The sequence below is a fragment of the Enterococcus sp. 2STP genome (genome assembly GCF_032465635.1).
Classification (GTDB): domain Bacteria; phylum Bacillota; class Bacilli; order Lactobacillales; family Enterococcaceae; genus Enterococcus_B; species Enterococcus_B lactis.
This window is the reverse complement of sequence record NZ_JAWDJH010000030.1, coordinates 1-57,671: the sequence shown is the minus strand read 5'-3', so window position 1 is coordinate 57,671 and position 57,671 is coordinate 1. Positions and strand designations below refer to the sequence as shown.

Here is a 57,671-nt window from a genome sequence, read left to right as displayed (position 1 = left end):
CTTGATCGTTGATGAAAACAATAAAATGCGTGATCGTATCACTACATTGAATGACGGCAAACTTGATAAAGTGTACCATCAAACAGTGAAAAAAGTGACAGAAGACTATGAAAATCTTCATTTCAATACAGCAATCTCCCAATTGATGGTCTTTATCAATGAAGCCTATAAAGTGGACGCTCTGCCTTATGAATATATCGAAGGATTTGTTCAACTACTCGCACCGATTGCTCCTCACATAGGTGAAGAACTATGGTCAATCCTTGGAAATGAAGGTGGTATTTCTTACGCACCATGGCCAACATATGACGAAGCAGCACTTGTGGAAGACGAAGTAGAAGTTGTTTTCCAAGTAAACGGTAAAGTTCGTGCGAAAAGCAATGTTCCCCGAGACTTAGGGAAAGATGAGCTAGAAAAAGTAGCATTAGCCAATGAAACAGTGCAAGAATATATCGAAGGCAAAACAGTCAGAAAAGTTATTGCGGTACCAAACAAGTTAGTCAATATCGTTGCTAATTAAATAACCTGATAAAAGCAGTTGGCAGAATCTCTGTCAGCTGTTTTTTTGTAAAAAAACATGAATAGGGAAAATAGTTGACAAGAAAATAACAACGCCATATGATGTTCCATAGTATTTACAACCTGTCATAGTTGACTGTGAAAAATATAGAAATAAAAGTAAAAGAAAGGACGACAACAGGTGGGTTTTTATCAGTCTCTGCAACTAGATCCGTTTATTTTAAAACAAAAAATACGAGAAGCAACTTCTAGAAAAGAAAAGCGCATGTATATTTGTTCATTGTTTTTACGATCATTATTTATCGTATTATTTGCCATTTGTTTTATTATTTTCATTACAACATTGTTTGAATCGACGCATAAACCATACGCTGTGGTTTTATTCTGTATGTTGATGAGTATTCGTTTTGTTGATTTTGGTTATAAGATTTCTCATTCGATCATTAGTTTAGCCATCGTTATGCTCTCACTATTAACAGCGCCTTATGTCCAACTGATCAAATGGTCAGGTATGGGCGTGTTGATTCATTTTATTTTACTAAGTAGCATATTACTGGCAACTGCTAGTGACCCTAAAATGGGAAATGCTTCTTTGTACGGTTTTTCTTATCTTTTTATTGTTTATTCGTTACCTAAAGATTTGTTGAACAAGGATTTCTTTACACAAACAGGTAGCTTATTGTTTTTATTTTTTTGTTGGTTTTCAGTTATCCTTTATAGAAAACATCGAGAAAAGAATAGAGGCAAAAGCTTATTCAGAAAGAATTTTTTGAAAGATATTTATTCGCAACAAAAAATTTGGATGCTCAGCTATGCGTTTGGTATCAGTCTTTTGATTGTCGCAGGAGAATATGTCCCTTTTCAACGATTGATGTGGGCAGGGTTTGCATTTTCTTCTATTGTATCTAGTTATGGATTGATGTCGATTGGTTTCAAAGAACGAGCAGTAGACAGAATTATCGGCTCATTGATCGGATGTGCTTTATTTATTGGTATCAGCCAATTTATTCCGTTTGCGTGGGTCGGTATATTGGGTGGACTAGCTTTAGGTATTTGTTCTACCTATAGATATAAAACAATTTTTAATTGCTTTGGTGCTTTGACAATCGCTGCAAGCTTATTTGGTGTTCCAGGAGCAGTAACGATCCGCATTTTTGAGAATATCCTTGGGGTATGTTTAGGAATCATGTATATTGGGGTGACTGAGATACTTATCCGCAAAATAAGAGAAAAACACGGTTTGAATCATTAGATGAGATCGAATAAAAAAATAAGGAAAAAGTGAAGATACACATGGATGATAAATTGCTATCATTCCATGTGTATCTTTTTTACGGTAAATCAGTGAAATGCTCTACGTTCATTATTCAAGAGATGATACACATTTTTTCCGTAATGCTACGGAAATATATATTTTGAATAGAAAACGCTTACAAGTTATGCTTGGTTTATAAAAATAAAAGGAGTGATTGATTTATGAAAAAAGCATTGATTATTTGTGCAGCAGGAATGTCATCATCGATGATGGCCTCAAAGACAACGGATTTCTTTAAGCAAAAAGGAGAAGAGATACTCGTAGATGCAGTTTCAGCTACAGAAGGCGATAATATGATTAAGAATAGTGATTTTGATTTATTTCTGATCAGCCCGCAAACGACGATGTTTTTGGATAAATTCAAAAAATTAGGAGAATCTGTTGGAAAGCCTGTTGTTAGTATCCCTTTCCAAGCGTATGTCCCAATCCCTACAGGCATCCAGAAGTTAGCAGAGGTGATCGAAGAGAACATATGATGGAATAGGAGTGGATGATAATGAAACAGAAGGAAAAATTACTGTTGAGATATTTGATTGATCACAGGAAGGAGTATGTCACCAGTCAACGTTTAGCTTCTGAATTGTTATTATCTGATCGGACAATCCGTAATTACTTGCAGCGGATCAAAGAGTTAGTAGAAGAAAACGGAGGTAAGATCATTGCTAAACCAGGTTATGGTTACCAACTGCATATTTTACAAAGACTGACATTTGATCTGTTTTTGAGTCGGCAAGAAATAGTACCGGGATATGCTAGAGAGCCTCAAGGATTTTATGAGTCGGAAGACCGACAAAAGTATATATTGAACCAACTGCTTTTGGAAGATGCCATTCTTTTTATGGATGATTTGGCAGAAGAGCTTTATATCAGTCGTTCTAGTTTGACAAAGGACATGCAAGAAATCAAAGAGCGGTTGATTTCTTATTCACTAAAAATTGTTTCTAAGCATGGTCAAGGGATATGGATCGAAGGGGAAGAAAGAAATCGACGGCATTTTATCATGGATACTTTTTTCGGGAACCATTATGGGAATTCATTGAAAGAATATTTAGGACAAAGTCGCTTTTTCACAGACATCAGTTTTGAAGAGCTAGTGATCATCATTCTCGATGAAACAAGAGAAGCTAAGTTAAAAGTTTCTGATTTTATCATACAGAATTTGTCCTTACACCTGGCTTTGGGAATCAAACGTCTACGAGAAGGGTTTGAAATCAAGGAACTAGGTATCGAACAAGAAGTTTCTGATCGAGTAGAGTATCAAGTCGCGCAACGCATTGTTCAACGTATTGAGGTAATCGCAGATGTATCGTTTCCCCAAGAAGAAATTGCTTATTTGACTTTACACCTTATGGCTAAGTCAAATCATAGAGAAAATAAAAATGATCAGGAACTATCAAAGGAAGTAGCGAAAGTTTTGAAACGATTGTCTCAGGAATTTCGTTTTTCATTAATAGAGGATCACCAGCTTTTCAATGGTCTACTCGATCATTTGTCACCAATGATGATTCGATTGAGCCGAGGCATTCGCATTGAGAACCCTCTGACTGAAGAGATAAAGGAAGAAAATCCCAAAGTTTTTGAAGCAGTAAAAACGCATTTCAGCAACATGCCGGCTTTGAAAAACTATACCATCAATGAAGATGAATGGGCCTATTTGGCTTTGCATCTCATGGCGGCATTGGAAAAAGAAAGAGCTACGCATAAATTGCATGCGTTAATCATCTGCGCAACAGGTTATGGCAGTGCTCAATTATTAAAGAATCGTGTAGTCAGTGAATTTGGAAAAAATATTACAGTGGTAAATGTAAAAGGCTATTATGAGATCAATGAAACAACTTTAAAAGGAATCGACTTGATTATTTCTTCTATTGATCTTTCGACAATGTTTTTTAAAATTCCAGTTTTACATGTCAGTATTTTTTTGAATGAAGATGATGTTCATAAAATACGAAAGGTAATTGGTGAATCCATACCTTATCATTCCTCAGATCAACCGATACCAGCATTTTCTCTACAGCAAAAAAAACAGATTTACACCGAACAGCTGTCTGAAAAGTTTTTCAAGACTTATACGTACGAACCGAAAAAAGAAGAAGTTCTTCATGATTTGTTGCAAAAGCTGAGCATAAATGAAGAAGAAGGATATATAAGAGAAATGCGAAAGCAGATCCAGCAACGTGAAAGTATGGGACAAATCATATTCAGTGATACAGTGGCAGTCCCACATCCCGCTGTTCCAGTTGGAATCGAAACAAAGATAGCCGTTGCTTTGATTCCTTCAGGGATGCAATGGAATCAGTATCAAGGAATCCATTTTGTTTTTCTAGTTTCGCCTTCTTATATCGAAAATGAAGGAATTACGGTCGTGACCAAAGCAATCGTTAGGTTAGTTGACCAGCTAAACGTGCAACAGGAAATCTTAGCTGAACCTATTTTTGAGAATTTCAGCAGTAAATTTATCAAACTGATCGAATAAGGAGGAAAACAGATGGCTGAAAAAATAAACAGTGAAACGCTACAAGTGACGTCTTTTGATATCATTTTTCATAGCGGAAATGCACGAACACTGATACATGAAGCATTTCGCTCGATGCGTAAGGAGATGTTTGAAGAAGTAGAAGAGAAGTTGCGACAAGCAAATGAAGAGATTCTTCATGCGCATCAATCACAAACTCAACTTCTGAAAGAATATGCTAGTGGGACAAAAATAGAAATGGAAATTATCATGGTCCATGCACAAGATCATCTGATGACGACGATGACATTATTGGAAGTTGCACAGGAAATGAATTATTTGTATCAAAAAAATAAATAGAAAGGAAGATTTATTGTGCAGGATACAGTAAAAAGGAAAATCGAATTAGAAAAAAAGCAACTTAGTTTGAAAAACATGTATTTCAATCGTTATCTGTTCGTACGCTATCTGACTGCCTTTTTCTTTTTCATGAACATGCAATGGATGATTCTGCTTCTATCAGCTAAAAGTTTAGGAAGCAGTTTACCAATGGTTCTACTTTTAGCTATTTTGCCTGCAGTAGGAGAACAAGTAAAGCTTTATCGAAAGCACCAAACGAATGTTCCATGGACAAAGCGGTATTTTTTGTTTCAGGGTGTCTGCAATATATTATTGATTCCAGTGTTGTTCAGCTCAGGATTTACACTCTTGTATCCTTTTATGGCAAATAACAATAGAGGACAGCTATTTGTTTTCATTCTTATTGTAAGCGGTATTTTTGTCAGTGTATTTATCCAGTATCGTTTAAAGAAAATTTCGCTCAATCAAGATCAGCAGTATATCCGTATAAAACAATATGAAAAAGCGTTGTATTTAGGAAAGGAGAATAATTAATGTTTGATTTTTTGCAGAAATACCTGATGGGACCTATGGGGAAAATTGCGCAACTTAAAATCGTTCGGGCTGTTATGGCAGCGGGGATGGCTTCTATTCCTTTCACGATCGTAGGTTCGATGTTTTTGGTTTTGAATATTTTGCCATTACCGTTCCCATTTTTAGAAGGATTTTTTAATGCAACTTTTTTCAAAGTTAGTGACTTGTACATGATCGTCAATACAATGACGATGGGTATTTTATCTATTTACTTTGCCATTGTGTTTGCTTATGAATTAACGTCAATTGAACGAGATGAACAAAAGTTGAATGTTAATCCGCTCACGGGGGCATTACTATCTGTTTTTGCATTCTTTATGTGTATCCCTGAGTTGATCATGACCGATGGTAAAATCAGCTTGATTGCTTCTATCAATGAGACAGAAACTGTAGTAAATGGGATACGGATGGGCTCTTTTGTCGAACGTTTAGGAACTTCAGGAATCTTTACAGCTATTATTATGTCGATTATTGCGGTCGAATTGTATTGTATGTGTGTCAAGAGAAATTGGGTCATAAAAATGCCAGATGTTGTTCCGCCGGGAGTTTCTCGTTCTTTCACCGCTCTGATCCCAACATTTGTCATTGCGTTTGTGGTGATGATCATCAATGGATTATTAGTTGCACTAGGAACGGATATCTTCAAAATGATTGCTATCCCATTTGGGTTTGTTACGCAGCTGACGAATACGTGGCTTGGTGTCATGGTGATTTATTTCTTGATCCATGCATTGTGGATCGTAGGTATCCATGGAGCGAATATCATCACTTCTTTCTTGACCCCAATCGTATTAGCTAATATGGCAGCTAACGCACAAGGCGCAAATTATCCGTTGGCAGGAGAATTCAACAATTCTTATGTAACCGTTGGTGGATCAGGCGCGACCTTAGGATTGATCATCTTTATTGCATTCCTCGCGAAATCGGATCAGCTGAAAGTGTTAGGAAAAGCCTCTCTTGTACCAGGACTATTCAATATCAACGAACCAATTATTTTCGGGATGCCAATCGTCTACAATCCCTATTTAGCGGTTCCGTTTTTCTTAGCACCGATGGCTTCTGCTACACTCGCTTATTTTGCCATTCGGCTGGAAATCGTTAAACCGATGCTTGCACAGATGCCGTGGCCTTCACCAGTTGGAATTGGCGCATTTGTCGGCAGTGGGGGTGATTGGAAAGCAGCTGTGCTAGCTGTCTTTTGTGCAATCATCGCATTCATTATCTGGTTCCCATTTATTAAATTTTATGATAATAAATTATTGAATGAAGAAAGAGAAAAGGCAGCAGAATTAGCTAGTGAAAAGTCAGCTAACTGATTTCTAAGAAAATAGAGCGTGGGACAAAAGTCAAGAACACTTTTGTCCCACGCTCTAAACACGTATAAACGGCGGAAGCAGAAGCAACTCCTTCGGAAATAAGCTGAAATTCACAAAAATTTGAAAAGCAATTTTCGTGAATTCCTTCTTATTTCTTGGAGTTAAACGCTTCTGTCCCAGCCTCTATTTATTATAGTCAATATGATTCGAACGAAGTATCAAGGCAGAATACCGAGCGACTGAAGCAAACCTAGACATGTGAATATCAGATAAACGACTAGAAAAAATAGAGCAACCCTTCCGCCTAAGCGCGCGAAAAACTTAGTCTGATGCTTCCGACTCATCAAGTAAGAAAAAAGTAGCAGTAACCATCCAACAATCGATGCATCAACTGGCAAATGGAGATTTCTAAAAATAACAGCCCCCATTTTGCCACTTTGCAAATCCAAAGTTAGAAAAATGACAGAAAAAAGAGAAAGAAAAAAGATACCGTTTGCTAAGTTGAAAATTTTTTTCATAATAACCACCTTTATATTATTGAAAAGACAGGAATAATAAACTAAAAGCAACGATAGAAGAGCCAGTAAGCAAAACTAACGAAAGCGCTATCTTTAAGAGGCATGATAAAGAAACAATAAAAATTAACGTAGTTCCGGCAACTTTTCTTGATAATTCCATAGACGGGACGCTATGAAAAGTTTTCTTTTCATGGCGTCCCGTCTACTAGAATATAAATAACATTACTCTTCAATCAACCGCTTCACGATTGCATAATCTCCTTCATAAGGTTCATCTACACCATTGATTTTTTGATAGGGATCAACCCCTTTTCCCGCAATGACGACTGAATCCTGCGGAGTACTTTCTGCTAAAGCACGTCGAATCGCTTCAGGACGGTCCATTTCATAATGAACGATCAATTCTGGATTAGTAATTGCTTCATTGATTTCTTCCGCGATTTTTTGCGGATCTTCAAATGCTGGGTCATCTGCCGTTAAAAAGGCGACGTCAGCTGTTTCTGATAGCACTTTTCCAAAATCATGTCGACGGGAGATTGCTTTGTTCCCTGGGCTGCCTAATACAACAATTACACGACCGTCTGGATGTTCATTTTTGGCAAATTCCAGCAATGTTTTCAAACTTAGATAATTATGTGCGTAGTCCACATAGACATGCGCCCCATTTGATTGGATCAATTGATCCATTCGGCCTGGTACACGAGCTTCTTTTAATCCGGCTTGTGCATCTTGACTGGAAGCACCGGTTAGTGCTGCGGCAATGATCGCACTGGCTGCATTTTCTTGATTGAATCCTCCGGCCAGCAAAATATCATAAGCAGTATCGCAGATAGCTAAGTGATCTTGACGAGAAGATAAAGTAAACCCGTGGTTACCTTTGTCTGAATGGATCACTTGATAATTGCTTTCTTCCGAACGACCATAAGTGATCGTTGGGATCTGGAATAGATCGGCGGTTTCTTTAAGCAAATCAAAATAGTCACTTTCGTGATTCAAAACAACTGTTTTTGAGTTTAAGATCAATTGACGCTTGCAATAGAAATAATCATCAAATGTCGGATGTTCGATCGGACTGATATGGTCAGGCGAGATATTCAAGAAGATTCCTACATCTAAAGTCAACCCGTACACACGTTGTGTTTTGTAAGCTTGGGAAGAAACTTCCATCACTAGATGAGTCATACCATTTTCAACTGCTTCTGCCATCATACGATATAAATCTAATGACTCAGGCGTTGTCAAATGGGATTTGAAATATGTTTTGCCATCTAGCGTTGTATTCATCGTAGAAAGCAATGCAGTTTTTTTATTCGTTGTGTGATCCAAGATTGCTTTAGTAAAATACGCAGCAGTTGTTTTACCTTTTGTTCCAGTGAATCCAATTACTTTCAATTTATTTTGTGGATAGTCGTAAAAGGCCATAGCAAGAAGTGCCATTGCTTTACGGATATCCGTCACAATGATTCCTACTGCTGAATTTTCGTATGGCTGCTCTGATACATAATATTGGATACCTTGTTCGATCGCTGAATCCAAATATTCTTCTTTGAAATTCATTCCTTTACAGAAAAACAGAGTAGAAGCATCAGCTTTTCTTGAATCATAACTTAACTGAAGAAATTCAGCTTTTTCTGGTACATCAAGATGCCAGCCTTTTGTTGAAACAAATTCTTTTAATAGATGTTCTTTTAATAGTAAATGACGGATGTCTTCTAAAGAGAAGCTCATTGATTGATCCCTCGCTTCATTCAATTTCTTGATTTATTATAGCACACTCTTTTCAATATATCGTTTGATTCCGCTGTGACAAAATCCAGCTTTATTCAAATTTTCTTGACACAGGGGACAAGCGGATGAGTATTTTCATAAACAATGAACTGACTGTAATAGATAGGAGAACGAACAGTGTCTCCAACCATCCAAATACATAATAATTCAAAAAGATGATAAGGCTATTCGTAAGTAACAGTCCTTGCGGCATTGGAAGCCGAAAAAATTTGTGAAAAATAATTGGCGGTATCGTTATCCCGCCATTTGAGGCTCCGACGGTGTACAATGTGTAAACGCCAAGACTGAACAAAAGACTTCCTGAAATCAGTGAGAAGAAATGAGAGGAGAGCATTTCCACTTTTGGAACGATTTCTAAAACAACAGGAAAAAGCAGACTTCCCGCTACAGTTTTAAAAAATATTGATTTTCCTAATAGAACAGCGGCTAGAAGCAGCATCATAAGATTGATGCTCCAAACAGTAACTGAGCGTTGGATAGAAAAGGCCGTTTCAACTAAATGTCCGATTGCGCCCACTCCGGCGGAAGCTATATCATGAGGGAGCAAGAACCAATTCAATCCAACTGTGATAAAGAAAAGACCTAAAAATATAACGGGTAGTTTTTTTATTTCTTGTGTCATTGATATCTCCTATAAATGTTAGCCATAAAAGGCTGTATATTTCTTTACTTTACCAAAAAAACGAAACCGAATTCAAAAAAACAATCGTTCTTATAAAAGTTATATAAAATCGATTGCCAGTTTCTGTTTTACCAATTAAAATGATAGTAATGTTTTGTAGAAAGTTGGAATCTGACCGATGGATAATCAAAGAAAACCAGCATTAGATCAATTATCACCGCAAGAAAAAATGGCACGAGGCTCTGCTTGGATGACCGCCAGTAATATCATTTCAAGGTTGCTAGGAGCTGTCTATATCATTCCTTGGTATGCTTGGATGGGCGAAAATGCTAAGGCTGCCAATGGATTATTCAATATGGGGTACAATATATATGCATTGTTTCTACTGATCTCTACAGCAGGAATACCCGCGGCGATCGCAAAACAAACCGCGCGATATAATTCGTTGAATGAATATGGCACTTCACGACGATTATTCATCCGGGCATTACAGATGATGGGCGGGTTAGGTCTGTTATTCGCTTTGTTCATGTACATCGCCTCTCCTTGGCTAGCTCATGCTTCTGGTGGCGGAGAAGAACTGATTCCAACGATGCGCTCTTTGAGTATCGCTGTATTGGTTTTTCCTTGTATGAGTGTGATACGAGGGTATTTTCAAGGGAACCAAGAGATGATGCCTTATGCGCTGTCGCAGATCGTTGAACAAGTGGCACGTATTTTTTATATGCTGTTGGCTACATTCATCATCATGAAAGTCATGAATGGCGATTATGTGACGGCGGTCACGCAATCAACTTTCGCGGCATTTATCGGTATGCTAGCAAGTATCCTTGTCCTTTTGTATTTTTTGAAGAAACATCAAGCGTATACATCTGCATTTATCCACTACAGCGAAAACAAAGTAAATATTGCAACGAAGGAATTGTTGTTAGATACCATTAAAGAAGCAATACCGTTTATTATCGTTGGTTCAGGGGTAACAATCTTCAAATTAGTCGATCAATTCACTTTTATGAAGGTCATGTCTGCATCCACTGAATATTCCAATGCACAGTTGCTAGATCTTTTTTCGATTTTTAGTGCCAATCCAGATAAATTGACAATGGTAGTTATCGCATTGGCAACATCGATCGCGTCTACCGGGTTACCGTTGATTACAGAAGCTGTTACGTTGAAAGATCGAGTAGGACTGGCAAAATTGACGAGCGGAAATTTACAACTGTTTTCATTTTTTATGTTTCCAGCGACATTTGGTGTCATGTTACTTGCCTATCCGCTAAACACATTATTTTATACACCAGATTCTCTAGGAAGCAATGTACTGATCCAAGCAAGTTTTGTAGGACTCTTCTTAGGGTTATATATGCTAGTTTCCAACATGCTGCAAGGAATGTTTGAAAACAGGGCGGCAATCAGTTATTTGGTTGTTGGGTTTCTGGTGAAACTACTTCTTCAATATCCAGCCATTCGTTTATTTGAAGTGTATGGCCCTTTATTAGCGACAATGCTCGGGTTTGCTGTGTCTTGTACCTTGATCTTAAAGAGGATCCATGAAGTAGCTCGCTTTAAACCAAGTTTTGTCTGGCGTAGGACATTACTGATCTTTATTCTTACCTTGATTATGCTTTTTGCTTCGTGGATCACAAAGATGATTTTTGGGACTTTCTTAAATGAAGATAGCAAATTCCAGTCTCTATTATTGATTCTTGCAGTAGCAGGTATAGGGGTATTGGTGTACGGTTATTTAGCTTTGAAAATCCGTTTGGCAGAAAGACTACTAGGACCAGGAATAGCGCGTTTACGACACAAATTAAAAATAAAATAAGTGAATGGGAAGAGCAGAATCAATGCTCTTTTGAAATGGGGGAAACGCATGCGTTTAGATAAATTTTTAGCAGATATGGGACTTGGTAGCCGCAAAGAAGTCAAAGGATTGATCAAAAAAGGAACGATTGAAGTCAATGGACAAGTGGTCAAAAGCGATAAAGCGCAAGTAAACGAGTTTGAAGATACGGTTACTTATTTAGGAGAAATCATTGCGTATCAAAAAGATTTTTATTATATTTTGCATAAACCTGCAGGAGTCATTTCTGCTACTCAGGATAATCATGATCAAACCGTAATCGATTTGTTGGAAGATCAAGATTATCGGGAAGATCTTTTTCCAGTTGGCCGATTGGATAAAGACACGGAAGGCCTCCTGATTTTAACGAATGATGGGGTATTTGCCCATCAGTTATTATCACCAAAAAAACACATGGAGAAAGAATATCTAGCTGAGGTTAGCGGTATAATGACAGAAGAAGATATCCGTTTATTTGCAGAAGGACTGATTATTGATGGCGATGAGCAGACATTGCCGGCAAAACTCCAAATTGATCAAGTAGATCAAGAGTCAGAAACTTCAATTATCCGTCTGATTTTGCATGAAGGGAAGTTTCACCAAGTCAAGCGAATGGTCAAAGCAGTAGGAAAAGAAGTCTTATATTTAAAAAGAATCCGTATGGGGAATTTTTGTCTTCCTAAAGATTTGAATAGAGGGCAGTATCGCCCCATGACCAAAGAAGAGCTAGAACAAGTGAGAGAAAAATAATTGAATGGACAGCTAAAAGAATAAGTAGCGTAGTTGTAGCGACATCTGAAAAGCAGACTTATCCGTCTGACTTTGGATGGCTTTTTTGTGAAATTTCGGCTTATTTCCGTAGAAGCTACTTCTGGAACACCGTTTGTTCGGAATAAGGGACTGTGACAAGACTTTTGTCACAGTCCCCATTGCTCGTTGTGACTCGGAGTTAGATAGCAAGGTCACGATCTGTCTAATACTCAGGACAAAACGCTGAATTCACAACCTCTCCTATACTTTGTTTCATTTTCCCTATACTTTGTTTATTTATTCTCATTATTGAAAGCGCTATAATAACGTTGCGAATGAATCGAAAGGGGTTTTTAGATGAAAAAACGAAAGGGGTTCAATCATTTTTTTATGAATCTATGGCGTTATAAAGCACTTGTCCTGATGGCTGTACCGGGTATGCTTTGGATGATTTTTTTCTTTTACATACCTGTAATGGCGAATGTCGTAGCATTCAAAAATTTTCATATTTCAGCAGATGGGTTCTTGGCTAGCCTGAGGGAAAGTCCTTGGGTGGGTTGGGAAAATTTCAAATTTTTATTTTCTTCGGACCAAGCATTTCTCATCACTAAAAATACAATTTTATATAATGTGACATTTATCCTTTTAAATCTGCTCATTTCAGTCGTATTTGCAGTCATTATGAGCGAGTTGAGAAATAAACGACTTGTTAAAGTTTATCAAACGATGTCGTTGCTCCCTTATTTTCTATCTTGGGTCATTATCAGTTACTTCGTTTACGCCTTTTTAAGTCCCGACAAAGGAATATTCAACCAGTGGATTACTGGACACGGAGGAGAAGCTGTCAATTGGTATAATGAACCGAAATATTGGCCATTTATCTTAGTGTTCATCGGTACATGGAAAGGGATTGGTTATAACAGCATCATTTACTTTGCATCTGTTATGGGAATCGATCCGACTTATTATGAAGCTGCTATGGTTGATGGAGCTAGCAAATGGCAGCAAATCAAACATGTGACGATACCACAACTGATTCCATTGATGACGATTTTAACGATTTTAGCCGTAGGAAACATTTTTCGAGCTGATTTTGGCCTGTTTTATAACATTCCTAGGAATTCCGGTGCATTGTACGATGTGACTCAAGTTTTGGATACGTATATCTACAATGGGCTGACATCCACAGGAGATTTTGGTATGACGGCTGCTGCAGGCCTTTATCAATCAGTTGTCGGTTTTGTCTTATTGATGATCACAAATACGGTCGCCCGTCGTTTTGATAGCGATTCTGCATTATTCTAAGGAGGAAAAAAATGAAAAAAAAGAAAGTGGAGAGAGTCCAAGTCCGTTCTTTCAATAAGACGACCAATTTTTTCTCTAATATAATGATTGCACTCTTTGCTATTTCCTGTGTTTTGCCATTCATATTTGTTATTGCCATCTCTGTTACCGATGAGTCCATATTGTCGACGCACGGGTACAGTTTTTGGCCAGAAAAATTCAGTCTATTTGGTTATACGTATTTGTTCGACCAGATGCAGGATAAAATTTTGCAAGCGCTTTTCGTCACTGTACTTGTTACTGTTTTAGGTACCCTGATCAATAGCACGGCTACTTCTTTATATGCTTATGCGATTTCGCGGTCAAACTTTCCATTCCGTCGTTTTTTTACCGTTTTTTGTTTGATTACGATGTTGTTCTCACCAGGAATGGTAGCCAATTATCTTGTTATGACAAATCTTCTCCAGTTAAAAGATACGATTTGGGCATTGATCTTGCCAATGGCTGTCAGCCCCTTCAATATTATTGTGATGCGCACATTCTTTAAACGTTCGGTCTCTGATTCGATTATTGAATCGGCGCGGATCGACGGAGCTAGCGAACTTCGAATATTCGTTCAAATCGTTTTACCGTTAGCTGTTCCTGGTATCGCGACAATCAGCTTATTTGCCGCATTGGGCTACTGGAATGACTGGTTCAATGCTTTACTATACATTCAAGATGATAAGCTAGTTCCACTACAGTATCTTTTGATGAAAATCCAAAGTAATATTCAATATCTGACGCAAAATTCAGGAGCAGGAAGCCAATTGACAGGTGGGCTAGCTTCAGTTCCAGGAGAATCCGCCAGAATGGCGATCGTAGTTATCTCTACGTTGCCTATTGCGATCAGCTATCCATTTTTCCAGAAACATTTTGTCAAAGGTCTAACGATCGGTGGAGTAAAAGAATAAAAAAATATAAATCATAAAACTAGGAGGAAGAAAAATGAAGTTATGGAAGAAACTAGCCTTTACAGGTGTTTCAGCATTATTGGTAGGTACATTAGCGGCATGCGGAGGTTCTGGTTCTAAAGAGCAAGCAGAAGCTAGTGATTCGGACACTTTGCAGATGTATCAAATCGGTGATAAACCGGATAATTTCGATCAATTGATGGAAGTGGCAAACAAACGAATCGAAAAAGAGATTGGTGCAAAAGTCAATATCAATTACATTGGTTGGGGCGATTACGAAAAGAAAATGAACGTCATCATTTCTTCCGGAGAAAATTACGATATCGCCTTTGCGAACAACTATGTTTCCAATGCTCAAAAAGGAGCCTTTGCTGATTTGACTGAATTAGCGCCTAAGTATGCTGAAAAAGCGTATAATGATTTAGATGAAGCTTATATCAAAGGAAATTTGGTGAATGGGAAATTATATGCCTTTCCAGTAAATGGAAATGTCTTTGCTCAACAAGTACTTACTTTTAACAAAGCTTTACTAGATAAATATGATCTTTCAATTGATGGAATCCAATCTTACGCTGATGCAGAAAAAGTTTTGAAGGAATTCCATGAAAAAGAACCAAACACGGCCGCTTTTGCCATTGGACAAGGATTCAAAGTCCAAGGAAACTTTGACTATCCTTTAGGGAACACTTTACCATTTGCTATTGATCTGGATGGAGATGATTCAAAAATCATCAACCAATACGACAATGAAACGTATATCGGACTGTTGCGTACGATGCATAGCTGGTACAAACAAGGACTCATTCCAAGTGACGCTGCAACGAGCAATAAGGACTATCCACTAGAAGGAAATACTTGGCTGATGCGTGGAGAAACACAAGGCCCCTATGATTATGGCGATACGATTTTGACAAATGCAGCAAAACAAGAACTAGTTTCAAAAGCAATTACTGTTCCATTGAAATCTACAGCTCAAGCACAAATGGCAAATTTTGTCGTATCCAATACTTCAAAAAATAAAGAAAAATCAGTAGAACTTCTAGGCCTACTTAACAGTGATCCAGAATTATTGAATGGACTTGTTTGGGGAATCGAAGGAGAAGCATGGGAAAAAGTCGATGGTTCAGAGGATAAAATCAAATTGCTAGATGGTTATCAGCCAAACACACATATGTCTGCTTGGAATACAGGAAACAATAAGATTCTATATACACAAGAGTCCATTACGGATGACATGATTGCCAAACGCGACCAATCGATTGCTGAAGCAGAAACTTCACCGATTTTAGGATTCAGCTTCAACACGGACAATGTAAAAACAGAATTAAGTAATATTTCAAATGTCATGAACCAGTATTTGGATGGATTGAATACAGGAACTGTTGATCCAGATGAAACATTGCCGAAATTAAAAGAAGCTTTAGATAAAGCTGGTTATGACAAGGTATTGAAAGAAATGCAAAAACAATATGACGAGTTTCGACAAGAACAATAATGAATAAAGACAAAGAGGTTGTGACAAAAACGTGTCGCAACCTCTTGTTCCGAATGAATGGTGTTCAAAACCTTGTATCTGCGGCAATCAGCCCAACCGAACGAAAAACGTAGAGAGCTATTTTTGTTCGGCTGTTCTTATTACTTGATGCAGGGCAGCTCTTTTACAACCTTTAATACTCAGGCCATGGTGCTGATTGCCCAACCTTTTTTTGTATAATGAGAAAGTATAAACTTAATGTTTGGAGGAGAAGATATGTTAGGGAAGGTTTTGGAAGAGTTGTTTATCCGGATCTGGGTCGTTATAAAACTAACCTTATATTTCTGGATATACACGTTTGTCGGCGGAATCATCTTTGGATTAGGTACGGCATGGAAAACAGTCAATGAGTTATTTTATTTATATGGATTCGAGTATAAAGAAATCACGTTAAAAAGAGGCTGGAATATATATAAAAGAAATTTTTTAAGAGGAAATCTGCTATTTAGTTTATTTTTATCTAGTACTGCTTTATTGAGCTACAATCTATATCTATCTGTTCAAATCAAAGGGCTCATTTTTTTAGCTATTGATTTTATTTTGCTTTTTGCCTTATTTTGCCTATTTGCTACTTATCAATACAGTATGATTTTAGACAGTGAATATACGATCTCTGTTCCTAATCTGCTAAAGCTGAGTTTTATTTCGGTTTTTTCCAGCTTTTCGTCTTTTCTAAAAATAATTATTGGTAGCAGTGTAATTATAGCTGTGACTTGGCAATTCAAAGGATTGATTTTATTTGGTGTCATTGGTCTTTTAACGGTTTGGAATGATACGATGACGAAACAGTGGCGTGAAGAGTTAGATAAACAGTTGGAAAGTTATGAATAAGATCCGTATTCTATTTTCAAAAGGAACCTTACTGAATCGGCTATTACGGAAATATGCGGTTATCATGATTGGTGTAACGATGACTGCTACTGTTATTTTTAGTGTCCATACGTGGGATCAAAACCAAAAGCAGGCAGAAAACATGACAAGTGATGCCGTTCAAAGTACAAGCAGAATGCTGAATGACAAAACAACTTTGAGTAGGATCATTAAAAACCAGCTTGTAGGTGATTCCGAAAAAATCGAAAATGTCACTACCTACTTAACAAAACCCATAGATCAGTATTTGATGTATGTATATGAGCAGCAAAACAGTACCGACGAATTAGTTTCTTTCCCAAATCAAATCAAAGATCTTTATATAAATTATGAAGAACTAAGTGCGATATATATCGTGTTGAATCAGCTACCGGAGTACTATGAATCCTCTAGAGAAAACAAAGGCGGAGAAGTAAAAGCAGGAACGCCGAAATTACTAGATGCCTTTTATATCAAGTTGCCTATCACCCAAGGAGGAGCTGAGTCAGGCAGTATTTTTATCGGTTTCCAAAAGAAAGAGCTAGATACGATTTTAGAGAATCTAACGTCATTCAATGGACTCTCTTTATACATGATTTCTGGCACGACAAATCGCTTGTATACGTTCCATGATAATAAAATAGCTAAAGAAACATTTGGAAGACAAGAAACGATTATCTCAGAGAGTCTTCAGAAAAATTCACAATTGCCAATTGCTAATCTGAGAAAAAATAATTTTGTTCAGCATCAAGAACTGTCGGATGATTACCGAATATTAGCTGTATTAGATAAAAAAAGCGTAAAAACCGAAACGGGGAAAAACCTTGCCCCTCTGATTGTCGGTATCATTGTTTTAGACAGTATATTGCTTATCTTTCTTTATAAAACATTCAAACGATATTCACAGCAAATATCCGTCGTCATGCAGGCAATGGAGCAAACAGCAGCAGGGAATTTAGAAACACGGATTGATACAACAAAAACGGAATATGAACTAAAGGAACTTTCGATCGGTATCAACGAAATGTTGGATAGCATCAATCAATTTGTCGAAGACATCTACAAACTAGAAATCAAACAGCAAGATGCACATATGCGGGCGCTTCAAGCACAGATCAATCCGCATTTTTTATACAATACATTAGAATATATCCGAATGTATGCAATCAGCGAAGGAAGCGAAGAATTAGCAGATGTTGTATATGCTTTTTCTGCCTTGCTCCGAAACAACACAAATCAAGAGAAGACGATCACTTTGAAAGAAGAATTGGACTTTTGCGAAAAATATGTCTATTTATATCAAATGCGTTATCCTAATCGAGTGGCCTATCATTTTATGATCGATCCTGATTTGGAAAAGATTGAAGTACCTAAATTTGTGATTCAACCATTAGTTGAAAATTATTTTAAACATGGTATTGATTTTACTCGATTTGATAATGCCCTAAGTGTCAAAGTCTTACAGGAAGACAAGCGGGTAAGGATCATCGTCAAAGATAATGGAAGAGGGATGACTGAAAAACGGCTAAAACAGGTGGAAGAAAAACTGTCTCATCCCAAAGTGGAACTTCACGAATCAATCGGTCTGCAAAACGTGAATGAACGTTTACGTGCCAACTTCGGCAGCAGTTATTACATGTCGCTTGAGAATAATGAGACAGGTGGACTGACTGTTTCTATTACATTCAAGGAGGGGTGAATATGTACCAGGTGTTATTGGTAGATGATGAATATATGATTTTGAATGGGTTAAAAAAGATAATTGATTGGAAAAGTTTAGGGTTCCAAATAGTAGCAACAGCGGAGAATGCCAAAGAAGGACTATCTGTCCTTGAACAACAACGGATTGATCTAGTGGTAACGGACGTGACGATGCCAGAAATAAACGGACTGGAATTTATTGAAGCAGCTCAAAAAGAACATCATAATTTTGAATTTATGATTTTGTCCGGGTACCAAGAATTTGATTATTTGAAAGGAGGCATGCAATTAGGTGCGGTGAATTATTTGATGAAACCCGTGAATAAGTTCGAATTGATTGAAAGCCTCAAGAAAATCAAAACACGGTTAGACCAGCAAAATGAACAAAAAAATCAGCAAGAAATCTATCAGGAACTATTATTCAGTCAATGGTTGAATGAAGAGTTAGATGAAGCAAGTGAAGAAGAAATAATAGGACAAATCAGTGAGAAACAGCATAGAATAGTATTGATCCAATTATCAAGAATTCATGATCCTCTTATCAATACATGGTTGAAAGAACACCAGCAAATCTTTTATTATCAAAGAAATTATGGAGACCGTATATTGATTACGCTGTTGTTGGAGGCAGATGAAGTTGATGGATTCTGCTGTTTTGTCCAAGAAAACATCCCTGATCAGGAATGGCTGATCAGTATCGGGGAAGAGACAGATTCATTGGACAAGATCCCTGAAACATTCCAACAAGCGAAAGACAATCTACAATTACATCAATTTTATGGAGATAAAGACGAGCATGTTTTTTACGCAATACAAGCAACAATAAAAGAGCAAACTATCGATTTTTCAAGTTTCAGACGTGTGTTGCAAAATAAACGATTAGATGTTGCCCAAAAAATGATCACTGATTTTTTCGAGCAATTTCAGTTAGCAGCCATGATGCCGGAAGACATCCGGTACTCCAGCTTTTTACTGTTTATGGAGATTCAACGGGAATTGATTGATCTAGAAGATGAGGAATATTTACAAGGAATCGAAAAAATTCATCAGGCAAAAACGGTGCAAGAACTCCACCAGCTACTTCTGTCGTTCGTCCAAAAGCACCAGAGACAGAAAAAATACAGTGGCAATGTAGAAAAAGTAATCGAAATCCTGCATCAGCATTATCAAGAACCACTTACACTCAAAGAAGTGTCAGAAAGTTTGCATTTAAATGTCATGTATTTAGGGCAGTTGTTCAAAAAAGAAACGAAAAAAAGTTTTTCAGCTTATTTGAACCATTTACGTATGGAAAAAGCAAAGCAGCTGCTTTTGCACAGTAATCAAAACGTCAATGAAATAGCTAGTGAGATTGGCTACAACAATACCACGTATTTCTCTAAATTATTCAAGAAGATTGTCGGCAGATCCCCTAAGGAGTATCGGGAAAAAAGAGGAGAATCCTAAAAAAAGAAGCGTATGGAATGAATCAATGTTCAAAAGTTTGCATCTGCGGTAATAAGCCCAACCAAACGAAAATAGGAGGAGCTATTTTTGTTTGGCTGTTCTTATTACTTGATGCAGGACAGCTTTTTCACAACCTTTTGTTAGTTATCGTTTGATAAGGAAAAAGGTAGATCTTTTGGTCGATACTTCTTAGGATGAGGGACGATACCTAATTGGTAAGAGATCTTGCCGCCTTTCAGCAAATCTTGATGGGTAAAATATAATTTCGTATATTCTTTGTCCATCCGTTTGATTTTATGGATAAATTGCTGTTGCGGCCGATTAGGAGTGGTTTCAATCGTCAATTCCTTTCCATTTGACAAAAGCACAACAGCCTTGTCCATTAAAGGCATACCGATAACATATTCACCGGTCCCTGGTGTGACAGGATAGAATCCCAGACTATTGAAGATATACCAAGCAGCCATACTTCCGTTGTCCTCATCTCCAGGGTAACCCGTTGAAGAATCGTCGAAAGTTTGAGTCATCAATTGTTTAAGCAAGGGTTGTGCCATTTCGGGTTGTCCAATATAGCTGAACAAGTATGGGTAATGAAAACTTGGTTGATTGGAGATAGCTAACTGCCCAAATTCTATCGCAGCCATCTCGCTCATTTCATGAATCTCAAAACCATATCCTCCTGTTTCAAATGTCGGAGATTGATTGCACAAATCAATGAGTCTTTCTTTGAATCTCTCACTGCCGCCATATTTTTCGATCAACCCTGCAAAATCATGATAAACAGCAAAGCTGCTTTGCCAAGCACTGCCTTCTGCATAATCTTGTCCCCAACGATGAGCAGAAAATGGTTCTCTGAATTTGCCATTTTTATCTTTGGAACGCATCCATCCTGTCTCATAGTCAAAAATATGTTGATAGTTCAATGATCGTTGCTGATATTTTTTCACCGTTTCGTCCTCTGCTAGTACTTTGGCAACTCGACTAATACAAAAGTCGCTATAAGCATAATCTAGCGTATGATTGACCGATTCATGGTAGTGATTAGGAACATAGCCGTATGTCAAGTAATCCTCTGTCCCTTGTCGTCCATAATTTGAATGATTACTTTGAACTGTAGCGCCTTTCTTCATTGCTGTTAGAAATTCCTGCATCAAGTCTGGCCGAATATCTTTCACAGCAGCATCTGCAACGACCGCATCGATCAATGTCCCAGGCATTAGTCCACGTTCGTCAGGAGACAGCCATTTTGGCAAATAACCAGTTTCTCTATAGCTGTTCAAGAAACCTTCCAGCATTTCTTCGTACTTTTCTACAGCAATCAAAGAATAAAGAGGATAAACCGTTTTATACGTATCCCAGAACCCATTATTTGTATAGAGAACGCCAGGTTTCACAGATCGGCTAGTCGTATCATAGTGGATTTTTTGTCCACTAGGATCCATTTCATAAAATGTTTGCGGAAATAAAAACACCCGATAGAAGTTATGATAAAACGTCCGCAATTGTTGTTGATCATGGTGTGTGAGCTGTATACGATCAAAATAGGATTGCCATTGTTTCTGGCTGTTAGCAAGGTAAGTCTCTTTGCTTTGGTTTTGTTCTAGTTCCAAGTTATAAGCTGCTTGTTCCGGGCTGATAAAAGATGTCCCGAATCGGATGGTTTGTTTTTTTGTCTGTTCAAAATACAACGGGATCGAATCGCTATTTTTGTTGGAAACAGCTAGCTCATCAATTGTTAAAGGATATTCAAATCTCAATATGAAATAAAAAGAAAAATCAGGATCTTCTGAACCAGCAAAATGTGTGATTTTTCCTTCCACTGTGTAAGGATCTATAACAAAGAGCTGATGACGTCCCGGAAAGGATAAAAGTAAACCGCTATCATTTCTGCTGTAATCAATAGATAAGATTCCGCCATACATACTGGGTATCAATGTAGAACGGATGCCATAACGCAATTGACGGATCGACAGATGAGTCGGACAAAATATACTTTCTTCTGGGCGGTAAGAACTTTGCGCATGAAAAAGGGTATTTTCCTGTAATTTACCATTGATTGGCGTGAGCAGCATATGACTGAAATCGCCCATCCAAGGACTTGGCTGGTGGGTAAGTCGATAACCTTGAAAAACACGATCCTCAGGATGAAACCACCAGCTGCCGTTTTGATCGGTCGTTTGCGGTGCAAAATAATTCATCCCAAAAGGAACGCCAGTGTAAGGCTGGCAGTTCCCGTTAGAGAAATTTGGCTGATTAGCTGTGCCATGTCTAGTATCTATTTGACCGATATTCATTTTATTTCTCCTTTGTTGATTGTCTTTTGATAAATGAAACTGGAAATTTGCTGTCGGAAGGACGTTCGTTTGTCTCTAACCAAGTGATCAAAGCCTCTCCAGCAAGCTTGCCTAACTGTTCAAAATCTTGTGCAATGGTTGTCAGCGGTGGATCAACAAGAGCAGCTGCTTGGATATCATCAAATCCGATGATTGAAAAATCTTCAGGAACATGATAATCATGCTGTCTCAAGAAATTCATCGTCTGGATAGCGACAACATCGTTTTCGCAAACAAAAGCGGTCACTTCATACTTAGTGATATAAGAAAGCAATTCATCGAATGTCGCGCTTTTGTCATCCAGCGAAGTGTGGAAAGCCAAACCAGCTTTGTCCAATGCTTCAAGGTAACCAAGGTAACGCTGACGTACGGATTGTGGATGAGTCTGTGCACCAAATAAATAAGCGATTTTTGAATGTCCCTGTTCGATCAAATGAGAAGTAGCGAGCACACCACCTTGGAAGTTGTCGGAAAGCACGGTAGGAAAAGGCAATTCATAGATTTTTTTATCCAATATGATGACAGGGAATTCTTTTAATGACAGCTCAAAAAGCAAGTCAAGATGCTGTTCTGTATCAAAGGCATAATAAATTAATCCATCAAATTCATGGATGAGTTCTTTTGCCGTTTTATTTTGTAAAAAATCATGTGTCGTCATCATGACATCCATCTGTTTATCCTGCATCACAGGATTCAATCCCTTGGTAAAATCACCAACAGATAAATCAGCGACATATGGAAGAAGAAACAGAATCCGCCGTGTTTTTGTAGGAGAAGGAAGCATCTGCTCCGGAGCAGATGATTTAACAAAACTGCCTTTCCCACGTACGCGATAAATCAGCCCTAATTGTTCTAATTCAGTCAATGCACGTTTGGAAGTGATTCTGCTTACTTTATAAGTATGGGAAAGTTCCTTTTCAGTTGGTAGTTGGCTATCCACAGGTAATTCACCAGTTAAAATAGCCGTTTGCAAATCATTAAATATTGTCTGGTACAATGGTTGATTCATATAAACACCTCTTGATGATATATCATATTCAAATAATACCATAATAGATGAAAAAGTAAATAAAAAGTTATTTTTTTGAAAGCGTAGACATAAAATGCTGCAAGAGGTATAATCTTTAAAGATATATCAAATGAAAAGAGGGAATTTGTATGGTTTATAAAGATATACCAAAGTCAGTGCAAAAATTTATGGATGATATCACACAAAAATGCGGGAAAACCCATGCGGACTGGGCAACGAATTTTACAGCAGCATTTGTCAACACATTATTGACAACAGTCAAAAAGCAAAATGACGGTACTACTTTTTTATTGACAGGAGACATTCCTGCAATGTGGTTGCGAGATTCTACTGCACAAGTTCGTCCTTATTTAGTGATTGCAAAAGAAGATGAGGAACTAGCTGACATGATTAGTGGATTGGTCAAAAAGCAATTTTTTTATATCAACATCGATCCATATGCGAATGCCTTCAATGAAGAAGCGAACGGTGCAGGACACCAAACAGATCACACAAAAATGAACGATTGGATCTGGGAAAGAAAATATGAAATTGATTCTTTATGCTACCCGATACAGTTGGCCTATCTTCTTTACAAAAATACAGGAAAAACGGACCAATTCAACCCAACTTTTATTGAAGGGATCAAAAAAATCTTAGGCGTGTTCGAAACAGAGCAGGATCATGAACACTCTCCTTATACATTTGTACGAGATACGACAAGAAAAGAAGATACGCTGATCAACGACGGACGAGGAGCCAAAACAACTTTTACAGGTATGACATGGTCTGGGTTCCGTCCTAGCGATGATGCTTGCCGTTACGGATATCTGGTACCATCCAATATGTTTGCGGTAGTCGTGTTAGGTTATGTGGAAGAAATTTTCCAAACGATACTCGATGATAAAGAAATTGTACAGAAAGCACAAATATTGAAGAAAGAGATCCAAGAAGGTATCCAAAATCACGGACGGACGGTTAATCAAAAAGGGCAAACGATTTATGCATACGAAGTAGATGGAATGGGGAACGCGACGGTCATGGATGACAGCAATGTGCCCAATTTGATCGCGGCACCTTATTTAGGATACTGTTCGGAACAAGAGGAAAATTATCTTCAAACAAGAAGAACATTGTTGAGTAAAGAGAATCCATATTTTTATGAAGGAAAGTACGCAAAAGGAATTGGTTCTTCCCATACGCCAAAAGAGTATATTTGGCCGATTGCGTTAGCTATGGAAGGAATGACAACACCAGATAAATCTGAAAAAGAACGGCTATTGAATTTGCTTGTAGCAACTGATGCAGGAACACATCTTATGCACGAAGGATTTGATGTGAACAATCCTGAAAATTATACGAGAGAATGGTTTTCTTGGGCAAATATGATGTTTTGCGAATTAGTTATGGATTACTTTGATATTCGAGTAGAAAAATAGGAGGTACTGTAAATGAAAAAGAAAGTATATATCATTTCTCATAGCCACTGGGATCGTGAATGGTACATGGCTTACGAACAGCATCACATGCGGTTGATTGAATTGATAGACGATTTATTAGAGCTATTTGAAGTTGATCCGTCCTTCAACAGTTTTCATTTGGATGGGCAAACGATTATTTTAGATGACTATCTTCAAGTAAGACCAGAAAAAAGACAGGCACTCCAACGAGCTATTGATGAAGGAAAATTGAGAATCGGACCATTTTATATCTTGCAAGATGATTTTCTGATCAGTTCGGAATCAAACGTGAGAAATATGCTGATTGGCATGGAAGAAAGCCGTAAATGGGGAACCCCCGTCATGTTAGGGTATTTTCCCGATACATTTGGAAATATGGGACAGACGCCTCAATTAATGAAACAAGCTGGTATTTCAGCAGTGGCGTTTGGCCGTGGGGTAAAACCAATTGGCTTTGACAATCAAGTTCTGGAAGCAGAAAACTATTCTTCTCAATACTCAGAGATGTGGTGGAAAGGACCTGATCAAACAGAAATTTTTGGTCTGTTATTTGCCAATTGGTATAGCAATGGGAACGAGATTCCCGTAGAAAAAGAAGCTGCTCGTGTCTTTTGGAAGCAGAAATTAGCAGATGCAGAACAATATGCATCTACTGATCATCTATTAATGATGAATGGTGTTGATCATCAACCAGTACAAAAAGATATATCAAAAGCAATTCATCTCGCAAATGAGCTGTTTCCAGATTACGAGTTCCTCCATTCTAATTTTACTGACTATCTGGAAGCAGTTCGACAAGAGTTGCCAGAAGACTTAGGTTCAGTAGAAGGAGAATTGACAAGTCAAGAAACGGATGGCTGGTATACTTTAGCCAATACAGCATCTGCTCGCGTTTACTTGAAACAATGGAATACCAAGGTCCAACGGCAGCTAGAAAACATCACGGAACCACTTGCGACGATGGCTTACGAAGTTACAGGGATTTATCCCCACGATCAATTAGATTATGCTTGGAAGACATTAATGCAAAATCATCCTCATGACAGTATTTGCGGTTGTTCAGTTGATTCTGTCCATCGGGAAATGATACCTCGTTTTGAAAAAGCAGATGAAGTCGGAAAGTATCTTGCACAAGATTCTTTAGAACAACTGGCCACAGCGATCGATACAACTGGATTTCCAAAAGACAGCTTTCCATTTGTCGTTGTAAATACTGCAGGAATGGATAAAACTGGCGAAGCAGAAATAACCATCGAATTAGCAAGAAAAAAATTCGCTGAAGGAATACCTGAACAACTGTATCAAGAGTTAGAACAGTTGCCTAGACAGAAGTATCACGTAGAAACAAAAAGCGGGGCCACTATACCAGCTATTTTATCTGAAGAAACTGTCCAGTTTGGTTATGATTTGCCGAAAGATCGTTTCCGTGTGCCATATATGGCAAGAACGATCAAGGTAACTTTACCAATAAAAAACATGCCAGCATTTTCCTGGGAAACATTCGCGCTTGTAGAAGGGGAAGCGAAAGCAGAAGAAAAGGAAACAATGATCCGTCAGAGTGGACGAATCGTCGAAAACGCCCACCTGCGTTTGACGATTGAAAAAAACGGTACCATTACAATGGAAGATCGCAAAAACAAACGAAAATGGAATAACCTGCATATTTTTGAAGATATCGGTGATATAGGAAACGAGTATATCTTTAAGCAACCTGTCTATGATCAACCAATCCTATCCAGTAATCAAGAGGGCTCTGAAGTAAAAGTATTAGTAGATACACCAGAAATAGCCAAAATAAGTATTCTACAGGAAATGGAGATCCCAGTTTCTGCAGACGAGCGTTTAGAGAAAGAACAACGGATGGTTGTAGAATTTCGTTATCGAAAAGCAGAACGATCTAAAGAAAAACGGATCCTTCAAATAGAAACGATCATGACTGTCAGAAAAGATAGTAAAAAAATCGACTTTGAAACGACTCTTGACAATCAAATGAAAGATCATCGATTGCGTGTCTTGTTTCCTACAAAGTTACATGTGGAACATCACGAAGCAGATAGTATTTTTGAAGTAGTAAAGCGCCCAAACCATGTGCCTAGGAGCTGGGAAAATCCCACGAATCCGCAACATCAGCAAGCATTTGTCAATATTCATGATGAACAGTACGGTGTAACAGTTGGTAACTTTGGTTTGAATGAATACGAAGTAACAGCAGATGGACAAATCGCGGTGACGCTACTTCGCTGTGTGGGAGAACTAGGAGATTGGGGGTATTTTCCAACACCAGAAGCACAGTGTTTAGGTAAGCATCAGTTCGATTACAGCGTTGAACTACATGGACCAGAAGAAACATTCTCTACTTATATGCATGCATACGCGGCACAGATTCCTTTTTCCACTCAACAAATCAAACATCATGAAGGAACATTGGTATCAAAACAACAATATTTAACGATAAAAAGTGAAACGTTTGCAATTACAGCTTTGAAACGGAGTAAGTTTAGTGATAAAGTAGTAGTGAGAGGTTTCAATATGTCTAGTCATTTAGAAAAATTAGAAATAACTAAAGACAATCGAAAAACGGTCATATTGAATCTGCTTGAAGAACCAACGCAGCAATCGGTTGTCCCGATAATCCAACCTTATGAAATTCGGACAATCGGATTCGAGGAGGAAAACTAAATGTATGGCGGAATAGAAGCAGGCGGAACAAAATTTGTGTGTGCGGTTTCAGAAGATGGAGAGATTTTGGAAAAAATAAGTATCCCTACCACAACACCAGAAGAAACATTGGATCAAGTATTTGAATTTTTTGATCGTTATGAACTGAAGGGAATCGGGATTGGCTCATTCGGCCCGATTGGTATCGACCAAACAAAAGATAATTACGGATACGTTTTGGCAACTCCCAAAAAAGGGTGGGCACAATTTGATTTTCTCGGCACAATCAGGAAACGCTACAATGTTCCTGTTGCTTGGACGACAGATGTCAATGCGGCTGCATACGGGGAGCTGAAGCAAGGGGCAGCACAAGGAAAAAATAGTTGTATTTACCTTACCGTGGGAACAGGAATCGGTGCAGGCGTCGTGATCAATGAGGAAATTTTTTCAGGAATCGCACATCCTGAAATGGGACATATTTGGGTAAAACGCCATCCAGATGATCAATATGAAGGCACTTGTCCTTATCATAAAGACTGTTTAGAAGGATTAGCAGCAGGTCCGTCTATTGAAGCACGTATAGGAATCAAAGGGCAAGATCTGCCACAAGATCATCCGATTTGGGATATTCAAGCTTTCTATATTGCTCAAGCACTGATCAACTATACGTTGACGTTAGCACCTGAAAAGATTATTTTAGGCGGCGGGGTAATGAATCAGGATCATCTCCTTCAAAAAATTCGTCAGCAATTTGTTGAATTGATGGGTGGCTACATGGAAACACCTCAAGTAAGTGAATATATCGTTCGTTGGGGACTGCCGAATGAAAGTGGGATTATCGGTAGTTTGCTGTTAGCAGAACACGAACATCAAAAGTAAGCAGACAAGTTACACAAAAAGAACGTAGTCTTATCAGCAGATAATGATAGGACTACGTTCTTCTTTCTATTTCCACAATCCGGGTAAAACTTTACCAACTATTTTTTCTTGAGTAAATGGATGAATCATGTGCAGTTCTAATGCATGGAGCATCAGTCGTTCAGCTGGTCTATTTTGGTAAAGAGGGTCTCCGACGATTGGATGCCCTATATGAGCTAAGTGAACTCTGATCTGGTGCGTACGACCGGTTTCCAAAACACAATACACTTGTGTTTTTCCAGAAAGTACTTTGTCGACAGTGACATGTGTCAAGGCGTTCTGACCATTTTTATCATCCACGACCCGTTTTCTCCGATCATGGCGATCGCGTCCGATTTTATTGGTAATGGTCCTATCTTTGGCGATTTCCCCCCATACGATGGCTTGATATCTCCGATAGATCATTTTTTGTTCCAACATTCTTCCAAGTATCGGCAAGACAAATGGGTTTTTTGCAAATAAAACAGCGCCGCTTGTTTCTTTGTCCAAACGGTGGACAACGTAAGGTCGTTGTTTTTTCGTATCGAGATAAGCAGCTAAGTGATTGAGCAAGGTACTGTTTTCTGTTGGTTCGTTTGGATGAGTCTTCATTCCTGCAGGCTTATCCACTATAATCAAATGTTCATCTTCATATAAAACACGGATGTGCTTCGCATCTCCTAATTGGACTTCTTGATAATTATAATCTGTTTCTTCGAATAACAATGTGATCTGGTCATTGCCTTTTACTTCATGATGGAACAAAGCAGGTTGTTGATTGATCCAAACGTTTTTACGTATACGCAAAAAGTGCCGAACCTTTCTAGGAACTAACCATTCCTTTTCAAGCAAGTCGCGAATCGTTGTTTCAGGATGGTTCATAGGTAAAGTGATCGTGATTTTCACAAGTGTACTCCTTTCGGTAAAATTGCAGATTAATTGTACCATTTTTAAAACATATTTAAGAAAAAACTTACATTTTTCTGTTCATTCTTATGTTACTCTACTTGCACTAACGAAAAAAAACAAATCGAACTACAACTTAAGCAGGAAGAAAACACTCTTTCATTATGGTAAAATAAGACGATTGAATTGAATAGACAGGAGAAGAAGCGAATGGATTTTCAAAGCATTTTAGGAAAGATAAAAGCTGCTTTGATCAGTTTTTGGCGATGGATCAGACCATATCTCGGACAATTCCATCGATGGCGAAAGCGCATTTGGAAAAAATATCATGTGAACAAATTGATTTTGCTGATTGGTTTGATCTGTGTCTTAGTGACAAGTATCTACCTTTTTATTTTAGCCAAACAAGCAAATGTCGAAACGTTAAAATCTGGATTAAGCCAATCGACAGTCATTTATGACAAGAAAAATGAAGAAGCTGGCACACTGTACGCCCAAAAAGGGACATACGTAGAATTAAACGCGATTTCTCCCTATATCCAAGATGCGGTGATCTCGACAGAAGATAGGAATTTTTACGAACATCACGGATTTGATATCAAAGGAATCGCCCGTGCGGCTGTTCGGATGGTTTTGTCTGGCGGAACATCAGGGGGCGGAGGAAGTACGATCACTCAGCAGCTTGCCAAAAATGCTTATCTGACATTAGATCAAACATTTGATCGAAAAGCGAAGGAATTATTTTTGGCAATCGAGATCGAAAAGAAGTACAGCAAAGAAGAAATCTTGACCATGTATCTTAACAATGCCTATTTTGGCAACGGGGTATGGGGTGTCCAAGACGCTTCCAGAAAGTATTTTGGAGTAGATGCAACGAATGTTACGCTATCTGAGGCTGCTACTTTGGCAGGAATGCTGAAAGGTCCTGGTATTTATAATCCGATTGATCACCCAGAAAATGCGAATGATCGGAAAAACACAGTACTAAGCGTAATGGAAGAAAACGGAAAAATCACAAAAGAACAAGAACAAGCAGAAAGCCAGACAGACATCAGTGCTTATCTTCATGACACATACGACAATTCAGATTCTGGTTATCGTTATCCTTATTATTTTGATGCAGTGATCGATGAAGCAGTTAACGAGTATGGTCTTGATGAAGAAGATGTCATGAATAAAGGCTATAAAATCTATACAGCTTTAGATCAGGATTACCAAAAGCAATTAGAAGCTACTTATCAAAATAATGCATTATTCCCAGCAAATGCTTCAGATGGTGCCATGGTCCAATCTGCTTCAGTAGCTTTAGATCCGAATACAGGCGGTGTACAAGCATTAGTAGGACGAAGAGGAGATCATGTCTTTAGAGGATTCAGCTTTGCTACACAGATGCGCCGTTCTCCAGGATCAACGATCAAACCATTAAGCGTGTATACACCAGCGTTGGAAGCTGGTTACAAGCCTTCTAGTGTCTTGAAAGATGAACCGCAAAGTTATTACGATGCGCATAATTTTGACGGGACATACCAAGGAGAAGTACCGATGTATCAGGCTGTTGCACAAAGTTTGAACTTGCCTGCTGTATGGCTTTTGCATGAGATCGGTTTACAAAAAGGATATGATAAAGCAGAAGAATTCGGCCTGCCTTTAGCAAAATCTGATAAGTATTATGGCTTAGCTCTTGGCGGATTAGAAAAAGGAGTATCTCCAATGATCATGGCGGGTGCTTACAGTGCATTTGCCAATGAAGGTCAGATGTATACGCCGCATCTCATCACGAAAATCGTTGATTCAACTGGAGCGGTGATCATCGATAATACAAACAAAAAGCCAAAACAGGTTATATCAAAGGAAACAGCTGATGAAATGACCAGCATGCTTCTTGGTACATTCTCAAATGGGACAGCAGCTGCTGCGAACCCTGCAGGTTATACGATAGCAGGTAAAACAGGAACCACAGAAACTAATTTCGATGCCACGAAAGCAAATGACCAATGGATGATCGGGTATACGCCAGATGTAGTGATTTCGACATGGATGGGGTATGAAGAATCCAGCAAGCTGCATTATTTGGAAGGGACAAGTGGAAATGTTGTCGGGAAAGTCTTCAAATCAGCGGCAGAAGGTATCCTTCCTTATACTTCCAAAACAGGATTTAGTGTAGCTGATGCCTATGCCACAGGAGGGCAAGTGGTAGCAGCAGATCAAGTTGGAAACACAGGTAATTCTAATGGAGAGTCTGGAAATTGGCAAGATAACTTGAATCAATACGGTGAACAAGCAAAAGAAGGATTGAAGAATTTCGGCGATATGGTGAAAGAAGGCGTTCAGGGAATTGGCGAAGCGGCTAAAGACCTCTGGCGGAAATATCAAGGAGAGTAGACCCTTTGAAAACGAATAACCCCATGTTACAATAGAGAGTAACTACTAAAAGAAAAGAGGGCATAACATGTCAAACATCTACGATAGCGCGAATCAGATCGAACGTGAGATCCGTGAATTACCAGAATTCAAAGCGTTGAAAGAAGCGTACGAGAAAGTACAAGCAAACGAAGAAGCACACAAGCTGTTCAAAGACTTCCAAGCGATGCAAATCGAATTACAAGAAAAACAAATGAGTGGACAAGAATTCAGCGACGAAGATGCAATGAAAGCACAAGAAATGGCTGTGAAAATTCAATCAGAAGAAGTAATCAATGATTTAATGCAAAAAGAACAAGGTTTCAGTACGATCATCAATGACTTGAACCGGATCATCATGACGCCAGTTCGCGACCTTTACAGCGAATAGAACTATTTTATGAAACAACAGAGGTTGTGAAAGAGACGTTCAGCCTTGAGCGATGACAAAGTTGCTTCTTATTGCCGATAGACTGTCTCTTGAACACCGTTTACCAAAACGACGTGAGCCTACCGTTTAACTCTGAGTGACAAGGAACAATTTCAAAAAACAGCTTCTCATGTTTGATGACTATTGTGATTTGTGACCGAGGAGTTGGCAGGAGAACACCGTTTATTCAGAAATAGGAGAGACGACAAAACTCTTGTCGTCTCTCCTTTTTTTTGTCATTCATTTTTCAAACGGTAAAAATAGCCCTCTTGAGCTAACAGCTCTTCGTAAGTACCCATCTCAACGATTTTTCCTTCATCGATCACAACGATTTTATCTGCCTCTTTGATCGTTGAAAGCCGATGAGCCACAATAAAAGTAGTGGGTGTTTCTGTCAGATAATTCAGGGCCTGCTGGATTTTTTTCTCTGACTGGTTATCTAAAGCTGAAGTTGCTTCATCTAGCAAAATGATTTTCGGCTGACGTATCAATGCTCGTGCAATGGAGATACGTTGTTTTTGGCCACCAGACAGCTTGTTGCCATGTTCGCCTACTAAGGTATCCAGTCCATCAGGAAGCTGATCAATCAGTGAAGAAAGTTGCGCAGCTTCGATGACTTCATCTAAACGTTCTTTTGATACGTTTTTCAAGCCATAAGTGATGTTCTCTTTGATCGAAGCGGAGAACAACAAAGTGGTTTGAGGAACAACGGCTAAATAATTACGCACACTTCGCATATCCAATTCATCCAAAGGCTGATTATCTAGGAAAATCCTCCCTGAAGACGGCTGGATAAATCCAATCAATAAGTTAAGGAGTGTAGATTTTCCAGAACCAGATGGCCCAACAAAAGCAATTGTTTCTCCAGCTTTCACCGCTAGAGAAAAATGATCGATAATCGGCTTGAGTGAGTCCGGGTAATGAAAAGAAACATCCTCAAAACGAAAATTTCCATCCAAATGTTGGATTTTTTTCTTACCGTGATAAGTTTCTACATCGCCAGCAATCAACAGTTCACCAATAGAAGTAATAGATTCCATGCCTTTTGAAATCGTAGGAATCAGTGTGATCATTCCAGAAACGGAATTGACGATCGTTGTGAAATATGTCTGATACATCACGACATCACCTGGTTGAATACGCCCTTGTAAAGCTAATATCCCAGTGAAAATCAAACAAATCAGTTGAAATATCTGAAAACTAGCCCAGCTGACTGACCCGAAAACAGATTGCAGGATATCTAAGTGGAATCCTTTTTCATAGATTTGGGTAAAATGCTTATTTAAGCGAGTTGTTTCGTGTTTTTCTAACCCATGAGCTCGAGCAATCGGTGCTAATTCGATCACTTCGATCACTTTTGCAGAAGTCTCTTCCATTTCTTGCCGGAAATCTGAATTGGACTGTCTGATCCTTTTCCGGAAAAAAAGAGTAACTAACGCGGCGAGAGGGACAGTCAATAAGAAAAACAAGAAAACGACAGGACTTCTATAAAGCGTGATACCTAAAGCCACGAATAAATTGACAGCAATGTTCAATCCGCTGACAAATACTTGAGAGGACAACGTTTGGATGGCTTCTACATCACGGATGATCTTTGATTGGATCCGGCCAGATTGCAATTCTTTTTGATAGGGAATAGAAAGTTCTTGGATTTTCTTGATAAGAGTCGCTCTTAGTCCAGCTTCTACTTGCCGGATCGAAGTGCTATGGTATTTTACATGAAAATAATTCGTCAATATATTTTGACCGATCAGACAAGTCATCAAAAAAGCGTTGAAATAAATCGCCTGCAATTGAGAGGAATCTTTTGATGAAGCTGCATTGATTACATTGGCAATAGCAATCGGCATTAACCAAGATGGAAGATGTTTGATAATAAAAAAGAGTCCTGACATGGCAAAGCGCCAATAATTCCCCTGATAAAGATGCAGCAATGTCTGAAAAGCATTTGCATGATATTTTTGATAACTTTTCTGTATTCGTTCCTCCATAATCTTCTCCTTAACAATCTTGGTAAAAAAACTGCAAGTGTTCTATTGCTTCAGGAACATAAATCTCAGGAGTAGCTTCAAGAGTGGCGTACATTAGAGGACGCTCATATTTGATATAATGTAGTACCGGGCGGAAATCTAAACAGCCTTTACCAACAGGAACTATGCGGATCTTTCCATTTTCCATGATGTAGTCTTTGAGATGAAGCGCTGTAATACAACCCTGTAAATTGTCCAAGGCACCTCGGATCACTTTTTCCTGATCAGCATGATTTTCTTTGTGGATCAAATTCGCACAGTCTAAAATGATTTTTAAATTTGGTGAAGCTACTTCATCGACTAAACGTTTGGCTAACTGATAGTTATAGATCGGATGATTGATCCCTGCTTCAACAGCAACAGTTACGCCAAAATTTTCTGCATGAGCGACTAATTCAATGACAGAATTTCTAGCAATCTGATAAGCTTCTTCAGTAAAATTTTCTTTTGTGAAACCGACAGAGACACTACCGGTTTCCGTAGCAATCATCTTGGCTTGATAGGCAGAGCACAGAGCAATTTGCTGTTTGAAAGTTGCTAATGCTTGTGCACGAACTTCTTGATTTTTGCTGGATAGGTTGATATAGCAACCTAAAATGGAAAGTTCGATATTGTTTTTTTGGAAGTATTCACCAAAATAGGCAGCACTCCCAAGTGTCATGGCATTTAATTTAAGTTGTTCAGGAAATGCTTTTTGTGGTGCAAATTGGATATGGGACAAGTGAAGCTGTGATACTTTTTGAACGATTTCTTCACGATTTCGAACCTCTAGATCATGGGCACGGATGCCTAAATTTAATGGAAACATCTCAAACTCCTTTTTGTAAATAATCAGCAAGAGGCAGACGGGATTCTTTTATCAATTCAGCAATTATTCGGGCAACTTTATCAGCGCCTTCTGGACTAAAGTGGGTATTATCCTTTAGTCCTTCTGGGTAATTTTCACAACTATTAGGCATAAGATGCAGATAGAATTTTTTTGTCTCTTCTTTTGAAAAGGTCTGGAAATATTCTTGTGATCGTGAGAAAACATCTAAAAGTGGAATATGGTGTTTCTCAGCAAATGCACGCATCGCTTTTGGATAGTCTCCAAGTATATCTGGATTCAATGTTCCATTTTCTAAGTAATCTCGTCGCGTCACAGATGTCAGCAAGACCATGTGGACGTTCGCTTTTTTTGCGCATTCAAAAAATATCTGCAGATTTTTTAAATAGCTACCGAAGGGGAGCGTACCTCTTTCTTCTTGGATTTTCTGGTCGTTATGTCCAAATTGTACAAATAAGAAATCATTTGGCTGAAACTGTGAAGCTAAACGGGCTAATCTTCCTTCCTGGATAAATGATTTGGTACTGCGTCCATTCTTTGCTTGGTTATTGATCTGGATCTCAGGTGAAAAATAAGCAGAGATTTTTTCTCCCCAACCTGTCTCGGGACGCTTGTTTTCATCTTTTTCTGCCGCAGTAGAATCACCGGCAATATGGATAGTAGGCATGTTATCTCTTCTTTCATAAGGGTTTATAGGCAATGAAGCAGAACAGCAAGAGAAGAAGACGGAGCAAATTTGGTCCGTCTTCTTCTCTAAAACGTGGATAAACGGATTCCGTTATTTCGCTATCCTGTTTTTGATTCGTTACTGTTACTATTAATCAATTAGGCAAAAAAGCCAAAGTAATTTTTAGCATTTGTATAACTAATCGCTTGAACGAGACTTCCTAAAAGTTGTTCATCCTCAGGTGCTTCCCCTCGCATGACCATTTCGCCTAAAAATTCACAAAGAACACGACGGAAATATTCATGTCTAGTGTAGGAAAGGAAACTTCTTGAATCTGTCAGCATGCCGACAAAATTCCCCAAAGCACTACCATCAGCAAACTGTGTCAATTGATCGCGCATACCAGCTCGAGTATCGTTGTACCACCATCCAGAACCTAACTGCAGTTTTCCATTCAGTTCTTTTTGGAAACAGCCCATCAAAGCTAAAATCGCAGGGTAGTCATTTGGATTCAGTGAATAGAGGATCGTCTTTGGCAACTGATCCGTTTCTTCTGCACGATTCAATAATTTTTGCAGAGGAATAGTCAAAGAAAGATCATTCATTCCATCATAACCGGTATCGGGTCCTAATTTTTCCAACATTTGTGTATTACAATTACGATAAGCATGAATATGCAGCTGCATCGTCCAATTATGAGAATGATAGAAGTGGGTCAAACGTATCAGTGTTTCTGTACGATAAGCATCGATTTCATCTGAAGATAATAGTTTGTTAGCTCGTGCTTTTTGAAAAATCTCTTCTAATACTGTTTCATCCGCTTCTTTATAGCGTAAGGTGTCTAAAGCGTGGTCGGAAACACGACATCCATGTTGATGGAAGTATTCTATCCGCTGCCCTAAAACTTCGATCAGTTCTTGATAGGTGGTAATCGTTTGGTCAGCTGCTTCTTCCAGTAGTGTGATCCATGCATTAAATCCTTCTTTTTCAATATTGAGTGCTTTATCTGGACGGAATGAAGGGAGAACTTTCAAATCTGGTTCTTCATGAGCAAGCAATTGATGATAGTGTAAGTCATCTGCTGGATCATCTGTCGTACAAATCACTTCTACATTCGATTTTTTCGCGATTTCCCGCCGACGGAAATCAGGAGTTGCCAAAATTTCATTTGCTTGTGTCCAAATTTTCTCTGCGTTTTCTTCATTTATCAACAAGTCAATATCGAAGAAACGCTTCAATTCAAGATGTGACCAACTGTAAAGCGGATTTCCGATAATTTTTGGTACGGTTTGACACCAAGCTAAAAATTTTTCAAAATCAGAAGCATTTCCTGTGATTTTTTCTTCAGGCACGCCGCAAGCTCGCATCAAGCGCCATTTGTAATGATCGCCTCCTAACCAAGCTTCTGTCAGATTGCTGAAATTGTTGTTTTCGTAAATTTCTTTTGGATCTAAGTGACAGTGATAATCAATAATGGGCATATTTTTTGCGTAGGAATGATAAAGCTTTTTCGCCCAATCGTCTTTTAATAAAAAATCATCAGATAAAAACATAAATCTTCCTTCTTTCTTTTTATACTATTTTATGAAAATCAAAGTGTTACTCCGTTTTTAAAAATGGCAATTTCTCGAACGTCATTTTGTTCATTTTTCGTTTCTTCTCCACTAGCCACAGCGATGATTTTTTGAACAAATGATTCTAAGATCACTTCCATTGGTTGTTCTAATAAGACGCCTGCATTAAAGTCCATCCAATGACCTTTGCGTTCAAAAAGAGTCGTGTTCGTAGATACCTTGACCGTAGGGACATATGAGCCAAATGGAGTCCCTCTTCCTGTGGTAAACAAGACCAACTGGCAATCGGATGAAGCAAGAGCAGAGGCAGCTACAAGATCATTCCCGGGAGCTTGTAATAAACTAAGTCCTGGTTTTCTGATTTTTTCGCCATATTGCAGTACATCAACGACAGGAGAGCTTCCTGATTTTTGCGTGCAGCCTAAAGACTTATCTTCTAATGTAGTGATCCCACCTGCTTTATTACCAGGAGATGGGTTTTCGTAAACTGGTTCCCCGTAAGACAAGAAATACTGTTTGAAGTCATTGATCAAGTCAACGATTGAATCAAAAACTTTTTCATTTTCCGCTCGTGCCATCAATACTTGTTCTGCACCAAACATTTCTGGCACTTCTGTTAAGATCGTGCTACCTCCTTGAGCAATCAAGTAATCAGAAAATGCACCAAGCAAAGGGTTGGCAGTTATTCCCGATAGACCATCAGAACCGCCGCATTTCAAACCGACATTTAACTTAGAGAGCGGGACTGGTATGCGCTGGTCGTTTTCGACCGCGGTTAAAAGTTCTTCTAATAGAGCTACGCCTTGTTCGATCTCATCATAGACATCTTGAGCCACTAGAAATTTCACTCGTTCTTCATCATATTCACCTAAAATTTTTTTGAATTCAGGAACGGTATTGTTCTCGCAACCTAATCCAAACACTAAAACTCCGCCAGCATTTGGATGGTTTACCGCGTCTGCTAAGATTTCTCGAGTATTTTGATGATCTTTTCCAAGCTGTGAACAGCCGTAGGGATGCTTTAAAATCGTAATATGATCAAACTGTCCCAGATCCGGATGTTTTTCTTTGAACTGTTTGACGATCAGTTCAGCAATACCATTCACACACCCAACGGTAGGGACTAAGAACAAGTCATTACGAATCCCTACTTTTCCATTTTTTCGTAAGTAGCCTTGAAATGTTCGGTTTTCAAAAGGATAATGACTTGGATGGACATCTTTTTCATATCGATAATCCAATTCACCAGAAAGGTTGGTTTTTACATTATGAGTGTGCAGCCATTGACCGGCAGTTACGTCTGTCGTCACGTGCCCGATTGGATAGCCATATTTGATCACGTTGTCTCCAGCTTTCAAATCACTCAATGCAATCTTGTGACCTTGCGGGATATCTTCAAGAGTGGTGATCGTTTGCTGATCAATCGTCAGTTGTGTTTGCTTTGGGATAGGTGTTAATGCGACAACAACACTGTCTCGTTGATTTAATTTCATTGTTGGTTGCAGGGTTTCAAGCATGGACCATCGTTCCTTTCATTTCTTGTAATACTGCTCGGACACCTTTTTGATCGATTTTTGTAGCCATTTCTTGAACAGTATCTGCCACATTCGGTAATTGAGACAAATCTTCTCCCCAAAGCGCAGCGTTTTGCAATAATCGAAGAATAGCTGTTTCATTATCAGACCAAGCATCAACAAATTCGCTTATCGTCTTTTCATCATCATGGGGCTTTACTTGATCGCCTCGATACATAAGAAGTAACGCAGCTAGTGAAACAGAGATTAGCGGTGGTACTTGATTTTTTTCTTCGATATACTTCTTGAAGACCGGAAGCAGACGGGTGCTGAATTTTGAAACACTATTTAATGAAATCGCTTCTAATTTGTGATGGGCAAAAGGATTCAAGAAACGTTCTTTGATTTGATCAGCATAAATGGCTAATTCATCTTTAGGTAAAGAAAGCATAGGAATCAATTCTAGATCGAATAGCTGATCAACATAAGCGGAGAATAAAGGATCTTTCATTACTTCTTCTACAGTTTCCAATTCCGCCAACAAAGCAAGAGGGACCATCGCTGTGTGCGGTCCATTAAGCAAATGCACCTTACGTTCACGATAAGGAGTCATATCATCTGTGATGATGACATTCAAGCCAGCCTGTTTGAATGGTAGTTGATTCTCCAACTCTTTAGGCCCTTCAATCACCCAAAGCATGAATGGTTCCGCTTTGACCATCAATTGATCTTCATAGTTATGTCGTTGATTGAAAACAGCTGCATCCTCACGAGGATAACCTGGAACGATGCGGTCAACTAAACTACAACAGAAAACATTTTCTTTTTCTAACCACTCAATAAAAGCAGGTTCTAAATCCCATTTTTCTGCGTAGCGTAAAATGATTTCTTTTAGACGTTCACCGTTTCTGTCAATCAATTCACAAGGAATAATCGTAAAACCGGCTTTGTTTAATTCGAAACGTCGGTATAAAAAGGCTGTCAGTTTGCCCGGGAAGCTCTGTGGTGGCGTATCTGTTCGTTCATCAGTCTCCACAAATTGGATTCCTGCCTCTGTTGTATTGGAGACGATATAGGCCAAGTCGTCATTTTCTGCTAGAGAAAGATAAGCATCCCATTCATGATAAGGATTGATCATTTGTTCTACTATGGTGATAATCTCGGAAGTATCAACGATTTCGCCATTGCTGAGTCCTTGTAAAATGACCGTATATAAATTGTCTTGCTGGTTCATCGTATTCCCAAGACCTTGTTCTAAAGGCTGAATGATGGCGACATTTCCTTTAAACAATTGTTGGTTATTCAGTTGCTGAATCTGCCAATCAACAAATCCGCGCATAAAATTGCCTTCGCCGAATTGAAGAACTTTTACGGGAGCCTCGTTTTTTTTCACTAATTCTTTTGTCAGTTTATTCATAGATTATTCCTTTCTGTGTTATGCACACGTTAACATTTTTATATAAAATTACTTGCAGTTTACAAGTAATTGATCGACTCACGAAGCATCAGTAAGGTGGAGAGCTCCATTTTAGATTGTTCGATCGGCCTGTCTTCAATCAAATCCAATAAAAGCTTTGTTCCTACTTGACACATTTCTTTCAACGGTTTGTGTACTGTAGTAAGCGGTGGATTAAGATAGGAGACGACTGGAGAATCATCGAACCCAATCAGAGAAATGTTCTGGGGAACACGAAGACCAGCTGAATGTACAGCTCTCAATGCACCAATCGCTATATCGTCGTTGCCACAAAAAACCAGAGTAGGCAGGTCAGAAAGCGATAATAGGTATTCCATGTTTTTGAGGCCGCTTTCTAAGCTGTAGTCTCCTGTTAAAAAATAGGCTGGATTGGCAGGGATGCTTGCTTTTTTTAGACTGTCCAATACACCTTTTTCCCGTTCTTTTGTCGAACGAAAGTTTTTTTTCCCACCAATATAAGCGATCTTCGTATGTCCGCACCCAATACCGTAATCTACTGCCTGCATAACACCGGCCGCATCATCGGCAGTAACATTGATAACCGCTGGATCATTGATGTGACGATTGACAACGACGAAGGGAAACGCTTTTTCTTTTAGATAATCGATAAAAGGCTGATCTTCATCACTTTGACTCATAACGATTAGACCATCATAACGTTGCAAATTGATTTCTGTTAAATCAACAGCATCGATACTTTCGACAGATAAGCTGTAGTTTGTGTCCAATACTGAATGGATACCTGCAATGGAATCTGCTAGGAAATTTGATGAAGTTCCTTTATGCAAACTTGAGAAAAACAGTCCAATCAGATATTTTTTTTGATTTACTAAACCTTTTGCACTATAGTTCGGCGAATAATTCATTTCCTTAGCTAGTTGCCGTATTTTTTGTTTTGTTTCATTTTTGATTAAACTGCTGTTATTCAAAGCACGAGAAACTGTCGTATGAGAAACACCAGCTGCTTTAGCGATATCTTTGATCGTTACCATTCCATCATTTTCCTTACTTTTTCACTTTTTGTTAACGCATTCATCATATTACGATAACTACGATAAGTCAATAGATCTTTGGTATGAAAAGATTGCACACGTTAAAAATTACTTGGATTTTTATTTTTAATTATGCTATTCTTAAAAGCGGGGAATGCTCATTTAATTAGATGAGTATCAATTTTACAGAAAAATGAAAGCCTTTTATTTGAAGGAAAGAGAGGAAGAAAATGAAGAAAAGTACAGTGTTTTATAAAATATTTTTACCGATGTTTTTATTAGGAGCCGTACTTGTCATAGGATTTAGTTTATTTATTTATCAGAATACCTATGAGTCGATCGAATCGAGTTATTTAACAGATAAAAAGAACCTGCTCAGGCAAGTCAAAACGAACGTTGAATGGAAAATCAGAACGATCGAATATTCGTTTTCTACGTATGGTTCGACCAAAAATTTCTCGGATATATTCAAGCATCCACTGACATATACAAATTACTCCACTTATTCTGAAATCAGGAAAGAGCTAAACTTTATAGAAACAATTGTTATGGATGATAATAATTATGATTTACTCAGTTTAGCTGGTAAATGGGGAGTAATCAATGGATCGTTGACTCAACTGACTGAAGAGGAAGTTGAAAGGTATCAACAAAAGTACATAAATAACAAAGATAATTTATTTTGGAAAAAGAAAAATAAAGGAATCGAAATGGTGATTCCTTTACCAATGTTTGAAAAAGAAAAATATGCATTGGGAATTGCTACGATAGAGAAACATACAATAGAACAAGTTGTTGGGGAAAGTGGAGAAGATATACTTTCTATCGAAAACGAAGATGGAAAGCTTTTTTCTACACAGAAAGTAAAAGAAGAAGAGCAGCCAGATGCATTAGCGGATGTGGATCTAGATTACAACCAGTTGAAAGTGGTAAGAGAAAATGGGACATCCTATATCGTACTGAAATCAGATTATAATAATTGGATTTACAGATTAGAAGTTGATTCTAGTGCAATTGGAGCAACGATTCGCAATCTGAGAATCGGGTTAGTTGCAGTGTCTTTGACGCTGGTAGGACTGATCGGTCTCCTTTCCTATTTATTTTCGGATAGATTTGCCCGTCCAATTTCTCAAATTCAGGAACGTTTGAATCTTAAATCAAAAGGATTCAGTGGGAAAGAACTAGATTTGGTCGCTCAATCAGTCAGTCGGATCATAGGAGAAAAAGAAGCGTTAAGTGCACACTTAGTTACCCAAAAGCCGCAACTAGAAACGTTATTTGTACTTAGTTTATTTAGAAATCGAGTAGAAAGGCGAGAACTAGATCAGCGGTTGCAGCAATTTGGTTATAGTTCTCAAACTGACTGCTATTATACGGCCTTGGTTCAAATCGATCTGTTAGAAGATAGTCACGGTGGAGAGCGTGATTTGCTACTTTTAGCGATCAACAACATGATCACGGAAATTGTGCCAAAGGAAAATCGAATGCTGCCGATCGTTTTGAATGAAGAAATGCAAGCCACTATTTATCGAATGGATAAAGACGATGCAGAAGCAAGCAAAAAAGTCATGGAGTATTGCCGACTCATTCAAAAACGTGTAAAAGAATACTTGAAATTAACTGTGAGTATAGGTATCAGTAACCGGTTCGAAACGCTGAATGAAAGCAAGCAATCGGTTGACCGAGCAAAAGAAGCCCTATATTATCGTGTAAATACTGGTCCGAGTTCGATCATATTTTATCAGGAAATTGTTCCTGCTGCGCATGAAAAAACGCTTATTAGATATCCAGTAGAAGAACAGAATCGATTGTTTGAAGCTATTCGTTCCGGAAATCAGGAAGTAAGGAAGTTGGTACATGAATTAATTAATGCATTGTTCGCACAAAATAAAAATCCTCTGAGCCGAGAAGTAGTTTCGGTCCGTTTGATCAATGAGCTCGTTCAATTAGGGCAGTTATTGGGAGTAGATTCAAAAAATTTTGATAACATGAAACAAATCTATGTAAAAGCATTGAACAATTATCATCCCAAAGAGCTAGAAAAACTTGTTTTAGAACAATTAGTCTTGCCAATCACAGAATGTTCTCAAGCAATCACTGATCATGAATTTAAAAATCTTTCGGAGAATATCATGCACATCGTCTATACAGAATATGACCGTGATCTATCTCTAGATGTGATTGCTGATAGGTTGCACTATAACCCTAATTATTTAAGCAATGTATTTAAAAAGGAAACAGGAGAAAAATTTGGTGATTTCGTTCAAAATCATCGTCTAGAGGTAGCGAAAAAGTGGTTGAAAGAAACCAATCTCTCTGTAAAAGAGATTGCAGAAAGACTGCAATATCGAAATCCGCAAAATTTTATTCGTTTCTTCAAAAAGAAAGAATCGATTACTCCGGGAGAATATAGAAAAAAATATTTGTGAAACAAGAGGCTGTTTTTCTTGTGGTCTGATTCAAGCAATAAAAGAGGACAGCGAAAAACAGCATTTCATGTTTTGTGGCTGGCTGATTTTATTGCCGCAGAATCAACAAGATAAACGCCGTTTAAACAAGAGGGTGTTTTTCTTGTGGTCTGATTCAAGCAATAAAAGAAAGGAGAATAACCTTAGTATTTGTCTTTATGAATAGTTAAATTTCAAGGCTAAGCACGCAAAAAGGACTGTGACCAAAGCTTTGTCACAATCCTTTTTTGCGAATAAACGGTATTCAAGAGACAGCTTATAAAAATAAGGCTGAACGTCTCTTTCATAACCTCTATTTTATGTTCCATACATAATCAACCTTTGACAGAACCTACGAGTGCGCCTTTGACAAAGTATTTCTGAACAAAAGGATAAGCAATCAGCATAGGGACTGTGGCAATAACGATAACAGCCATTTTAACTGTTTGTGCTGGTGGAATCACATCAACGGCACTACTTTCTGCTTGCATCCCGCTTGATACAATGACGATCTGACGTAAAAGAATCTGTATCGGCCATTTAGATGAATCGTTGATATACAAAATAGCGGTCATATAAGTGTTCCAGTAAGTAACAGCATAAAAAAGTGAGATAGTAGCAATAGACGGTAACGCTAATGGCAGCATGATTTTGAAAAATACACCGAAATCTGTGCAACCATCCATTTTTGCCGATTCTTCCAAACTATCCGGCAAGGCTTGGAAAAAGTTTCTCATAATGATCATGTTCATTGCATTAACAGCTACAGGCAAGATCATTGCCCAATAAGAATTGACCAGTCCCAGAGAACGAACAACTAAGAATGTGGGAATCATCCCCCCGCTGAACAACATAGAAAATACAACAAGAAAGTTGACGAATCCTCGACCAAACAAGTATTTTCTGGAAAGCCCGTATGCCATCAGTGAAGTTGCGCACATGCTGACGATCGTCCCAACCCCGGTAACGCCAATCGAAACAGCAAGTGCTCTAAAAATAGTTGGCGTAGATAGAATATAACGATACGCGTCTAGAGAAAAGGTAGTAGGGAAAAGGATAAATTTTTTCGCGACGACTTCTTGTGTAGAAGCGAAAGATGTAGCGATGATATTTAAAAAAGGCACGATACAGATCAAAGCTAGCAAGATCAGAAACGTATTGTTGAAAAATGTAAAACTTCTTTCTCCTATAGAGACTTTCTTTTTCATATAGATAGGCTCCTCCTCAAAATAAATTAAATGTTCTGTTTCTATGTATTCAATTTATCATCGGTGAAAGATTACGTATATAATCATTTCCTACGTTAAGTGTCAGATAGAAAAAAATAGAATAGTTACTAGGCGTATCTTATTTGTGAAGAAATACACTTATATATTTTGCAAGTATAAAAATCGCTGCTGTGTAAGCGTTTTTACATGCGATAAAAATGATTATATACGTAATTCGGATAGTTATCTATCATAAAGACATAAGCAGCAAACATTCATAAAACTAAGGAGGGGCTTATGGAAAGTGTAAAGAAACAAGAACCATTTCAACTGACGCTATCGAAAAAAGAAGAAAAGCTCAGAAGACGAAAAAAAATAATTGCAGGAATCAAAACGAATAAATTTTTATACGTGATGATTCTGCCGGGGGTCCTTTATTTCCTGATCTTTAGGTATCTTCCTATGGGAGGGCTCGTTATTGCTTTTCAAGATTATCAACCATTTTTAGGGATAATGGGCAGTCCTTGGGTGGGATTCAAACATTTCATTCGTTTGTTTACAGAGCCGACTTTCTTTACTTTATTAAGGAATACTTTGATCTTGTTCGGGTTAAATATCTTCGTATTTTTTCCGATGCCAATTATTTTGTCCCTACTATTAAACGAAGTAACGAACAAGCGACTGAAAAGTGGGATTCAAACGATCATTTACATCCCTCATTTCATGTCTTGGGTAATCATCGTTTCGATTACTTATGTATTTTTGAACGTTGACGGAGGGGTATTGAATGAATTCCTTGCAACGATGGGATTCGAAAAAATCAGTTTTCTGACATCTCCTGAGTGGACACGAACAGTCTATATTGGACAAGTAATCTGGAAAGAGTTGGGCTGGTCTACAATCATCTACCTTTCAGCAATCACTGCAGTAGATACACAGTTATATGAAGCAGCTGAAATGGATGGCGCAGGACGCTTGCGAAAAACATGGCATGTTACATTGCCGGCGATTCGTCCAGTAATCATTACCTTGCTGATTCTAAAAATCGGTCAGACACTGGACTTAGGTTTCGAGCATATGTACTTGTTATTGAATTCATTGAATCGAAGTGTTGCAGAAATTTTCGACACCTACATTTATACAGCTGGATTGAAGAATGGACAATTAAGTTTCAGTACAGCAATGGGATTGTTTAAAGGGGTCGTAGGATTATTCATGGTAATTTTAGCTAACAAGATCGCCAAAAAGCTAGGAGAAGACGGCGTTTACTAATTTAGAAAGAGAGGAAAAGACATGCTGCAGTCATTAGATAAAATAAATGGAAGGCTAAATCGTATTTTACAGTTGGTTTATTTGAATTTTCTGTGGGGTGGTTTAGTCATTGCAGGTCTGGGGGTTTTTACTTTTGGTCCTGCATCTTATGCAATGGTTGCAGTGATTAGAAAATGGCTGCGCACAAAAGAAACATTTCCTTTGACGAAAACGTACTTCTCATATTTTAAAGAAAACTATCGTGAAACCTTGCTGATGAGCTGGATATACGGCGTCATCGGAGTTGTTTTACTTGTGGATCTTTCTTTCATACACAATTGGTATCTTAGAGTCGCTTTGTATATTGCTGCGTTCTTGTATTTGCTCTCAGCACTCTATATTTTTCCAATCATGGCACATTATGATTGGAAAGGATATTTTTTCAAAATGAAAATGGCATTTTTGTTCGGATTCTCTCATCTTCATTATTCATTAGTATTAATACTAAGTCTGGTGGGGATTTACCTGATGATCATCCAAACAATGCCAGGTGTTTTAACCTTTATCGGTGGCAGTCTCTTCTTTTCCGCAGTCACGTGGACAGCAAATTCTATATTTTGCCATTTGGAATGGAAGAACTCATATACAGAAAAAACAGAAGAAAACAAAAATATCATTAAAACAGTGAAGGAGAAAATTTATGAAAAAAGCAACGCTCGTAAAATTAGGTCTTAGTTTTGCAGGAATTTTAGCACTTGCCGCATGTGGCAACAGTTCAAACAACAGTTCTTCAGAAACAGAAGATGGGAAAACCAAAATCACTTGGTTGAATATTTTACACCATGCTTCACCCCCAACTGACACAATCGTGAACCTAATAGAAGAAAAAACCGATACGGAACTTACATTCAATTGGATTCCTGATGCTTCAAAAGAAGAAAGACTGACAACTGCATTGGCTTCTGACGAACTAGGAGATATCGTTACACTTCAAATTGCTATGCTGAAAAACTCTTCTGTCCGAAGTGCGTTGAAATCAGGCGTATTCTGGGATGTATCGGAATATTTAAAAGACTATAAAAACTTAAGCCAAATCTCTGAGGATAGGATCGAAGCTGCAAGTATCGACGGAGCATTGTATGGTGTGCCAATGCAAAAGGACTATGCTCGTGCTGGTTTAGTCATTCGAAAAGACTGGTTGGATAATCTTGGATTAGATGTTCCAACTACGATGGATGAACTTTACGAAGTAGCTAAACAATTTACAGAAAACGATCCAGATGGAAATGGTGTGGATGATACAGTTGGTTTTGGTGATCGTGCGCCTAGTGATATTCGTTATACCAGCTTTAAGCTGTTCACTTCTTATTTTGGAGCACCGAATGGCTGGGCTGTAGACGATAATGGCAAATTTACTCCAGAATTTGATACAGAAGAATACATGAAAGCGTTGAACTTCTCAAGAGATCTATTTGAGAATGGCTATTTGGCACAAGATTTTGCGGTTACTCAAAAGACTGACCAGCAAGAACAATTTGCACAAGGAAAAACAGGAATCTACACTGGGATGGTGGATATCAAGAACCTGAAAACAATGGGACAAGGCATTCAAGATGGTATGGAGTTAATTCCTGTAAACAAGATCTCAGATGGTGAAGGCGGCGGCTATCATGTTTGGTCAGAAGGAAATGGTATTGGCGGTTTGCTAGCATTTCCTAAATCCCAAGTAAAAGACGAAGCACAATTGAAGAAATTACTGCAATTTGTTGATGATCTTCTAGAAGAAGATATGTATAAATTGATGACTGGTGGTATTGAGGGAACACATTATGAATTGAATGATGATGGGTCTATCGAATTTATCGATATGGATCTTTGGCAACAAGAAGTGCAACCGCTATCAAGTTCTCGCCCTAGTGAAGTAACGTTCTCTTTCAAAGACGCAGATCCTGAAAAAGAATTGTCGAATCAATTGATCAAAGAAAACGAAGAATTCGCTGTAATGGATCCTTCTGTGCCATTGGATTCACCGACGAACAATGAAGTAGGATCGGAAATCGAAAAAATCGTTATTGATGCTACAGTGCAATACATCATGGGACAGCTTGACGAAGACGGATTCAAGAAAGCTGTAGAAGACTGGAAAGCACAAGGTGGCGACCGAATCACACAAGAGTACGAGGAAGCATACAAAGCCGCACAATAGTATAGATGATTGGGACAAATACTGCTTGGTATTTGTCCCACATCCTATTTTAACTTTTAAAGGAGAGCAAATAATGGAAAACTGGTCAAAGAAATTAGCAAAAAGCATCATGGAAAGAACACCTCGCTTATATGAAGAAAAGTGGTATAAAGGAAAATGGTCTTATGACTATGGCGTCGTACTTAAAGGGTTCCAATTACTTTGGGAACAAACCCAAGAAAAAATTTATTTTGATTTCATAAAAGACAATATCGACTATTTCGTGCAAGAAGATGGAACGATCCGTGGCTACAGCGTTGAAGAATACAATATCGACCATGTAAATACAGGAAAGCTTTTCTTTTTATTGTACAAAGAAACAGGCGAAGAAAAATATAAAAAAGCAGCAGAACTCCTTTCCCAGCAGTTGGCAAACCATCCGCGTACATCCGAAGGGGCTTTTTGGCATAAAGAAATTTATCCTTATCAAATTTGGTTAGATGGATTATATATGGGCTCACCTTTTTATGCTGAATTTATCCAGAATTTTAGTGAGGAAAAAGATTACCAAGATGTCTTGAGACAGTTTGAAATCAGCTATAAACATTTATTCGATCCAAAAACAAATTTACTGATCCATGCATGGGATGAAAAGAAAGTCCAACCATGGGCTGACCCAGAAACAGGTTTATCTCATCATTTCTGGAGTCGATCGATTGGCTGGTATTTGATGGCTGCGGCAGATACCTATGAATTGCTTCATGCGGAAACGGATTGTTCTTTGCTGAAGGAAATTTTAGAAAAGACATTGACCGCATTACTTCCGTATCAAGAAGAAAACAGTGGGACATGGTATCAAGTAACAACAGAAACAAAACGGAAAGGAAATTATCTGGAAGCTTCTGGCAGCAGTATGTTTGTTTACGCAATGGCTAAAGGGATACGCTTAGGCTTGCTGAACAAAGAAGAGTGGCTGCCGCAAGTGAAAAAATCTCATCAAGGACTACTCGATGAATTTGTTCTTGAAACAAAAGAAGGCTGGTTGAACTTGAACAAAAACTGTCAAGTAGCAGGGTTAGGCGGAGCAGAACAGCGAGATGGTTCATACGCTTACTACATCAGTGAGCCGATTATTTGTAATGATCAAAAAGGTGTCGGTGCATTCTTGCAAGCATTGATCGAAGTGGAGGCATTATAAATATGTATGATATTTTGACATTTGGCGCATCAATTGATGAATTGAATACTGAAGCAATACAACAAGCGATTGATGCAGCAGCAAGCGCAGGAGGCGGAACCGTAGTTGTGCCAGCAGGTGAATTTTTAACAGGGGCTTTATTTTTAAAAAGCAATGTAGAACTTCATTTGAGCGCAGGGGCGGTTTTGAAATTCTCTGACGATCCAAAAGATTATCCTATTGTTCATTCACGTTGGGAAGGAGTCCATCGAAAAGTCTATGCTTCCTGTATCTATGCACAAAATGTAGAGAACATCTCTGTCACTGGTTTCGGTACATTAGATGGAAATGGAAAAAAATGGTGGCATACTTTCCGAAACGAACCAGATAATCTGGCTTATCCTCGTCCTAAATTGATGAGTTTCCATAACTGCCATCGAATCACTGTGAAAGATATCAAACTGATCCAGTCACCAAGCTGGACGATCAACCCAATTCTTTGTAGCAACGCGACGTTTGACAACTTGACGATTTTGAACCCAGCGGATTCACCAAATACAGACGGCATCGATCCAGAATCCTGCAAAAATGTGCGTATTAGTAATTGCCATATTGACGTGGGAGATGACTGTATCGCAATCAAAGCAGGGACTGAAGATACGTACGAAAGAATTGCTTGTGAAAATATCACGATTACAAATTGCACGATGGTCCATGGACACGGAGGGGTCGTGTTAGGAAGTGAAATGAGTGGTAGTATACGTAATATTACCATTTCAAATTGTATCTTCCAAGAAACTGATCGAGGAATACGATTGAAATCTAGACGAGGTCGAGGCGGGATCGTTGAAGATATTCGAGTATCCAATATAGTCATGGATAATGTGATGTGTCCTTTTATACTGAATCTTTATTATTTCTGCGGTCCGCGAGGAAAAGAACCATATGTATGGGAAAAAACGGCTTATCCGATAGATGAGCGGACACCAGCATTCAGAAGGATCCATTTTTCGAATATCACGGCAAGGAATGTCCATGCTTCTGCAGGATTTATTTATGGATTAGCAGAACAGTTTATACAAGAAATCACATTTGATAATATTGATGTTTCAATGGCCCAAGATGCAGTTCCCGGTGTCCCTGCTATGATGACAGGGATAGAGGAAATGAGCAAGCAAGGATTTTACATTGGTTTTGCGGAGAAGGTTACCTTTAATCAAATGACGATTGAGAATCATGAAGGACCAGCATTTCTATTAGAAAATACGAAAGAAATCAGTATTGAGAAATTCCGGTCAACTCAATCGGAAAACATGGATGATCTGGTTGTTCGTAAAAATTTTGCTTATGCAGTTGAATGACTTTTTAGGTGATCCATCTAGCAGACTTACTCCTAGTGGAAAGCGATTATACAGAGAAAAACAAAATGGGTTTATGCTTGAATATTATCAACTGTACTTAAATGAATTGGAAACAGTACCAGCACTTTATGCTTACCCGGAGAAAGAAGGACCGTTTCCGACGGTCCTTTACCTGCATTCTCACGGCGGAGATTTTTCAGTCGGGAAAAGTGAATTGATCCATGGTGCTCCTTACTTAGCTTCTCCATCTTTTGCAGAAGTACTGACAGGAATGGGATATGCTGTTTGGTCGATTGATGCTTGGGGATTTGAAGAACGCGGAGGTATTTCCGAAAGCGAGTTGTTCAAACAATTTTTATTAACAGGAAAAACATTATGGGGAATGCGTATTTATGATGTGATCAGCTTGATCGATTATTTGGAGACAAGGGAAGACACAGATACTCAACGGATCGCAACGATTGGTCTTTCTATGGGAGGCTTATTAAGCTGGTGGGTGGCGGCATTGGATTCTCGTGTCAAAGTTTGTATTGATCTAGCGGCACAGGTGGACATCGAAACACTTTTGCTACATCGTCGCCTAGATCATCATGGGTTTTATTACTATGTGCCAAACCTACTGACAGCTTATACAACGTTAGCAATCCAAGAAAAAATCGCTCCGCGCCCTCGTCTTAGCTTAGTTGGAAAAAACGATACGATGTGCTTGGACGAAGGCGTACTGAAGCTGAGAAAAGGACTGGACAAGAAGTATCGATCAATGGGTAGTCCAGAAAACTTTTCTTCTTTTTCTTTAACAGGCGGTCATATGGAAACACAAGAAATGAGAAACATTTGGAAACAATTCATAAGGGAGCATTTATGAGGATGAAAGACAAACTGATAATTGGAAAAAATTCTATAGATACCCCGACGGATTTTGAAACTATCCAAGAAGGAATCGATTATTTGGCAGACCTGCCGGATAGCCATCCAAAGGTCTTGATAGTAAAAGAAGGAAGATATGATGAATATATAGAAAGTAGATTATCCAATTTTAAACTTATGGGAACAGGAAGAGTAGTGATCTCCGGTAATCGTTTTGCAAAACAGGAGTATCTTGACGGTAGCCAGTTAGGGACTTTCCGAAGTGCTACTTTTTTCTTAGAAGGATCGAATGTCGTATTAGAAAATCTTCACATCGAAAATACAGCAGGTCCAGGAGAAAAAGTAGGTCAAGCTGTTGCTTTATTCAATTCAGGAGATCGCGTATTGTTAAAAAACTGTCGACTAACTGGTTATCAGGATACTTTATGCACGGGTCCGTTGCCTGACTTGCAAAAAGATGGTACACCTTTTTGTACACCGGCTTCTGCCAATCCTGATTATTGTCGTCAGACCTATGAATATTGTTGGATTGAAGGAACGGTGGATTTCATATTTGGTGGGGCAGATGCAGTTTTTCGCCAGTGCCGTATCCATAGCTTAGCCAGTAAAAATCCTGGATACATCACAGCAGCATCTACGCTGAAAAATCAAAAATCAGGGTATCGTTTTGAAAGCTGTACCTTGACTGCAGAGCCTGATACTAGAAACGTCTATTTAGGAAGACCGTGGCGTCCGTATGCAAATGTCGTGTTTGAAGCGTGTAAGATAGGTGGGCATGTTCACCCAACTGGTTGGGACAATTGGGATGACAAGAAAAATGAACAGACTGCCAAATTCTCTGAACGAAATAACAATTATGAAACACCAATCAAAAGACCTGAATGGATCCATTTAGAAAAGCAGGGGGTTCTGAAATGAAAAGAAAATGGGAACTATTGCTAGGAATGATCGGTGGCAGCCTATCTCTGATTTTCTTTGGCGGGTTAGCAGTTACTTTAAGTAATATGTCTGCGTCAGAGTTTAAAAAAAGTTATCAGTCGCTTGCTGTCGATCATCCAACTTTGTCTTTAGAAAATACATTTGAGCTATTACAGGACATGACTGGTCTGTTTGCCGTTGTATTGTTTATTTCACTTTCTTTTTTAGCAGTAGCACTATTTTTGACGGCTAAAGGAAAATACTTAACAACTGCCACTGGCTTGTATTTTATAACGGGAGTTATATTGTTGGTCGGCACTCAGTTTATTGCGTTTCCTTTTGCATTTTTTTATTTTGCCGCTGGGGCATTCAGTTTGTATCGAGTAAGAATAAGAAAGGAAGCCTGAATCATGCAGACTATCAAAGTGAAAAATCCTATTTTAAGAGGGTTCAATCCAGATCCTAATATTTTAAGAGCGAAAGACCGATATTACATTATTGTCTCCTCTTTTGAATGGCTTCCAGGAATTCGAGTATATGAGTCGAAGAATTTAGTCAATTGGTCACATACAACGGATATTTTGACCACTCAAGTATCTTTGCAAGGAAATCCTACAAACGGAAGCATATGGGCACCGCAAATCAGTTATGCTGATGGATTGTTCTATCTTGTTTACACAGATGTCAAAAGTGCAGGCCGTCCGTTTAAAGATGTCCACAATTACTTGATTACTGCATCTGAGATCACAGGACCTTGGTCCGAACCGATTTATTTAAATAGTAACGGCTTTGATCCTTCTTTGTTTCATGATTTGGAAACAGGAAAAAAATGGCTTGTCAATGAATTATGGGATTATCGTCTGGACACACCGAATAAATCCAGCGGTATCGTATTGCAAGAATATGATGCAGAGAAGAAGAAGCTTGACGGTCCCATCTATAAAATATTTGCAGGTACAGAATTAGCGAAAACAGAGGCACCGCATTTGTATTTTCGTAACGGGTATTATTATTTGATGACAGCAGAAGGCGGTACAGGAAGAGGACATTCAGTCACAGTCTGCCGAGCAAAGAAGATTACTGGTCCTTACGAGCTTGATCCTGGTTTTCCTATGCTGACAGCTAGTGACAAACCTGCTTCTACATTGCAATGTACAGGACATGGGAGCTTAGTACAAACCCCGTCAGGAAAATGGTACATGACATATCTTTGTACCAGACCATTAAACGGTGCGGCTATTTTGGGAAGAGAAACCGCTATCCAAGAAGTGTATTGGACGTCCGACGATTGGTTAAGGCTTAAAGATAACCAGACAACTCCGATGGAAGAAATAATGATTGAGACGAATGAAGAGGTACAACAAGAGAGAGATCATCAGTTTATGGATACATTTGAAGGAGAGCTAAAAAAGAACTGGAATGCCAGACGTGTTTTGCCAAGGGCTGATTGGTGTGATACAAAAACTAGACCTGGTTTTTTACGACTGATTGCCGGTGAATCTCTTCAATCTACCTTTGACCATCACTTATTAGCTATTCGGCAAACGGATTTTACTTTTGATGCGGAGACAGCATTTGAATATACACCTAATAATTTTAATCAGATGGCTGGACTGGTATTGTACCTAAATGAATCCAATTATATTTATTGCTATGTTACTTGGGATGAGAACAAGGGAAAATGTCTTCGTATGATAGAATCAGAAAACGGAGTTGCACAAATAGAAGATTGGAGGATTCCACTCACAGAAAAGAAGACTTTCTTGAAAGTAGCCGTAAGGAAAGAGACAGCACAGTTTTATTTGAAAGACACACCATCTGAAGAATGGAAGGAAGTAGGTCTACAAAAAAACATGTGTATACTCTCAGGTGGATTTACCGGGAATTTTATCGGGATAGTCGTACATGATTTGAATAGAAAAAGAGGAAGTTTTGCGGACTTTGAATTTTTTAAGTACGAAGGAAAAGATCTTGAATAATCTAACTCTCTAATAAATAGAGATTCACTAACTTGTTTTTGCTAGTTAGTGAATCTTTTTGTTTATCTATGATGTTATGAAAATAATATTAATGCCCTTTTCTGACAATGTTTTTAAACGTATTTTTGTTTTTTTTCTGTCAAGATAATGCAATAAAATGTCAATATTGTGAATATCAAAACAAGAAAAAAAGAGTTATAATTTTGAAAACGTTTACTAGAAGAGGTAGGAGGAATTCAAATGCTTTCACAAAATGCTGTTACAGCAAATACAGTAAAAAAAGAAAAAAAGGAATTTGGGATTTCCGATAAGATAGGCTACATGTTCGGTGATTTAGGTAACTGTTTTATTTTAGGTTTGGTCAATAGTTTCTTGATGATTTATTATACGAATGTTCTTGGTGTTTCAGGAGCAATTGTAGGTACGTTATTCTTGATTTCAAGAATTTTGGATGCGTTTGCTGATGTGATGGTTGGAAGATTATGCGATGTCTCAGAGTTAACAGAAGCTGGCCGATTTATTCCTTGGATCAGAAAAATGAAATATCCATTTTGCTTAGTGACAGTCATTTTGTTTTTACCATTCGTCCAACATCTTCCAATGACGGTGAAGATTGCATATATTTTTGTTTCATATATTGTTTATGGTATTTTTCTGTCAACAATCAATATCCCTTATGGAGCAATGGCAGCAGCCATTAGTTCAAATCCTAATGACCGCACCTCGTTATCCACATTCCGAAGCATTGGTTCTGCGATTGGCGGGTCAACTACAGGGTTCTTTATCCCGATTTTGATGTACACCCATAACAAGAGTGGGCAGCAAGTCGTTTCGGGGAATCATTTCTTTTGGATTTCCATCGGATGTGCGGCAATTGCATTTGTCGCATACATGCTGACTTGTAAATTGACTACTGAACGAGTAAGAGTTGTCAAAAACGAAAAAGTGTCTGCTTCTCAGTTGGTAAAAGGTTTGTTGGCTAACCGAGCACTGATTATTTTAGTCATTGTTGACATTTTCATTGTGATCAATCAGATTTTAGCTGGGACGAATATGACTTATTTATTTAATGATTACTTCCATAATAAACAAGCAATGTCTGTTGCTCTTTTATTTACTTACGGAACAGTAGTAGTTTTAGCACCATTTGCTACAAAGCTGACAAAATTATTTGGTAAAAAGGAAGCAAGCGTATTTGCGTTACTCGCTTCTTCATGTATGTACTTGCTGATGTATTTCCTTCATATAACCAATGCATGGGTATATCTGATTCTTTTATTTATTGCTACTTTAGGATCTGGTTTATTCAATTTGATGGTCTGGGCATTCATTACTGACGTGATTGACTATCATCAATATAAGACAGGCTTAAGAGAAGATGGAACAGTATACGGAGTGAATTCTTTTGCGAGAAAAGTAGGACAAGCATGCGCAGGAGCAGTCGGAGGATTTATGCTAGCACTCATTGGTTACCAATCGTCTACAACAGGTGGGGCTATCCAATCAGTTTTAGTACAAGAAAGAATTTATACGATGGCAAACTTGCTACCAGCATTCTGTTTATTTGTATCCGCAATCATTTTGTTAGTAGGGTATCCGCTGAATCGTTCGAAAACTGTGTTTATTGGTGAAGAATTAAAAAAAATCAATGAAAGATAAGGAGAAAAGTATTGCAGACAAAAAAAGAGTTCATCAATGCTTTAGACTTTAAAACAAACGACATTCAACAAGATGATACAGTAATGCTGCAAAAGGCAATCAATCAAGGTGCAAAAGAACACTTGCCCGTATTTATTCCAAAAGGTATTTATTTAGTCGGTGCACTTTTTTTAAAAGATAAGAGCCATCTCATCTTCGAAGAAGGGGCTGTTCTCAAGGGGAAAACAGAGATCGAAGCATTTCCAGAGATTGATACACGAGTTGCTGGAATAGAAATGAAATGGCCAGCAGCGATTTTGAATGTTCTCTCAGCAAAAGATATTCTTATAGAAGGAAAAGGAATAATCGACGGTCAAGGAGAGCATTGGTGGGAACTATATTGGGGGAAAGACCAAAAAAGCGGAACAAGAGCTGAATATGATCGAAAGGGACTGCGTTGGATTGCAGATTATGCTATTAAGCGTCCGCGCGCGTGTTTACTGTATCATGCAGAACATGTTGTCATTCGTGATTTGATTTTTCAAAAATCAGGTTTTTGGAACCTGCAAATCACTTATTCTAACGATGTATTAGTAGAAAAAGTAATCATCCGTCATAATGATGGGCCAAGTACAGATGGGATTGATATTGATTCTTCAACAGATGTGCGTATCTATGAATGTGATTTGGCCTGTGGTGATGATTGTATCGCTATTAAATCTGGTAGGGACGGTAACGGTGCAAGAGTCAATCGAAAATCATCAAGAATCGAGATTGCGAGATGTAACATTCGTTCAGGTTACGGTGTAACTATTGGTAGCGAAGTTAGTGCTGGAATTAGTGATGTGTATATTCACGATATCGATTTTTTTCAGTCAGACTGTGGTATTCGAATGAAATCTTCAAGAGAAAGAGGGGGAGTGATTGAAAATATCAGGGTAGAAAACCTGAATATGATGGATGTACAATTTCCGTTTTCTTGGATAATGGACTGGCATAATGAATATAATAGAAAAAATAGCAATGATCTTAAACGAATGCCAGAAAGTTGGCAAGCAGTGGCTGAAGAAATACCTGAATCAAAACAAATGACAAAAGTCAGAAACATACATGTCAAAAATGTACAGGCAAGTCTTTCTCCAGGCTATCCACTTCCTTCTCGGGCTTTTGACTTGGTAGCATTTCCTGAAAAACCTATAGAAGATGTCTGCTTTACTCATTGTACAATAACTGCAAAAGAATTTGGACGAATCGAAGCAGTTCAAAACTTATGTTTCGAAAGCTGTATTCTATCAATAGAAACAGGGAACACAGTTGCAAACAATACTTTTGACAATCGTTGAAATTATAATAAGGTCAAGCTAAAATATTATTTTAGCTTGACCTTTATTTTTTTTAATGATATATTAAACAACGTTGTCGCATCTGATTGAAACATTTTGTGAAAATTCCAAAAAAGAGTTGACACATGTTTTTAGACGTGATAAGATAACTGAGTCGTTAAAAAAGAACAGCTTGCGAAGCTTGATTCTATCGAAAAAAACTTCAAAAAAGTTCTTGACAAATAACAAACGATGAGTTATGATAAATGAGTTGCTGAAAGATTTCGAAAAACGAAATCGAAAAAACTTTTAAAAAAGA

At 38.3% G+C, this 57,671-nt stretch carries 47 protein-coding genes (1 of these 47 running past the window's edge); 32 read left to right on the top strand and 15 right to left on the bottom strand.

Going from position 1 to position 57,671, the window contains the following annotated elements; genetic code table 11:
* The 7 genes from leuS to celB all read left to right on the top strand — a co-directional run.
* Nucleotides 1–520, top strand: the end of a protein-coding gene (gene leuS / locus RWU19_RS12895; protein WP_002341428.1) for a leucine--tRNA ligase. Its footprint begins 1,895 nt before the window's first position; the window shows 520 of its 2,415 coding nt (coding positions 1,896–2,415); its start codon lies beyond the left edge, outside the window; the stop codon is at nucleotides 518–520.
* 180 nt (nucleotides 521–700) lie between these two features.
* A complete protein-coding gene (locus tag RWU19_RS12890; RefSeq protein WP_104764537.1) occupies nucleotides 701–1,771 on the top strand; it encodes an FUSC family protein in 1,071 nt (356 codons plus the stop codon).
* Between the two features lie 224 nt (nucleotides 1,772–1,995).
* Nucleotides 1,996–2,310 carry a PTS cellobiose transporter subunit IIB gene (locus tag RWU19_RS12885; RefSeq protein WP_002292257.1) on the top strand — a complete coding sequence of 105 codons (315 nt, stop codon included), beginning with the start codon at nucleotides 1,996–1,998 and terminating at the stop codon, nucleotides 2,308–2,310.
* Between the two features lie 20 nt (nucleotides 2,311–2,330).
* Entirely contained in the window at nucleotides 2,331–4,310 is a 1,980-nt protein-coding gene (locus RWU19_RS12880) for a BglG family transcription antiterminator (protein ID WP_086286439.1), read from the top strand.
* A 12-nt stretch (nucleotides 4,311–4,322) separates the two neighbouring features.
* On the top strand, nucleotides 4,323–4,649 hold the full coding sequence (locus RWU19_RS12875; protein ID WP_002285954.1) for a PTS cellobiose transporter subunit IIA: 327 nt from the start codon (nucleotides 4,323–4,325) through the stop codon (nucleotides 4,647–4,649).
* A gap of 15 nt (nucleotides 4,650–4,664) precedes the next feature.
* Complete coding sequence (locus RWU19_RS12870; RefSeq protein ID WP_123838184.1) at nucleotides 4,665–5,183, top strand: hypothetical protein; 519 nt, start codon at nucleotides 4,665–4,667, stop codon at nucleotides 5,181–5,183.
* Nucleotides 5,183–6,538, top strand: coding sequence for a PTS cellobiose transporter subunit IIC (celB, locus tag RWU19_RS12865; RefSeq protein WP_002310822.1), 1,356 nt, complete (start codon nucleotides 5,183–5,185; stop codon nucleotides 6,536–6,538). Before RWU19_RS12870 ends, celB begins: the two co-directional genes overlap by 1 nt.
* Here celB and RWU19_RS13995 read toward each other — a convergent pair.
* The 4 genes from RWU19_RS13995 to RWU19_RS12850 form a co-directional block, all read right to left on the bottom strand.
* Nucleotides 6,466–6,648: a hypothetical protein gene (locus tag RWU19_RS13995; protein WP_260241632.1), complete on the bottom strand. Its 183-nt coding sequence runs from the start codon at nucleotides 6,646–6,648 to the stop codon at nucleotides 6,466–6,468. The two genes, celB and RWU19_RS13995, sit on opposite strands and share 73 nt — an antisense overlap.
* A 108-nt stretch (nucleotides 6,649–6,756) precedes the next feature.
* Entirely contained in the window at nucleotides 6,757–7,056 is a 300-nt protein-coding gene (locus RWU19_RS12860) for a hypothetical protein (RefSeq protein ID WP_123838183.1), read from the bottom strand.
* A gap of 222 nt (nucleotides 7,057–7,278) precedes the next feature.
* Entirely contained in the window at nucleotides 7,279–8,784 is a 1,506-nt protein-coding gene (locus RWU19_RS12855) for a UDP-N-acetylmuramoyl-L-alanyl-D-glutamate--L-lysine ligase (protein ID WP_070770629.1), read from the bottom strand.
* Nucleotides 8,785–8,875: 91 nt separating this feature from the next.
* Nucleotides 8,876–9,466, bottom strand: a complete 591-nt coding sequence (locus tag RWU19_RS12850; protein WP_002292268.1) for a YitT family protein — start codon at nucleotides 9,464–9,466, stop codon at nucleotides 8,876–8,878.
* Between the two features lie 178 nt (nucleotides 9,467–9,644).
* Here RWU19_RS12850 and RWU19_RS12845 point away from each other — a divergent pair, with 178 nt between their 5' ends.
* The 8 genes from RWU19_RS12845 to RWU19_RS12810 all read left to right on the top strand — a co-directional run bounded on the left by RWU19_RS12845 (nucleotide 9,645) and on the right by RWU19_RS12810 (nucleotide 19,826).
* The gene (locus tag RWU19_RS12845) at nucleotides 9,645–11,291 is read left to right on the top strand and encodes a polysaccharide biosynthesis protein (protein WP_316002600.1); all 1,647 of its coding nucleotides are present in this window, start codon (nucleotides 9,645–9,647) and stop codon (nucleotides 11,289–11,291) included.
* 48 nt (nucleotides 11,292–11,339) lie between these two features.
* On the top strand, nucleotides 11,340–12,059 hold the full coding sequence (locus tag RWU19_RS12840; RefSeq protein WP_123838182.1) for a pseudouridine synthase: 720 nt from the start codon (nucleotides 11,340–11,342) through the stop codon (nucleotides 12,057–12,059).
* A 357-nt stretch (nucleotides 12,060–12,416) separates the two neighbouring features.
* The gene (locus RWU19_RS12835; RefSeq protein WP_002341420.1) at nucleotides 12,417–13,364 is read left to right on the top strand and encodes an ABC transporter permease; all 948 of its coding nucleotides are present in this window, start codon (nucleotides 12,417–12,419) and stop codon (nucleotides 13,362–13,364) included.
* An 11-nt stretch (nucleotides 13,365–13,375) separates the two neighbouring features.
* Nucleotides 13,376–14,296 (top strand): carbohydrate ABC transporter permease, encoded by a 921-nt coding sequence (locus RWU19_RS12830; RefSeq protein WP_002316111.1) that lies wholly within the window; start codon nucleotides 13,376–13,378, stop codon nucleotides 14,294–14,296.
* 34 nt (nucleotides 14,297–14,330) lie between these two features.
* Nucleotides 14,331–15,791: an ABC transporter substrate-binding protein gene (locus RWU19_RS12825; RefSeq protein ID WP_002310831.1), complete on the top strand. Its 1,461-nt coding sequence runs from the start codon at nucleotides 14,331–14,333 to the stop codon at nucleotides 15,789–15,791.
* 255 nt (nucleotides 15,792–16,046) lie between these two features.
* A complete protein-coding gene (locus RWU19_RS12820) occupies nucleotides 16,047–16,661 on the top strand; it encodes a YesL family protein (protein ID WP_123838181.1) in 615 nt (204 codons plus the stop codon).
* Complete coding sequence (locus tag RWU19_RS12815) at nucleotides 16,654–18,378, top strand: sensor histidine kinase (RefSeq protein WP_002292278.1); 1,725 nt, start codon at nucleotides 16,654–16,656, stop codon at nucleotides 18,376–18,378. Before RWU19_RS12820 ends, RWU19_RS12815 begins: the two co-directional genes overlap by 8 nt.
* Before the next feature lie 2 nt (nucleotides 18,379–18,380).
* Entirely contained in the window at nucleotides 18,381–19,826 is a 1,446-nt protein-coding gene (locus RWU19_RS12810) for a response regulator transcription factor (protein ID WP_316002599.1), read from the top strand.
* 140 nt (nucleotides 19,827–19,966) lie between these two features.
* On the opposite strand, the gene RWU19_RS12805 is transcribed toward RWU19_RS12810, so the two are convergent.
* On the bottom strand, nucleotides 19,967–22,120 hold the full coding sequence (locus RWU19_RS12805; RefSeq protein WP_123838179.1) for a GH92 family glycosyl hydrolase: 2,154 nt from the start codon (nucleotides 22,118–22,120) through the stop codon (nucleotides 19,967–19,969).
* Nucleotide 22,121: 1 nt separating this feature from the next.
* On the bottom strand, nucleotides 22,122–23,168 hold the full coding sequence (locus RWU19_RS12800; protein ID WP_002290950.1) for a GntR family transcriptional regulator: 1,047 nt from the start codon (nucleotides 23,166–23,168) through the stop codon (nucleotides 22,122–22,124).
* Between the two features lie 149 nt (nucleotides 23,169–23,317).
* On the opposite strand from RWU19_RS12800, the gene RWU19_RS12795 reads away from it, so the two are divergent.
* From RWU19_RS12795 to RWU19_RS12785, 3 genes are read left to right on the top strand one after another with little or no spacing between them, the layout of a single operon-like run.
* Entirely contained in the window at nucleotides 23,318–24,607 is a 1,290-nt protein-coding gene (locus tag RWU19_RS12795; protein ID WP_316002598.1) for a glycoside hydrolase family 125 protein, read from the top strand.
* Between the two features lie 12 nt (nucleotides 24,608–24,619).
* Nucleotides 24,620–27,307 carry an alpha-mannosidase gene (locus RWU19_RS12790; protein ID WP_123838178.1) on the top strand — a complete coding sequence of 896 codons (2,688 nt, stop codon included), beginning with the start codon at nucleotides 24,620–24,622 and terminating at the stop codon, nucleotides 27,305–27,307.
* A complete protein-coding gene (locus RWU19_RS12785; RefSeq protein WP_123838177.1) occupies nucleotides 27,308–28,165 on the top strand; it encodes an ROK family protein in 858 nt (285 codons plus the stop codon). It abuts the gene before it with no gap.
* A gap of 66 nt (nucleotides 28,166–28,231) precedes the next feature.
* On the opposite strand, the gene RWU19_RS12780 is transcribed toward RWU19_RS12785, so the two are convergent.
* Nucleotides 28,232–29,089: an RluA family pseudouridine synthase gene (locus tag RWU19_RS12780; protein ID WP_123838176.1), complete on the bottom strand. Its 858-nt coding sequence runs from the start codon at nucleotides 29,087–29,089 to the stop codon at nucleotides 28,232–28,234.
* A gap of 210 nt (nucleotides 29,090–29,299) precedes the next feature.
* On the opposite strand from RWU19_RS12780, the gene RWU19_RS12775 reads away from it, so the two are divergent.
* Together RWU19_RS12775 and RWU19_RS12770 are read left to right on the top strand one after the other, a co-directional pair.
* A complete protein-coding gene (locus RWU19_RS12775; RefSeq protein WP_024635784.1) occupies nucleotides 29,300–31,471 on the top strand; it encodes a PBP1A family penicillin-binding protein in 2,172 nt (723 codons plus the stop codon).
* Between the two features lie 67 nt (nucleotides 31,472–31,538).
* A complete protein-coding gene (locus RWU19_RS12770; protein ID WP_002285994.1) occupies nucleotides 31,539–31,880 on the top strand; it encodes a YlbF family regulator in 342 nt (113 codons plus the stop codon).
* A 275-nt stretch (nucleotides 31,881–32,155) separates the two neighbouring features.
* Here RWU19_RS12770 and RWU19_RS12765 read toward each other — a convergent pair whose 3' ends face one another.
* The 7 genes from RWU19_RS12765 to RWU19_RS12735 form a co-directional block, all read right to left on the bottom strand.
* A complete protein-coding gene (locus RWU19_RS12765) occupies nucleotides 32,156–33,910 on the bottom strand; it encodes an ABC transporter ATP-binding protein (RefSeq protein ID WP_123838175.1) in 1,755 nt (584 codons plus the stop codon).
* Between the two features lie 10 nt (nucleotides 33,911–33,920).
* On the bottom strand, nucleotides 33,921–34,757 hold the full coding sequence (locus RWU19_RS12760) for a sugar phosphate isomerase/epimerase family protein (protein ID WP_123838174.1): 837 nt from the start codon (nucleotides 34,755–34,757) through the stop codon (nucleotides 33,921–33,923).
* Nucleotide 34,758: 1 nt separating this feature from the next.
* A complete protein-coding gene (locus RWU19_RS12755; RefSeq protein ID WP_002329932.1) occupies nucleotides 34,759–35,442 on the bottom strand; it encodes a rhamnogalacturonan acetylesterase in 684 nt (227 codons plus the stop codon).
* 158 nt (nucleotides 35,443–35,600) lie between these two features.
* On the bottom strand, nucleotides 35,601–36,995 hold the full coding sequence (uxaC, locus tag RWU19_RS12750) for a glucuronate isomerase (protein ID WP_123838173.1): 1,395 nt from the start codon (nucleotides 36,993–36,995) through the stop codon (nucleotides 35,601–35,603).
* 38 nt (nucleotides 36,996–37,033) lie between these two features.
* Nucleotides 37,034–38,533: a UxaA family hydrolase gene (locus RWU19_RS12745; protein ID WP_123838172.1), complete on the bottom strand. Its 1,500-nt coding sequence runs from the start codon at nucleotides 38,531–38,533 to the stop codon at nucleotides 37,034–37,036.
* The gene (locus tag RWU19_RS12740) at nucleotides 38,526–39,947 is read right to left on the bottom strand and encodes a tagaturonate reductase (protein ID WP_123838171.1); all 1,422 of its coding nucleotides are present in this window, start codon (nucleotides 39,945–39,947) and stop codon (nucleotides 38,526–38,528) included. Before RWU19_RS12740 ends, RWU19_RS12745 begins: the two co-directional genes overlap by 8 nt.
* Before the next feature lie 59 nt (nucleotides 39,948–40,006).
* Nucleotides 40,007–40,999, bottom strand: coding sequence for a LacI family DNA-binding transcriptional regulator (locus RWU19_RS12735; RefSeq protein ID WP_002329936.1), 993 nt, complete (start codon nucleotides 40,997–40,999; stop codon nucleotides 40,007–40,009).
* A 230-nt stretch (nucleotides 41,000–41,229) separates the two neighbouring features.
* Between RWU19_RS12735 and RWU19_RS12730 the strand changes: the two genes are divergently transcribed.
* Nucleotides 41,230–43,428, top strand: a complete 2,199-nt coding sequence (locus tag RWU19_RS12730) for a helix-turn-helix domain-containing protein (RefSeq protein WP_123838170.1) — start codon at nucleotides 41,230–41,232, stop codon at nucleotides 43,426–43,428.
* A 353-nt stretch (nucleotides 43,429–43,781) separates the two neighbouring features.
* Here the strand turns inward: RWU19_RS12730 and RWU19_RS12725 are convergent, their stop codons facing one another.
* Entirely contained in the window at nucleotides 43,782–44,654 is an 873-nt protein-coding gene (locus RWU19_RS12725) for a carbohydrate ABC transporter permease (protein WP_002329939.1), read from the bottom strand.
* A gap of 297 nt (nucleotides 44,655–44,951) precedes the next feature.
* Between RWU19_RS12725 and RWU19_RS12720 the strand changes: the two genes are divergently transcribed.
* From RWU19_RS12720 to RWU19_RS12670, 11 genes are all read left to right on the top strand, one after another.
* The gene (locus tag RWU19_RS12720) at nucleotides 44,952–45,926 is read left to right on the top strand and encodes an ABC transporter permease (RefSeq protein WP_002320509.1); all 975 of its coding nucleotides are present in this window, start codon (nucleotides 44,952–44,954) and stop codon (nucleotides 45,924–45,926) included.
* Between the two features lie 21 nt (nucleotides 45,927–45,947).
* Nucleotides 45,948–46,640, top strand: coding sequence for a YesL family protein (locus tag RWU19_RS12715; protein WP_123838169.1), 693 nt, complete (start codon nucleotides 45,948–45,950; stop codon nucleotides 46,638–46,640).
* Nucleotides 46,606–48,111: an extracellular solute-binding protein gene (locus RWU19_RS12710; RefSeq protein WP_123838168.1), complete on the top strand. Its 1,506-nt coding sequence runs from the start codon at nucleotides 46,606–46,608 to the stop codon at nucleotides 48,109–48,111. The genes RWU19_RS12715 and RWU19_RS12710 overlap by 35 nt, the downstream gene beginning before the upstream one ends.
* Before the next feature lie 73 nt (nucleotides 48,112–48,184).
* Nucleotides 48,185–49,288, top strand: coding sequence for a glycoside hydrolase family 105 protein (locus RWU19_RS12705; RefSeq protein ID WP_002310857.1), 1,104 nt, complete (start codon nucleotides 48,185–48,187; stop codon nucleotides 49,286–49,288).
* A 2-nt stretch (nucleotides 49,289–49,290) separates the two neighbouring features.
* Nucleotides 49,291–50,628 carry a glycoside hydrolase family 28 protein gene (locus RWU19_RS12700; RefSeq protein ID WP_104764796.1) on the top strand — a complete coding sequence of 446 codons (1,338 nt, stop codon included), beginning with the start codon at nucleotides 49,291–49,293 and terminating at the stop codon, nucleotides 50,626–50,628.
* Nucleotides 50,615–51,493, top strand: coding sequence for a dienelactone hydrolase family protein (locus tag RWU19_RS12695; protein WP_002373242.1), 879 nt, complete (start codon nucleotides 50,615–50,617; stop codon nucleotides 51,491–51,493). Before RWU19_RS12700 ends, RWU19_RS12695 begins: the two co-directional genes overlap by 14 nt.
* Nucleotides 51,490–52,413: a pectinesterase family protein gene (locus tag RWU19_RS12690; protein WP_316002597.1), complete on the top strand. Its 924-nt coding sequence runs from the start codon at nucleotides 51,490–51,492 to the stop codon at nucleotides 52,411–52,413. Before RWU19_RS12695 ends, RWU19_RS12690 begins: the two co-directional genes overlap by 4 nt.
* Nucleotides 52,410–52,820, top strand: coding sequence for a DUF4064 domain-containing protein (locus tag RWU19_RS12685; RefSeq protein ID WP_002316128.1), 411 nt, complete (start codon nucleotides 52,410–52,412; stop codon nucleotides 52,818–52,820). Before RWU19_RS12690 ends, RWU19_RS12685 begins: the two co-directional genes overlap by 4 nt.
* A gap of 3 nt (nucleotides 52,821–52,823) precedes the next feature.
* Entirely contained in the window at nucleotides 52,824–54,392 is a 1,569-nt protein-coding gene (locus tag RWU19_RS12680) for a glycoside hydrolase family 43 protein (protein WP_123838166.1), read from the top strand.
* Nucleotides 54,393–54,632: 240 nt separating this feature from the next.
* On the top strand, nucleotides 54,633–56,051 hold the full coding sequence (locus tag RWU19_RS12675; RefSeq protein WP_002297765.1) for an MFS transporter: 1,419 nt from the start codon (nucleotides 54,633–54,635) through the stop codon (nucleotides 56,049–56,051).
* 11 nt (nucleotides 56,052–56,062) lie between these two features.
* Complete coding sequence (locus tag RWU19_RS12670) at nucleotides 56,063–57,373, top strand: glycoside hydrolase family 28 protein (RefSeq protein WP_123838165.1); 1,311 nt, start codon at nucleotides 56,063–56,065, stop codon at nucleotides 57,371–57,373.
* Nucleotides 57,374–57,671: the final 298 nt, after the last annotated feature.

Coding starts and splice junctions, on each gene's coding strand:
- RWU19_RS12885 (WP_002292257.1), top strand. CDS start 1,996: ATGAAAAAAGCATTGATTATTTGTGCAGCAGGAATGTCATCATCGATG.
- RWU19_RS12880 (WP_086286439.1), top strand. CDS start 2,331: ATGAAACAGAAGGAAAAATTACTGTTGAGATATTTGATTGATCACAGG.
- RWU19_RS12875 (WP_002285954.1), top strand. CDS start 4,323: ATGGCTGAAAAAATAAACAGTGAAACGCTACAAGTGACGTCTTTTGAT.
- celB (WP_002310822.1), top strand. CDS start 5,183: ATGTTTGATTTTTTGCAGAAATACCTGATGGGACCTATGGGGAAAATT.
- RWU19_RS12860 (WP_123838183.1), bottom strand. CDS start 7,056: ATGAAAAAAATTTTCAACTTAGCAAACGGTATCTTTTTTCTTTCTCTT.
- RWU19_RS12855 (WP_070770629.1), bottom strand. CDS start 8,784: ATGAGCTTCTCTTTAGAAGACATCCGTCATTTACTATTAAAAGAACAT.
- RWU19_RS12850 (WP_002292268.1), bottom strand. CDS start 9,466: ATGACACAAGAAATAAAAAAACTACCCGTTATATTTTTAGGTCTTTTC.
- RWU19_RS12845 (WP_316002600.1), top strand. CDS start 9,645: ATGGATAATCAAAGAAAACCAGCATTAGATCAATTATCACCGCAAGAA.
- RWU19_RS12840 (WP_123838182.1), top strand. CDS start 11,340: ATGCGTTTAGATAAATTTTTAGCAGATATGGGACTTGGTAGCCGCAAA.
- RWU19_RS12835 (WP_002341420.1), top strand. CDS start 12,417: ATGAAAAAACGAAAGGGGTTCAATCATTTTTTTATGAATCTATGGCGT.
- RWU19_RS12830 (WP_002316111.1), top strand. CDS start 13,376: ATGAAAAAAAAGAAAGTGGAGAGAGTCCAAGTCCGTTCTTTCAATAAG.
- RWU19_RS12825 (WP_002310831.1), top strand. CDS start 14,331: ATGAAGTTATGGAAGAAACTAGCCTTTACAGGTGTTTCAGCATTATTG.
- RWU19_RS12820 (WP_123838181.1), top strand. CDS start 16,047: ATGTTAGGGAAGGTTTTGGAAGAGTTGTTTATCCGGATCTGGGTCGTT.
- RWU19_RS12815 (WP_002292278.1), top strand. CDS start 16,654: ATGAATAAGATCCGTATTCTATTTTCAAAAGGAACCTTACTGAATCGG.
- RWU19_RS12810 (WP_316002599.1), top strand. CDS start 18,381: ATGTACCAGGTGTTATTGGTAGATGATGAATATATGATTTTGAATGGG.
- RWU19_RS12805 (WP_123838179.1), bottom strand. CDS start 22,120: ATGAATATCGGTCAAATAGATACTAGACATGGCACAGCTAATCAGCCA.
- RWU19_RS12800 (WP_002290950.1), bottom strand. CDS start 23,168: ATGAATCAACCATTGTACCAGACAATATTTAATGATTTGCAAACGGCT.
- RWU19_RS12795 (WP_316002598.1), top strand. CDS start 23,318: ATGGTTTATAAAGATATACCAAAGTCAGTGCAAAAATTTATGGATGAT.
- RWU19_RS12790 (WP_123838178.1), top strand. CDS start 24,620: ATGAAAAAGAAAGTATATATCATTTCTCATAGCCACTGGGATCGTGAA.
- RWU19_RS12785 (WP_123838177.1), top strand. CDS start 27,308: ATGTATGGCGGAATAGAAGCAGGCGGAACAAAATTTGTGTGTGCGGTT.
- RWU19_RS12775 (WP_024635784.1), top strand. CDS start 29,300: ATGGATTTTCAAAGCATTTTAGGAAAGATAAAAGCTGCTTTGATCAGT.
- RWU19_RS12770 (WP_002285994.1), top strand. CDS start 31,539: ATGTCAAACATCTACGATAGCGCGAATCAGATCGAACGTGAGATCCGT.
- RWU19_RS12765 (WP_123838175.1), bottom strand. CDS start 33,910: ATGGAGGAACGAATACAGAAAAGTTATCAAAAATATCATGCAAATGCT.
- RWU19_RS12760 (WP_123838174.1), bottom strand. CDS start 34,757: ATGTTTCCATTAAATTTAGGCATCCGTGCCCATGATCTAGAGGTTCGA.
- RWU19_RS12755 (WP_002329932.1), bottom strand. CDS start 35,442: ATGCCTACTATCCATATTGCCGGTGATTCTACTGCGGCAGAAAAAGAT.
- uxaC (WP_123838173.1), bottom strand. CDS start 36,995: ATGTTTTTATCTGATGATTTTTTATTAAAAGACGATTGGGCGAAAAAG.
- RWU19_RS12745 (WP_123838172.1), bottom strand. CDS start 38,533: ATGCTTGAAACCCTGCAACCAACAATGAAATTAAATCAACGAGACAGT.
- RWU19_RS12740 (WP_123838171.1), bottom strand. CDS start 39,947: ATGAATAAACTGACAAAAGAATTAGTGAAAAAAAACGAGGCTCCCGTA.
- RWU19_RS12735 (WP_002329936.1), bottom strand. CDS start 40,999: ATGGTAACGATCAAAGATATCGCTAAAGCAGCTGGTGTTTCTCATACG.
- RWU19_RS12730 (WP_123838170.1), top strand. CDS start 41,230: ATGAAGAAAAGTACAGTGTTTTATAAAATATTTTTACCGATGTTTTTA.
- RWU19_RS12725 (WP_002329939.1), bottom strand. CDS start 44,654: ATGAAAAAGAAAGTCTCTATAGGAGAAAGAAGTTTTACATTTTTCAAC.
- RWU19_RS12720 (WP_002320509.1), top strand. CDS start 44,952: ATGGAAAGTGTAAAGAAACAAGAACCATTTCAACTGACGCTATCGAAA.
- RWU19_RS12715 (WP_123838169.1), top strand. CDS start 45,948: ATGCTGCAGTCATTAGATAAAATAAATGGAAGGCTAAATCGTATTTTA.
- RWU19_RS12710 (WP_123838168.1), top strand. CDS start 46,606: ATGAAAAAAGCAACGCTCGTAAAATTAGGTCTTAGTTTTGCAGGAATT.
- RWU19_RS12705 (WP_002310857.1), top strand. CDS start 48,185: ATGGAAAACTGGTCAAAGAAATTAGCAAAAAGCATCATGGAAAGAACA.
- RWU19_RS12700 (WP_104764796.1), top strand. CDS start 49,291: ATGTATGATATTTTGACATTTGGCGCATCAATTGATGAATTGAATACT.
- RWU19_RS12695 (WP_002373242.1), top strand. CDS start 50,615: ATGCAGTTGAATGACTTTTTAGGTGATCCATCTAGCAGACTTACTCCT.
- RWU19_RS12690 (WP_316002597.1), top strand. CDS start 51,490: ATGAGGATGAAAGACAAACTGATAATTGGAAAAAATTCTATAGATACC.
- RWU19_RS12685 (WP_002316128.1), top strand. CDS start 52,410: ATGAAAAGAAAATGGGAACTATTGCTAGGAATGATCGGTGGCAGCCTA.
- RWU19_RS12680 (WP_123838166.1), top strand. CDS start 52,824: ATGCAGACTATCAAAGTGAAAAATCCTATTTTAAGAGGGTTCAATCCA.
- RWU19_RS12675 (WP_002297765.1), top strand. CDS start 54,633: ATGCTTTCACAAAATGCTGTTACAGCAAATACAGTAAAAAAAGAAAAA.